The organism is Streptomyces sp. NPDC048521, from assembly GCF_043199855.1.
In the GTDB taxonomy this organism is placed as follows: Bacteria; Actinomycetota; Actinomycetes; order Streptomycetales; family Streptomycetaceae; genus Streptomyces.
The window spans coordinates 349,253-406,923 of sequence record NZ_JBICWR010000005.1; the positions used below are offsets into that span (position 1 = coordinate 349,253).

Annotated in this window: 48 protein-coding genes, 1 tRNA gene and 1 pseudogene (1 of these 50 cut by a window edge); 22 read left to right on the forward strand and 28 right to left on the reverse strand. The window is 68.6% G+C overall.

All coding sequences use genetic code 11. The features are described from left to right. Positions 1–227: 227 nt before the first annotated feature. The 9 genes from ACGFRF_RS15230 to dnaA all read right to left on the reverse strand — a co-directional run bounded on the left by ACGFRF_RS15230 (position 228) and on the right by dnaA (position 13,280). Positions 228–304 (reverse strand) — tRNA-Ile (locus ACGFRF_RS15230). Between the two features lie 112 nt (positions 305–416). Continuing rightward, on the reverse strand, positions 417–1,142 hold the full coding sequence (locus tag ACGFRF_RS15235) for a DUF3566 domain-containing protein (protein WP_393739919.1): 726 nt from the start codon (positions 1,140–1,142) through the stop codon (positions 417–419). Between the two features lie 18 nt (positions 1,143–1,160). Continuing rightward, the gene (gyrA, locus tag ACGFRF_RS15240; RefSeq protein ID WP_393739921.1) at positions 1,161–3,755 is read right to left on the reverse strand and encodes a DNA gyrase subunit A; all 2,595 of its coding nucleotides are present in this window, start codon (positions 3,753–3,755) and stop codon (positions 1,161–1,163) included. A 42-nt stretch (positions 3,756–3,797) separates the two neighbouring features. After that, on the reverse strand, positions 3,798–5,879 hold the full coding sequence (gene gyrB / locus ACGFRF_RS15245) for a DNA topoisomerase (ATP-hydrolyzing) subunit B (protein ID WP_393739923.1): 2,082 nt from the start codon (positions 5,877–5,879) through the stop codon (positions 3,798–3,800). A 373-nt stretch (positions 5,880–6,252) separates the two neighbouring features. Beyond that, a complete protein-coding gene (locus ACGFRF_RS15250) occupies positions 6,253–6,822 on the reverse strand; it encodes a DUF721 domain-containing protein (RefSeq protein WP_393739924.1) in 570 nt (189 codons plus the stop codon). Beyond that, positions 6,819–7,940: a DNA replication/repair protein RecF gene (gene recF, locus ACGFRF_RS15255; protein ID WP_393739926.1), complete on the reverse strand. Its 1,122-nt coding sequence runs from the start codon at positions 7,938–7,940 to the stop codon at positions 6,819–6,821. The genes ACGFRF_RS15250 and recF overlap by 4 nt, the downstream gene beginning before the upstream one ends. 71 nt (positions 7,941–8,011) lie before the next feature. After that, positions 8,012–8,887 carry a phosphogluconate dehydrogenase (NAD(+)-dependent, decarboxylating) gene (gnd, locus tag ACGFRF_RS15260; RefSeq protein ID WP_393739928.1) on the reverse strand — a complete coding sequence of 292 codons (876 nt, stop codon included), beginning with the start codon at positions 8,885–8,887 and terminating at the stop codon, positions 8,012–8,014. A gap of 292 nt (positions 8,888–9,179) precedes the next feature. Then, entirely contained in the window at positions 9,180–10,310 is a 1,131-nt protein-coding gene (gene dnaN / locus ACGFRF_RS15265) for a DNA polymerase III subunit beta (protein ID WP_059250041.1), read from the reverse strand. A 1,020-nt stretch (positions 10,311–11,330) separates the two neighbouring features. Further along, complete coding sequence (gene dnaA, locus ACGFRF_RS15270; RefSeq protein WP_393739931.1) at positions 11,331–13,280, reverse strand: chromosomal replication initiator protein DnaA; 1,950 nt, start codon at positions 13,278–13,280, stop codon at positions 11,331–11,333. A gap of 373 nt (positions 13,281–13,653) precedes the next feature. Here dnaA and rpmH point away from each other — a divergent pair, with 373 nt between their 5' ends. The 9 genes from rpmH (at position 13,654) to ACGFRF_RS15315 (ending at position 20,639) form a co-directional block, all read left to right on the forward strand. Beyond that, positions 13,654–13,791 (forward strand): 50S ribosomal protein L34, encoded by a 138-nt coding sequence (gene rpmH / locus ACGFRF_RS15275; RefSeq protein ID WP_003956500.1) that lies wholly within the window; start codon positions 13,654–13,656, stop codon positions 13,789–13,791. A gap of 21 nt (positions 13,792–13,812) precedes the next feature. Continuing rightward, positions 13,813–14,184 carry a ribonuclease P protein component gene (gene rnpA, locus ACGFRF_RS15280; protein ID WP_078611778.1) on the forward strand — a complete coding sequence of 124 codons (372 nt, stop codon included), beginning with the start codon at positions 13,813–13,815 and terminating at the stop codon, positions 14,182–14,184. Continuing rightward, positions 14,181–14,546 (forward strand): membrane protein insertion efficiency factor YidD, encoded by a 366-nt coding sequence (gene yidD, locus ACGFRF_RS15285; protein ID WP_356938340.1) that lies wholly within the window; start codon positions 14,181–14,183, stop codon positions 14,544–14,546. Before rnpA ends, yidD begins: the two co-directional genes overlap by 4 nt. 3 nt (positions 14,547–14,549) lie before the next feature. Next, a complete protein-coding gene (yidC, locus tag ACGFRF_RS15290) occupies positions 14,550–15,824 on the forward strand; it encodes a membrane protein insertase YidC (RefSeq protein ID WP_393739934.1) in 1,275 nt (424 codons plus the stop codon). A gap of 15 nt (positions 15,825–15,839) precedes the next feature. Continuing rightward, positions 15,840–16,352, forward strand: a complete 513-nt coding sequence (locus tag ACGFRF_RS15295; RefSeq protein WP_393739936.1) for a protein jag — start codon at positions 15,840–15,842, stop codon at positions 16,350–16,352. A 118-nt stretch (positions 16,353–16,470) separates the two neighbouring features. Beyond that, positions 16,471–17,187 (forward strand): 16S rRNA (guanine(527)-N(7))-methyltransferase RsmG, encoded by a 717-nt coding sequence (gene rsmG, locus ACGFRF_RS15300; protein ID WP_393739938.1) that lies wholly within the window; start codon positions 16,471–16,473, stop codon positions 17,185–17,187. Positions 17,188–17,531: 344 nt separating this feature from the next. Next, positions 17,532–18,605 carry a ParA family protein gene (locus ACGFRF_RS15305; RefSeq protein WP_393740153.1) on the forward strand — a complete coding sequence of 358 codons (1,074 nt, stop codon included), beginning with the start codon at positions 17,532–17,534 and terminating at the stop codon, positions 18,603–18,605. After that, on the forward strand, positions 18,602–19,702 hold the full coding sequence (locus ACGFRF_RS15310) for a ParB/RepB/Spo0J family partition protein (protein WP_393739940.1): 1,101 nt from the start codon (positions 18,602–18,604) through the stop codon (positions 19,700–19,702). Before ACGFRF_RS15305 ends, ACGFRF_RS15310 begins: the two co-directional genes overlap by 4 nt. A 319-nt stretch (positions 19,703–20,021) precedes the next feature. Continuing rightward, positions 20,022–20,639 (forward strand): GNAT family N-acetyltransferase, encoded by a 618-nt coding sequence (locus ACGFRF_RS15315; protein ID WP_393739942.1) that lies wholly within the window; start codon positions 20,022–20,024, stop codon positions 20,637–20,639. A 126-nt stretch (positions 20,640–20,765) separates the two neighbouring features. Here the strand turns inward: ACGFRF_RS15315 and trxA are convergent, their stop codons facing one another. The 7 genes from trxA to ACGFRF_RS15350 all read right to left on the reverse strand — a co-directional run bounded on the left by trxA (position 20,766) and on the right by ACGFRF_RS15350 (position 30,576). Beyond that, positions 20,766–21,098 carry a thioredoxin gene (trxA, locus tag ACGFRF_RS15320; RefSeq protein WP_393739944.1) on the reverse strand — a complete coding sequence of 111 codons (333 nt, stop codon included), beginning with the start codon at positions 21,096–21,098 and terminating at the stop codon, positions 20,766–20,768. Between the two features lie 47 nt (positions 21,099–21,145). Next, entirely contained in the window at positions 21,146–22,117 is a 972-nt protein-coding gene (gene trxB, locus ACGFRF_RS15325; protein WP_393739946.1) for a thioredoxin-disulfide reductase, read from the reverse strand. Positions 22,118–22,267: 150 nt separating this feature from the next. Then, positions 22,268–23,200: an anti-sigma factor family protein gene (locus ACGFRF_RS15330; RefSeq protein ID WP_393739948.1), complete on the reverse strand. Its 933-nt coding sequence runs from the start codon at positions 23,198–23,200 to the stop codon at positions 22,268–22,270. Next, complete coding sequence (sigM, locus tag ACGFRF_RS15335) at positions 23,197–23,922, reverse strand: RNA polymerase sigma factor SigM (protein ID WP_393739950.1); 726 nt, start codon at positions 23,920–23,922, stop codon at positions 23,197–23,199. Before sigM ends, ACGFRF_RS15330 begins: the two co-directional genes overlap by 4 nt. A 26-nt stretch (positions 23,923–23,948) precedes the next feature. Then, positions 23,949–25,670, reverse strand: coding sequence for a protein kinase family protein (locus ACGFRF_RS15340; RefSeq protein ID WP_393739951.1), 1,722 nt, complete (start codon positions 25,668–25,670; stop codon positions 23,949–23,951). Between the two features lie 118 nt (positions 25,671–25,788). After that, positions 25,789–28,158: a murein biosynthesis integral membrane protein MurJ gene (gene murJ / locus ACGFRF_RS15345; protein ID WP_393739953.1), complete on the reverse strand. Its 2,370-nt coding sequence runs from the start codon at positions 28,156–28,158 to the stop codon at positions 25,789–25,791. Between the two features lie 45 nt (positions 28,159–28,203). Further along, entirely contained in the window at positions 28,204–30,576 is a 2,373-nt protein-coding gene (locus tag ACGFRF_RS15350; RefSeq protein WP_393739955.1) for a DUF6049 family protein, read from the reverse strand. Positions 30,577–30,827: 251 nt separating this feature from the next. Here ACGFRF_RS15350 and ACGFRF_RS15355 point away from each other — a divergent pair, with 251 nt between their 5' ends. Beyond that, positions 30,828–32,270: a CCA tRNA nucleotidyltransferase gene (locus tag ACGFRF_RS15355; RefSeq protein WP_393739957.1), complete on the forward strand. Its 1,443-nt coding sequence runs from the start codon at positions 30,828–30,830 to the stop codon at positions 32,268–32,270. A 104-nt stretch (positions 32,271–32,374) separates the two neighbouring features. On the opposite strand, the gene ACGFRF_RS15360 is transcribed toward ACGFRF_RS15355, so the two are convergent. The 3 genes from ACGFRF_RS15360 to ACGFRF_RS15370 form a co-directional block, all read right to left on the reverse strand. Next, entirely contained in the window at positions 32,375–33,637 is a 1,263-nt protein-coding gene (locus ACGFRF_RS15360) for an MFS transporter (RefSeq protein WP_393739959.1), read from the reverse strand. Between the two features lie 103 nt (positions 33,638–33,740). Then, positions 33,741–34,823: an inositol-3-phosphate synthase gene (locus tag ACGFRF_RS15365; RefSeq protein WP_393739961.1), complete on the reverse strand. Its 1,083-nt coding sequence runs from the start codon at positions 34,821–34,823 to the stop codon at positions 33,741–33,743. Positions 34,824–34,866: 43 nt separating this feature from the next. Then, positions 34,867–35,550 (reverse strand): helix-turn-helix transcriptional regulator, encoded by a 684-nt coding sequence (locus tag ACGFRF_RS15370; protein ID WP_393739963.1) that lies wholly within the window; start codon positions 35,548–35,550, stop codon positions 34,867–34,869. Between the two features lie 395 nt (positions 35,551–35,945). On the opposite strand from ACGFRF_RS15370, the gene ACGFRF_RS15375 reads away from it, so the two are divergent. After that, positions 35,946–38,591, forward strand: coding sequence for a transglycosylase domain-containing protein (locus ACGFRF_RS15375; RefSeq protein WP_393739965.1), 2,646 nt, complete (start codon positions 35,946–35,948; stop codon positions 38,589–38,591). A 130-nt stretch (positions 38,592–38,721) separates the two neighbouring features. Continuing rightward, positions 38,722–40,275: a glycosyltransferase family 87 protein gene (locus ACGFRF_RS15380; protein ID WP_393739967.1), complete on the forward strand. Its 1,554-nt coding sequence runs from the start codon at positions 38,722–38,724 to the stop codon at positions 40,273–40,275. Between the two features lie 94 nt (positions 40,276–40,369). Here the strand turns inward: ACGFRF_RS15380 and ACGFRF_RS15385 are convergent, their stop codons facing one another. From ACGFRF_RS15385 to ACGFRF_RS15395, 3 genes are all read right to left on the reverse strand, one after another. Continuing rightward, complete coding sequence (locus ACGFRF_RS15385; RefSeq protein ID WP_393739969.1) at positions 40,370–41,401, reverse strand: alanine racemase; 1,032 nt, start codon at positions 41,399–41,401, stop codon at positions 40,370–40,372. 83 nt (positions 41,402–41,484) lie between these two features. Continuing rightward, entirely contained in the window at positions 41,485–42,606 is a 1,122-nt protein-coding gene (femX, locus tag ACGFRF_RS15390) for a peptidoglycan bridge formation glycyltransferase FemX (protein ID WP_069779853.1), read from the reverse strand. Between the two features lie 104 nt (positions 42,607–42,710). Then, positions 42,711–43,028, reverse strand: coding sequence for a hypothetical protein (locus ACGFRF_RS15395; protein ID WP_393739971.1), 318 nt, complete (start codon positions 43,026–43,028; stop codon positions 42,711–42,713). 283 nt (positions 43,029–43,311) lie between these two features. Between ACGFRF_RS15395 and rpsF the strand changes: the two genes are divergently transcribed. The 4 genes from rpsF (at position 43,312) to rplI (ending at position 45,020) form a co-directional block, all read left to right on the forward strand. Continuing rightward, positions 43,312–43,602 (forward strand): 30S ribosomal protein S6, encoded by a 291-nt coding sequence (rpsF, locus tag ACGFRF_RS15400; RefSeq protein ID WP_351221260.1) that lies wholly within the window; start codon positions 43,312–43,314, stop codon positions 43,600–43,602. Between the two features lie 80 nt (positions 43,603–43,682). Then, complete coding sequence (locus ACGFRF_RS15405; RefSeq protein WP_393739973.1) at positions 43,683–44,261, forward strand: single-stranded DNA-binding protein; 579 nt, start codon at positions 43,683–43,685, stop codon at positions 44,259–44,261. Positions 44,262–44,318: 57 nt separating this feature from the next. Continuing rightward, the gene (gene rpsR, locus ACGFRF_RS15410; protein WP_003949403.1) at positions 44,319–44,555 is read left to right on the forward strand and encodes a 30S ribosomal protein S18; all 237 of its coding nucleotides are present in this window, start codon (positions 44,319–44,321) and stop codon (positions 44,553–44,555) included. A gap of 18 nt (positions 44,556–44,573) precedes the next feature. Beyond that, on the forward strand, positions 44,574–45,020 hold the full coding sequence (rplI, locus tag ACGFRF_RS15415; protein ID WP_393739975.1) for a 50S ribosomal protein L9: 447 nt from the start codon (positions 44,574–44,576) through the stop codon (positions 45,018–45,020). A gap of 127 nt (positions 45,021–45,147) precedes the next feature. On the opposite strand, the gene ACGFRF_RS15420 is transcribed toward rplI, so the two are convergent. Beyond that, positions 45,148–46,485 carry an MATE family efflux transporter gene (locus tag ACGFRF_RS15420; protein WP_393739976.1) on the reverse strand — a complete coding sequence of 446 codons (1,338 nt, stop codon included), beginning with the start codon at positions 46,483–46,485 and terminating at the stop codon, positions 45,148–45,150. A gap of 481 nt (positions 46,486–46,966) precedes the next feature. On the opposite strand from ACGFRF_RS15420, the gene dnaB reads away from it, so the two are divergent. Further along, positions 46,967–48,445 carry a replicative DNA helicase gene (gene dnaB, locus ACGFRF_RS15425; protein WP_393739978.1) on the forward strand — a complete coding sequence of 493 codons (1,479 nt, stop codon included), beginning with the start codon at positions 46,967–46,969 and terminating at the stop codon, positions 48,443–48,445. 85 nt (positions 48,446–48,530) lie between these two features. On the opposite strand, the gene ACGFRF_RS15430 is transcribed toward dnaB, so the two are convergent. Together ACGFRF_RS15430 and ACGFRF_RS15435 are read right to left on the reverse strand one after the other, a co-directional pair. Continuing rightward, positions 48,531–49,094: a dihydrofolate reductase family protein gene (locus tag ACGFRF_RS15430; RefSeq protein ID WP_393739980.1), complete on the reverse strand. Its 564-nt coding sequence runs from the start codon at positions 49,092–49,094 to the stop codon at positions 48,531–48,533. A 236-nt stretch (positions 49,095–49,330) separates the two neighbouring features. After that, positions 49,331–50,055: pseudogene (locus ACGFRF_RS15435) on the reverse strand (dienelactone hydrolase family protein). Between the two features lie 209 nt (positions 50,056–50,264). Between ACGFRF_RS15435 and ACGFRF_RS15440 the strand changes: the two are divergent. Next, positions 50,265–51,650: a serine hydrolase domain-containing protein gene (locus ACGFRF_RS15440; RefSeq protein WP_393739982.1), complete on the forward strand. Its 1,386-nt coding sequence runs from the start codon at positions 50,265–50,267 to the stop codon at positions 51,648–51,650. A gap of 68 nt (positions 51,651–51,718) precedes the next feature. Here the strand turns inward: ACGFRF_RS15440 and ACGFRF_RS15445 are convergent, their stop codons facing one another. Together ACGFRF_RS15445 and ACGFRF_RS15450 are read right to left on the reverse strand one after the other, a co-directional pair. Further along, the gene (locus tag ACGFRF_RS15445; protein ID WP_393739983.1) at positions 51,719–52,171 is read right to left on the reverse strand and encodes a GNAT family N-acetyltransferase; all 453 of its coding nucleotides are present in this window, start codon (positions 52,169–52,171) and stop codon (positions 51,719–51,721) included. 9 nt (positions 52,172–52,180) lie between these two features. Then, positions 52,181–52,639, reverse strand: coding sequence for a MarR family winged helix-turn-helix transcriptional regulator (locus tag ACGFRF_RS15450; protein ID WP_393739985.1), 459 nt, complete (start codon positions 52,637–52,639; stop codon positions 52,181–52,183). Positions 52,640–52,782: 143 nt separating this feature from the next. Between ACGFRF_RS15450 and ACGFRF_RS15455 the strand changes: the two genes are divergently transcribed. After that, positions 52,783–53,991 carry an MFS transporter gene (locus ACGFRF_RS15455; RefSeq protein ID WP_393739987.1) on the forward strand — a complete coding sequence of 403 codons (1,209 nt, stop codon included), beginning with the start codon at positions 52,783–52,785 and terminating at the stop codon, positions 53,989–53,991. A 92-nt stretch (positions 53,992–54,083) separates the two neighbouring features. Continuing rightward, entirely contained in the window at positions 54,084–54,503 is a 420-nt protein-coding gene (locus tag ACGFRF_RS15460) for a heme-binding protein (protein WP_393739989.1), read from the forward strand. A 72-nt stretch (positions 54,504–54,575) separates the two neighbouring features. On the opposite strand, the gene ACGFRF_RS15465 is transcribed toward ACGFRF_RS15460, so the two are convergent. Then, a complete protein-coding gene (locus ACGFRF_RS15465; RefSeq protein ID WP_393739991.1) occupies positions 54,576–55,442 on the reverse strand; it encodes a GNAT family N-acetyltransferase in 867 nt (288 codons plus the stop codon). A gap of 150 nt (positions 55,443–55,592) precedes the next feature. On the opposite strand from ACGFRF_RS15465, the gene ACGFRF_RS15470 reads away from it, so the two are divergent. Both ACGFRF_RS15470 and ACGFRF_RS15475 read left to right on the forward strand, forming a co-directional pair. After that, the gene (locus ACGFRF_RS15470; RefSeq protein WP_393739993.1) at positions 55,593–56,225 is read left to right on the forward strand and encodes an HAD family hydrolase; all 633 of its coding nucleotides are present in this window, start codon (positions 55,593–55,595) and stop codon (positions 56,223–56,225) included. 319 nt (positions 56,226–56,544) lie between these two features. Continuing rightward, on the forward strand, positions 56,545–57,671 hold the 5' portion of the coding sequence (locus ACGFRF_RS15475; protein WP_393739995.1) for a globin domain-containing protein. 169 nt of this gene lie beyond the right edge of the window; only the first 1,127 of its 1,296 coding nucleotides appear in the window; its start codon is at positions 56,545–56,547; the stop codon falls past the right edge of the window.

The window sequence follows — 57,671 nt, forward strand, 5'->3', positions numbered from 1 at the left end:
TGCCCCATAGCTGAACCCCTTCCCCAACCCACCAGGCATCGTTCTGACCGCTGGCCGCTATGCGGTGATCGCCGACCCTATCCACATGTGGGTAGAGAAACCTGTAACAGCTTGGTCCTGCGGGCGCTGGTCCTGCTCACGCAGCCGGCGAATCAGGGCACTCATCGGCTGATGTCAGCCGTGGATGTCAAAAACCCCCAGCCGGTATCGACTGGGGGTCTTCGTGCTGGTGGGGCTAACAGGATTTGAACCTGTGGCCTCATCCTTATCAGGGATGCGCTCTAACCAACTGAGCTATAGCCCCGCCGCGCTGTGCGGTGTGTGTCCCGCGCGCTGACTCCTGAAGATTAGCGCACGACCGCGTCAGTCCCAAAATCGGTTGTCGGGGGACCGTCAGGTCAGGGCACCGCGGGCGGTCACTCGTCCTCGGCCAGGGTGAGCTCGACACCGCCCACGAAGCCCGCGGAGAGGTTGTAGATGAACGCGCCGAGGGTCGCGAGCGCCGTGGCCAGGACCACGTCGATGACCGCGATGATCGTCGTGAACATCAGGACGTGGGGGAGCGACAGGAACGCCTGGAGGTCGAAGCCGTTCGCCTCGTTGGAACCGGTCGCCTCGGAGATCGTGCCGCCGACCGTGGAGAAGACGCCCATCGCGTCCATGACCATCCACAGCACCGCCGAGGCGACGATCGTGCAGATGCCGAGCGCGATGGAGAGCAGGAAGCTGACCTTCATCACCGACCACGGATCGGCCTTGGCCACCCGCAGCCGGGCCTTGCGGGTACGGGGCGCGGTGCGCGCGCCCGTGCGCGGCCGGCGTACGCCGTCGGCGGGGGGCTGGGCCGGATAGGCCTGCGGCGGGTGGTAGGGCCCGGCGTGCTGCTCCTGCGGCCGCTCTCCGGGCAGCGGGGACGCCGACCGTGCCTCACCGGCAGCGGCCGGTCCTCGGGTGTCCGTCACAGTTCCCCCCTGGGATTCCCGCGTGCCGGCAGAGTCCGTCACGGAAGCCTTCACCGGCTTGAGATTGGTCGTGTGCGGGTCGTTCGCCGACCCCGCACGCGCGGCGGAGCCACGGCCGCCGCCGTCCGTTTCCGTACCCCTGGAGGTACCGGCCGATCCGGCGCCCGTGGCTCCGCTCACGATGACTCACTCCTCGTGCTACTCGGCCGAGGGCGCCTCACCCTCGTCCGTGCCGGTGGTCGCGGCGCCCTCGGCGGTCTCGTCGACGGCATCCTCGCCGTCGACCTCCTCCGCCTCGCGCCCCGCCTCGGCGTTACGTGCGATACCGACCACGGCATCGCGCTTGCCCAGGTTGATCAGTTGGACGCCCATGGTGTCACGGCCCGTCTCCCTGATCTCGTTGACTCGCGTACGAATCACACCACCGGACAGGGTGATGGCGAGGATCTCGTCGTTCTCCTCGACAATCAGCGCGCCGACGAGCGAGCCGCGGTCCTCCACGATCTTGGCGGCCTTGATGCCGAGGCCGCCGCGACCCTGGACGCGGTACTCGTCGACGGCGGTCCGCTTCGCGTACCCACCGTCCGTCGCAGTGAACACGAACGTACCGGGTCGAACAACATTCATCGAGAGAAGCTCGTCGCCCGCACGGAAACTCATCCCCTTGACGCCGGAGGTGGCGCGGCCCATCGGGCGCAGGGTGTCGTCCGAGGCGGTGAACCTGATCGACTGTGCCTTCTTGCTGATCAGAAGGAGATCGTCGTCGGCCGAGACGAGTTCGGCACCGATCAGTTCGTCGTCGGAACCGTCCTCCCGCTCACGCAGATTGATCGCGATGACGCCGCCGGAGCGAGGCGAATCGTAATCCTTCAGTGGCGTCTTCTTCACCAGGCCGGACTTGGTCGCCAGGACCAGGTACGGCGCGGCCTCGTAGTCCCGGATCGCGAGGATCTCGGCGATCGCCTCGTCCGGCTGGAAGGCGAGCAGGTTCGCCACGTGCTGGCCCCGCGCCTCCCGGCCGGCCTCGGGCAGCTCGTACGCCTTCGCCCGGTACACCCGGCCCTTGTTGGTGAAGAACAGCAGCCAGTGGTGCGTGGTGGAGACGAAGAAGTGGTCGACGATGTCGTCTTCCTTCAGCTTCGTACCGCGTACGCCCTTGCCACCGCGCTTCTGCGCCCGGTAGTCGTCCGTCTTCGTCCGCTTGACATAGCCGCCGCGCGTGACGGTGACGACGATGTCCTCCTCGGCGATCAGGTCCTCGATGGACATGTCGCCCTCGTACGGGATCAGCTTGGTCTGGCGGTCGTCGCCGTACTTCTCGACGATCGCGGCCAGTTCCTCGCTGACGATCCCGCGCTGACGGACCGGCGAGGCGAGGATCTCGTTGTACTCGTTGATCTTCGCCTGCAGCTCGTCGTGCTCCTGGACGATCTTCTGCCGCTCCAGGGCGGCCAGACGCCGCAGCTGCATCTCGAGGATCGCGTTGGCCTGGATCTCGTCGATCTCCAGGAGGTCCATCAGGCCCCCGCGCGCGACCTCGACGGTGTCACTGCGCCGGATCAGCGCGATGACCTCGTCGATGGCGTCCAGGGCCTTCAGCAGACCGCGCAGGATGTGGGCGCGCTCCTCGGCCTTGCGCAGCCGGAAACGCGTCCGGCGGACGATGACCTCGATCTGGTGCGTCACCCAGTGGCGGATGAAGGCGTCGAGGGAGAGGGTGCGCGGGACACCGTCCACCAGCGCCAGCATGTTGGCGCCGAAGTTCGTCTGCAGGTCGGTGTGCTTGTACAGGTTGTTCAGGACGACCTTGGCGACCGCGTCCCGCTTGAGGACGATCACCAGGCGCTGTCCCGTACGGGACGACGTCTCGTCGCGGACGTCCGCGATGCCGCCGATCTTGCCGTCCTTCACCAGGTCGGCGATCTTCTGCGCCAGGTTGTCCGGGTTCACCTGGTACGGCAGCTCCGTCACCACCAGGCACTGGCGGTTCTGGATCTCCTCGACCTCGACCACCGCGCGCATCGTGATGGAGCCACGACCGGTGCGGTAGGCCTCCTCGATGCCCTTGCGGCCGACGACGAGCGCGCCGGTCGGGAAGTCGGGGCCCTTGATGCGCTCCATGAGCGCGTCCAGCAGCTCCTCGTGCGAGGCCTCGGGGTTCTCCAGGTACCACTGGGCGCCGGCCGCGACCTCGCGCAGGTTGTGCGGCGGGATGTTGGTCGCCATGCCGACCGCGATCCCGGCGGAGCCGTTGATCAGCAGGTTCGGGAAGCGGGCCGGCAGGACGGTCGGCTCCTGGGAGCGGCCGTCGTAGTTGTCCGTGAAGTCGACGGTCTCCTCGTCGATGTCACGGACCATCTCCATCGACAGCGGCGCCATCTTGCACTCGGTGTAGCGCATCGCCGCCGCCGGGTCGTTGCCCGGGGAGCCGAAGTTGCCGTTGGAGTCCACCAGCGGCATCCGCATGGACCACGGCTGCGCCAGGCGGACCAGCGCGTCGTAGATCGAGGAGTCACCGTGCGGGTGGTAGTTGCCCATGACGTCGCCGACGACACGGGCGCACTTGTAGAAGCCGCGATCGGGGCGGTAGCCCCCGTCGTACATGGCGTACAGCACGCGGCGGTGGACGGGCTTGAGGCCGTCCCGGACGTCGGGCAGCGCACGGGACACGATGACGGACATCGCGTAGTCCAGGTACGAGCGCTGCATCTCCGTCTCGAGCCCGACGGGCTCGACACGCATCACGAGTTCGCCGCCCTCTTCAGGGGTGACGGGAGTGTTCTCGTCGGCCATTGCTGGTGAAGATCCTTCCTGGTGCGGTCAGCTGAGACCGACTCAGATGTCGAGGAAGCGGACGTCCTTGGCGTTGCGCTGGATGAACGCGCGGCGTGCTTCGACGTCCTCGCCCATGAGGACCGAGAACAGGTCGTCGGCCTGGGCGGCGTCGTCGAGGGTGACCTGGCCGAGGACCCGGTGCTCCTGGTCCATCGTGGTCACGCGCAGCTCCTCGGCGTTCATCTCACCGAGACCCTTGAAGCGCTGGATCGAGTCCTCGCGGATGCGCTTGCCGCGCTGGCGGCCCATCTCGATCAGCGCGTCGCGCTCGCGGTCCGAGTACGCGTACTCGATGTCGTCCCGGCCCCACTTGATCTTGTACAGCGGAGGACGGGAGAGGTACACGTGCCCGGCCTCGACCAGCGGCCGCATGAAGCGGAACAGGAAGGTCAGCAGCAGCGTGCTGATGTGCTGGCCGTCGACGTCGGCGTCCGCCATCAGGATGATCTTGTGATAGCGGAGCTTCTCGATGTCGAAGTCCTCGTGCACGCCGGTGCCGAAGGCGGAGATCAGTGCCTGGATCTCCTGGTTCTGCAGGATCTTGTCGATCCTGGCCTTCTCGACGTTGAGGATCTTGCCCCGGATCGGGAGGATCGCCTGGTACTGAGGGTTGCGGCCGGACTTGGCCGAGCCGCCGGCGGAGTCACCCTCGACGATGAAGATCTCGCACTTGGTGGGGTCGTTCGACTGGCAGTCGGACAGCTTGCCCGGCAGGGACGCCGACTCCAGCAGACCCTTGCGGCGGGTCAGGTCGCGGGCCTTGCGGGCCGCCACGCGCGCGGTGGCCGCCTGGATGCCCTTGCGGACGATGTCCGCCGCCTCGACCGGGTTGCGGTCCAGCCAGTCGTTGAGGTGCTCGTAGACCGCCTTCTGCACGAAGGTCTTGGCCTCCGTGTTGCCCAGCTTGGTCTTCGTCTGGCCCTCGAACTGCGGCTCGCTCAGCTTGACCGAGATGATCGCGGTCAGACCCTCACGGATGTCGTCACCGGTGAGGTTGTCGTCCTTCTCGCGCAGCAGCTTCTTGTCGCGCGCGTACTTGTTGATCAGCGAGGTCAGCGCCGCCCGGAAACCCTCTTCGTGGGTACCGCCCTCGTGGGTGTGGATGATGTTCGCGAAGGAGTACACGCCCTCGCTGTAGCCGCTGTTCCACTGCATGGCGACCTCGAGGGACAGGCTCTTGTCCTTGTCCTCGGCCTCGAGGTCGATGACCGTGGGGTGCACCGCGTCTCCCTTGCGGGAGTTGAGGTACTTCACGAAGTCGACGATGCCGCCCTCGTAGTGGTACGTGACGGTCTTGACCTCGTCCTTCTCGTCCGCACCCGCCTCGTCGGCCCCGGCCGTGGCCTTCGCGGACTCGCGCTCGTCAGTGAGTTTGATCGTCAAACCCTTGTTGAGGAACGCCATCTCCTGGAAACGCCGGGACAGCGTCTCGAAGGAGTACTCGGTGGTCTCGAAGATCTCCGGGTCGGCCCAGAAGGTGACCGACGTGCCGGTCTCCTCGATCGCCTCGTGCTTGGCCAGCGGGGCCGTCGGGACGCCCATCTTGTAGTCCTGCGTCCACCGGTGTCCGTCGGTCCTGACCTCGACGGAGACCTTGTTGGACAGGGCGTTGACGACGGAGACACCGACACCGTGCAGACCACCGGAGACGGCGTACCCGCCGCCGCCGAACTTACCGCCCGCGTGCAGCACGGTCAGCACGACCTCGACGGCCGGCTTGCCCTCGGAGGGCACGATGCCCACCGGGATGCCACGGCCGTTGTCGACGACGCGCACACCGCCGTCGGCGAGGATCGTCACGTCGATGGTGTCCGCGTAGCCGGCCAGCGCCTCGTCGACCGAGTTGTCGACGACCTCGTACACCAGGTGGTGCAGACCGCGCTCGCCGGTGGAACCGATGTACATGCCGGGCCGCTTGCGGACCGCGTCCAGCCCTTCGAGCACGGTGATGGCGCTGGCGTCGTAGGAGGCGGAGACTGCGCCTGATTCGGCGGCCTCGCCGTTGACGCCGGCGTCGGTGGACGGGATGTTCTCGTTGGGGTTGCCGGAATCGGCCACGAAGCGCCCTTTCTGGCACAGCACGAGCCGGGCTCGTCGGCAGGTTGCCGGAGCGGCTGCGGCATGTTGCGTTGGTCAGCCTTGATCAGCGTTGCTCAGCTTTTCCCGGGCGGTCCCCACATTGGGGCGGGATTGTCTTCCAGTCTACCGGTAGCGCTGACATCGATGGGGGTTTGCCGGTACCTGAGCCCCCATGTGCCGCCCTCAACCGGTCTCCGCCGGGTCCCGATATGTGCCTGGGGGCTCCGAGGGGCTCACAGCGGCACTCAGCGCTTCGAGCCGTCAACCCATGGCTACTGGGGGGTCAGATGGCGATCCGGCGGCGATGCCGTGGTGATCCACAGCTGTGGACAGAGGTACGGCGGCACGCCGAGGGAAACCCCGGACGTGAGGTACGTCACCCGTACGTATCGCCCGGGCCGGTGCTCCCCGGCGCCCGCAGCGGGCCGTAGCGGCGGGAGGGGCCACCAGGATTGAGCACCTTGATCATCCGTACGCTGCCGTGCCCGAGGTCCTCGTTGAGCCGGGCCACCAGCGTGGGCGCGAGCACCCGCAGCTGGGTCGCCCAGGCCGTCGAGTCGCACTGCACGGTCAGCACGCGCTCGTCCTCGTCGTAGCGCTGCGGCACACAGTGCTTGGCCAGGTCCTCGCCGACGATCTCCGGCCAGCGGCCCATCACCCCGCCCACCGCCGCGGGGGTCTCCCAGCCGCGTTCGTTGATCAGCCGGTTGATCGCGGCGCCCAGCGCCATCGGATCGCGGCCGTCGGCGCGGGCGCCGGAACGCAGACCGCCGCCGCGCCGCGCCTGCTTCTTCTGCCGCGCGGCGTCCCCACGCGCGCGTGCCTGCTCCTTCGCCGCGCGCAACGCCACGCGCGCGAGGTCGACACCGGAGGGTTCCCGCCGGCCGGCGGACTCCTTCTTGCCGGAGCGCTCTTTCTTGTCCGGGGCGGGTCCGTCGGTACTCATATGCGTTCCACCGTCCCGTCGGCCACCGCGTACCGGGCACCGGCCAGCACATGCGGCACGTCGTCGTCCACGGCGGCGGTGACCAGCACCTGCTCGCCGGGCGCGACCAGCTCGGCCAGCCGCTCGCGGCGCCGGGCGTCCAGCTCGGCGAAGACGTCGTCCAGGATCAGCACCGGCTCGTTGCCCTCGGCGCGGAGCAGGTCGTACGAGGCCAGGCGCAGGGCGAGGGCGTAGGACCAGGACTCGCCGTGCGAGGCGTATCCCTTGGCGGGCAACTGACCGAGTTTGAGAACCAGATCGTCCCGGTGCGGGCCCACGAGCGTGACGCCCCGCTCGATCTCCTGCTTGCGCGCCTCGGCAAGCGCCGCCATCAGCTGGGCGTAGAGGTCCTCGCGCGTGTGGGCCTCACCGGGCGCGGACGGCCTGTACTCCAGCGCGAGGGGCCCGCCGCCGGGGGCGAGCTGGTCGTACGCCTTGTCGGCCAGCGGTTGCAGCGCGGCGATCAGGTCCAGACGCTGGGCGAGCAGCTCGGCACCCGCGCGCGCGAGGTGCTGGTCCCACACGTCGAGCGTGGACAGGTCCATGGACCGGCCGCCGTGCCGGCGGGCCAGCGCGGCCGTCTTCAGCAGCGTGTTGCGCTGCTTGAGGACCCGCTCGTAGTCGGAGCGCACGCCCGCCATGCGCGGCGAGCGCGCGGTGATCAGCTCGTCCAGGAACCGCCGCCGCTCACCGGGGTCTCCCTTGACCAGCGCGAGGTCCTCGGGCGCGAACAGCACGGTCCGTACGATGCCCAGCACATCCCTCGGCCTGACCTGCGAGGACCGGTTGATGCGGGCGCGGTTGGCCTTGCCCGGGGTCAGCTCCAGTTCGACCAGCTGCTGCCGCTCGCCCTGCCGGACCTGCGCCCGGATGACCGCCCGCTCGGCGCCCGTGCGGACGAGCGGGGCGTCGGAGGCGACCCGGTGGCTGCCCAGGGTCGCCAGGTAGCCGACGGCCTCGACCAGATTGGTCTTGCCCTGGCCGTTGGGGCCGACGAAGGCGGTGACGCCCGGGTCGAGCGGGACCTCGGCCCGGGCGTACGAGCGGAAGTCGGCCAGCGAAAGATGCGTGACGTGCATGGTCGTTCCGCCGACCTCCCCCAGAGTGGTGATGGCTGTGGATCGCGGGGGCGACCCTGTGGATCTGTGGATTACTTCTTCTCTACGGCGTGGCCGCCGAACTGGTTGCGCAGCGCGGCGATCATCTTCATCTGCGGCGAGTCCTCCTGGCGGGAGGCGAACCGCGCGAACAGCGACGCGGTGATCGCCGGCAGCGGCACCGCGTTGTCGATGGCGGCTTCCACAGTCCAACGTCCCTCACCGGAGTCCTGTGCATAACCGCGCAGGTCCTCGAGGTGCTCGTCCTCGTCGAGGGCGTTGACCGCGAGGTCGAGCAGCCAGGAGCGGATGACAGTGCCCTCCTGCCAGGAGCGGAAGACCTCGCGGACGTTCTCCACGGAGTCGACCTTCTCCAGCAGCTCCCAGCCCTCGGCGTAGGCCTGCATCATGGCGTACTCGATGCCGTTGTGGACCATCTTCGCGAAGTGGCCCGCGCCGACCTTGCCCGCGTGCACCGAGCCGAAGTCGCCCTCCGGCTTCAGCGCGTCGAAGACCGGCTGCACCTTGGCGACGTTCTCGGCGTCGCCGCCGTACATCAGCGCGTACCCGTTCTCCAGGCCCCAGACGCCGCCGGAGACACCGCAGTCGACGAAGCCTATGCCCTTGGCGGCCAGCTCCTCGGCGTGCTTCTCGTCGTCCGTCCAGCGGGAGTTGCCGCCGTCCACGACGACATCGCCGGGCTCCAGCAGCTCGGCGAGCCGGTCGACGGTCGACTGGGTGGCCTCGCCGGCCGGGACCATCACCCAGACCACGCGCGGACCGCTGAGCTTGCTCACAAGCTCTTCCAGGCTGTGGACATCCGCGAGGTCCGCGTTGCGGTCGTACCCGATGACGGTGTGGCCCGCGCGGCGGATCCGCTCGCGCATGTTGCCGCCCATCTTGCCGAGGCCGACGAGACCGAGCTCCATCAGTGATGTTCCTTAAGGTCGCTGTGGCGTGAGAGGCACCTTCGTGCCGAGCCGAGCCTAAACCCGGACGCTCGTGCACAGCTGTGGGCATACGCGCTCATGCGTATGGCCTCCGACCTGCGGCTTTTGCACCGACATGGCTGCGGCAGCCGGGAATCGCCGCACCTGTGGGGCGGAACCCGGTCCCGAAGAAGGGCGGCACCCCGGCGTGGGTCGGCGAGGTCCCACCCTCCCGGCTACAGCACCGGGCACCCACAAGAGCACCCGGAACTGTGCACAGCTGTGGACAACCTCAGCCGCTGAGCCGCACGGGCATGATCAGGTACTTGTACGCGTCGTCCGCCTCGGCATCCACCGCCGGCTTCCCACTGAGGAGCGCCGGCTTGGTGGACGTGGTGAACGACAGCTGAGCCACCGGGGAGTCGATCGCGCTCAGGCCGTCCAGCAGGAACGTCGGGTTGAAGGCGATCGAGATGTCGTCACCCTCGAGCTGGGCGTCGACCCTTTCCACAGCCTGTGCGTCGTCGCTGGAACCGGCCTCCAGGATCAGCACACCCTGCTCGAAGCTCAGCCGCACCGGGGTGTTCCGCTCGGCCACCAGCGCGACACGCTTGACGGCCTCCACGAAGGGCGCGGTCTCGATCACGGCGACGGAGTTGAACTCGGTCGGGAACAGCGTGCGGTACTTCGGCAGGTCACCCTCGAGCAGCCGCGTGGTCGTACGACGGCCCGCGCCCTCGAAGCCGATCAGGCCCTCGCCCGCGCCCGAGCCGGACAGCGCCAGCGTGACGCTGTCCCCGGCGCCGAGCGACTTGGCGGTGTCCAGCAGCGTCTTCGCCGGGACCAGGGCGACCGCGGAGGCGTCCGGGTTCTCCGGCTTCCACAGGAACTCGCGGACCGCGAACCGGTAGCGGTCGGTGGAGGCCAGGGTGACCGTGTCGCCCTCGATCTCGATCCGCACACCGGTGAGGACGGGGAGCGTGTCGTCACGGCCGGCCGCGATGGCCACCTGGGAGACGGCGGCGGCGAAGACCTCGCCGGGGACGGTGCCGGTCGCGTTCGGCATCTGCGGCAGCGCCGGGTACTCCTCCACAGGCAGGGTGTGGAGTGTGAAGCGGGAGGAGCCGCAGACCACGGTCGCCCGTACACCGTCTGTGGAAATCTCCACCGGCCGGTTGGGCAGGGCACGGGAGATGTCGGCGAGCAGACGGCCGGAGACGAGGACGGTGCCCTCCTCCTCGACCTCGGCCTCGACGTTCACGCGTGCGGAGACCTCGTAGTCGAAGCTCGACAGGCTCAGCTGGCCGTCCTCGGCCTTCAGCAGCAGGCCGGCGAGGACAGGCGCCGGCGGACGGGCCGGGAGGCTGCGTGCCGCCCAGGCCACTGCCTCCGCGAGTACGTCGCGTTCCACCCGGATCTTCACCGTAAGCCGCCTCCTGCTGTTGCTACTGAGTCCTCCGACTCGGTGTCACCGCCCACTGCGAAGGGAAGGACACCGGGGACCAGTCTGACGCACGGCACTGACAGTAGGTGCCCGTCGGGGTCAAGTCGCTCCGAGGGGCAGCCGGGCTCGAGACAGCGAGTTGTGCACAGGCCCCGCTTCGAAGCGATTGCCCAGCTCTCTCTAGTCGGGAGTAGTAGTAGGGCCTGTGGATACCGTGGATAACCACGTTTTCCCAGCTCAGAGCAGGAATTTTGTCCACCGGCCCTGTGGGCGGAGGCGGTGGACAACCGGGGGTGTCTGTGGAGAACAGAAAGTTCTGCACACACCGCCCACAGCCCGAGGGCAGTTCTCCCCAGCTGCGTCCCCAGGTTTACCCACGTTTCCCACACCCCAACCCGGCACCTTCGTGTGACGGCTTTCACTCGACGCGGTGAGCGGGGGCGCTGGGTTGCCGAACAGTGGACAGCCATGTGGAGAAGCCGGGGATCGCTGGGGACAACCGCCCCCAGCCTGTGGGTCACCGGTGGACAACTCCGTGCACAGCCTGTGGATCCCCGCTTCGTCCACAGTCTGTGGAGATCGTTCGTCCACGATTCCACAGGCAGCTGAGCTGGGCGGATGTCGTATGAACAGGTTGCCTGTGGACAGGGTTCGGGACAACTCCACAGTCCCCAGGATGTGGACGGCAGAAAGTCACCGAATCTGTGGAGAGTGGCCGTAACCAGGCACGTAATCGAACACTCGGTGGCGAACGGGAAACACCCCACAGCCCGCCCGGCCGCTTCCACAGAACGGTGGGCGCCGCCCGGAGACCCTTTCCGTGAGCGTGGGCGCCGCTCCGGAACCGTGGGCGTGGGTCGCCGGGACGCCTTCTGTGGGCGTGGGCGTGGGCGTGGGCGTGGGCGTGGGCTGTGGGCGCGGGCGAGGGCGCCGGGACGCCGGAGGGCGCCCGCGGGATCCGATCCCGAGGGCGCCCTCAGCGCTGTCGTGCGGCCGGCGTCAGCCGTTCTTGATGCGGTTGGTCAGCTCGGTCACCTGGTTGTAGATCGAGCGCCGCTCGGCCATCAGCGCGCGGATCTTGCGGTCGGCGTGCATGACGGTCGTGTGGTCGCGGCCGCCGAACTGCGCGCCGATCTTCGGCAGGGACAGGTCGGTCAGCTCACGGCACAGGTACATGGCGATCTGCCGGGCGGTGACCAGCGCGCGCCCGCGCGAGGTGCCGCACAGGTCCTCCACCGTCAGCCCGAAGTAGTCCGCCGTGGCCGCCATGATCGCCGTCGCGGTGATCTCCGGAGCACTGTCCTCCCCGCCGGGGATCAGGTCCTTGAGGACGATCTCGGTCAGGCCCAGGTCCACCGGCTGCCGGTTGAGCGAGGCGAACGCCGTCACCCGGATGAGCGCGCCCTCCAGCTCGCGGATGTTCCGCGAGATCCGGGAGGCGATGAATTCCAGCACCTCCGGCGGCGCATTCAGCTGCTCCTGCACCGCCTTCTTGCGCAGGATCGCGATGCGCGTCTCCAGCTCGGGCGGCTGGACGTCGGTGATCAGGCCCCACTCGAAACGGTTCCGCAACCGGTCCTCCAGCGTGACCAGCTGCTTGGGCGGCCGGTCGCTGGAGAGCACGATCTGCTTGTTGGCGTTGTGGAGCGTGTTGAAGGTGTGGAAGAACTCCTCCTGCGTCGACTCCTTGTCCGCGAGGAACTGGATGTCGTCGACGAGCAGGATGTCCATCTCGCGGTAGCGCTTGCGGAAGCTGTCGCCCTTGCCGTCGCGGATGGAGTTGATGAACTCGTTGGTGAACTCCTCCGAGCTGACGTAGCGCACGCGCGTGCCCGGGTAGAGGCTGCGCGCGTAGTGCCCGATGGCGTGCAGCAGGTGCGTCTTGCCGAGCCCCGACTCTCCGTAGATGAACAGAGGGTTGTACGCCTTCGCGGGCGCCTCGGCGACGGCGACCGCGGCCGCGTGCGCGAACCGGTTCGAGGCGCCGATGACGAACGTGTCGAAGAGGTACTTCGGGTTCAGGCGGGCCGTCGGCTCGCCGGGGCCGCTCGCCGGGGCGGGCTGCGCGGCCAGCGGGCCGGGGGCACCGGTCGCGGGCATGTCCGGGCGGCCGGGCCCACCGCGGTGCGCCGGGCCGCCGCCCGCCGGCTGCTCGGGCAGCTCACGGCGGACGGGGTCGCGCTGGTCGTACTCGGTCCGGCCCGGCTCGTACTCCGAGCGGCCCGGGTCGTACTCCGGGCGGGAGGGTTCGTAGTCCGCGCGCGGACTGTCGTACTCGCCGCGCTGCTCGTACGGCGGGCGGTCCGTGCCCTGCGGGCGGTAGTCCTGAGGCCGCGAGCCGTAGGAGTCGGGCCCGGAGCCGTAGGGGTCCTGGGACGACGGGGACGCGTACGGGTCCCGTTCCGGGAAGCCCAGCCGCGGCTGCTGCCAGCCGTACTCGTCCTGCGCGGGGCGCGGCCAGGCGCCGGGCTCGGGGCGCTGGTACTCGGAGGGGTACGCGGGGCGGGCCGTGGGGAGCTGGTCGGCGCGCGGCTGGGGCTCGCTGCCCGGCAGCTGGTCGCCGGCGCGGTGACGGCCGTAGCCCTCGTACGGACCGGACGGCAGCTCCGGCTCCTCGTAGCGCGGCCTGGGCGCCTGCTGCGCGGGGGGTGCCGCCGGGGCCGGCGGTTCGCCGGCCGAATCGTCGACGGTGATCGCGATACGGATGGGCCGGCCGCACTCGCGGCTCAGGGTCTCGCTGACGATCGGAGCCAGGCGGCCCTCGAGCACGTTCTTCGCGAACTCGTTCGGTACGGCGAGCAGCGCGGTGTCCGCGACCAGCGCCAGCGGCTGGCAGCGGCGGATCCAGTGCTCGTCCTTCGCCTCGACACCCTGTCCGCGGCCCTCACCGAGGAGCTGCTCGAGTACTCGTGGCCACACTGCGGCAAGATCGGCAGGTACGTCAGCCACAGGGCACGCTCTCTCGCAGGTCCCACGAACGTGTGGTTCGAGGACGGGTCGGGGTGAAAATCGGGTTGGCCGGGGATAAGGGAACGAATCGGAGTCCAGCCACGGTAGTCAGCGCGGCGGGTGCGGTTCAAGTTGTTGTCCCCAGCCTGTGGATAGTGTCTCTCCGTGACCCCCGGTTTGACCGGATGGCGTAGCCCCGCGTACCGTAACCAGGTCGAGTTGTCGATGGCTGCTGCCGCCTGCCTCCGATGGGCACAGGTCACTTCAGGTGATCGGGAAGCGGTGCACTCGGGCGTGACGAGAGCTACTCGTGGGCGCACGGTGACAGCCAGGACGGCACCCCGCCACTACCGATTCTTTCTGGAGCCCCCGAGTGAGCAAGCGCACCTTCCAGCCGAACAACCGTCGTCGCGCCAAGACCCACGGCTTCCGGCTGCGTATGCGCACCCGTGCCGGCCGCGCGATTCTCGCGTCCCGCCGTAGCAAGGGTCGCGCCCGTCTGTCCGCCTGATTCCGATCAGGTCATGACGTCGTGCTGCCCACCGAGAACCGGCTGAGGCGGCGCGAGGACTTCGCGACCGCGGTGCGACGGGGTCGTCGGGCTGGCCGTCCGACCCTCGTCGTCCACCTTCGTAGCGGTGCCACGGACCCGCACGCGCCAGGGGAGAGCGCTCCCCCGACGCGTGCGGGTTTCGTCGTGAGCAAGGCCGTGGGTGGTGCGGTCGTGCGCAACACAGTGAAGCGCAGACTGCGCCATCTGATGCGTGACCGAGTCGCCCTGTTTCCCCCCGGTAGCCTGGTAGTCGTACGAGCGCTGCCCGGAGCGGGCGACGCAGACCACGCACAGCTGGCCCGAGACCTGGACGCCGCCCTTCAGCGGCTACTGGGAGGGGGCGCGCGATGAAGTACCCACTACTGGCTCTGATCAAGCTGTACCAGTGGACGATCAGTCCACTGCTCGGGCCGGTGTGCAAGTACTACCCGTCGTGCTCCCACTACGGCTACACGGCCATCGACCGGCACGGTGCGATCAAGGGAACGGCACTCACCGCCTGGCGCATCCTCCGGTGCAATCCGTGGTCGCTCGGCGGTGTGGACCATGTTCCGCCGCGCAAGCGCCCGCGGTGGCACGAAATGCTGCGCAACGCTTGGCGTGCACGCAGGGGCGGACCCTCCGCCGCCGACCCGGCCACCGAAGAGAAGCTCTCTTCCGAGCTTCCTCCGAGCCCGGCCGCAGAGACTTCGTCCCATGCCCAAGGAGCATGATTAGTGGACACGATTGCCAGCCTCTTCAGCTTTATCACCACACCCGTCTCCTGGGTCATCGTCCAGTTCCACGCGGTGTACGGCGCCATTTTCGGCCCTGACACCGGGTGGGCCTGGGGCCTGGCCATCGTGTCCCTGGTGATCCTGATCCGCATCTGCCTGATCCCGCTCTTCGTGAAGCAGATCAAGGCGACCCGGGCCATGCAGACGCTCCAGCCCGAGATGAAGAAGATCCAGGAGCGCTACAAGAACGACAAGCAGCGTCAGTCCGAAGAGATGATGAAGCTGTACAAGGAGTCGGGTACCAACCCGCTCTCCTCGTGCCTTCCCATCCTGGCGCAGTCCCCGTTCTTCTTCGCCCTGTACCACGTGCTCAACGGCATCGCCTCGGGCAAGAAGATCGGCGTCATCAACGACTCGTTGCTGGAGAGCGCCCGTCAGGCGCACATCTTCGGGGCCCCGCTCGCCGCGAAGTTCCGTGACGGCTCCAGCACGATCGAAGCGCTGGGCGCCTCGGTCACCGACGTGCGCGTCGTGACCGTGGTCATGATCGTCCTGATGTCGGCGTCGCAGTTCTACACGCAGCGCCAGCTGATGACGAAGAACGTCGACACGACGGTGAAGACGCCGTTCATGCAGCAGCAGAAGATGCTGATGTACGTCTTCCCCCTGATGTTCGCCTTCTTCGGCATCAACTTCCCGGTCGGTGTCCTCGTCTACTGGCTGACCACCAACGTGTGGACCATGGGTCAGCAGATGTACGTCATCCACAACAACCCGACCCCGGGTTCCAAGGCCCAGGCCGCCTACCTGGAGCGTCTGACCAAGCACGTCACCCACCACGGCAAGATCCGCCGACGCGGCGAGAAGGCCATCGTCAAGGCGATCGTCGCCAAGGGCCGCGACCGCAACGAGTCCGAGCGCAAGTTCATCAACGCCCTGAACAAGGCCGGTCTCGCTGCCCAGGCCGACGGCACCGTGGTGAAGAGCACGACCCAGGCCGCGGCGCAGACCGAGGACGGTGTGACCACCACGACGGCCACCGCCACCGCGGTCCGGCGTCAGCAGCCCAAGCGTCAGTCCAAGGCCCAGCGACAGTCCGGTGGGCCCAAGCAGGCGGGCGACTCCCCTTCGCTGGAGAAGTCCGACGAGCCGCAGGACGCCAAGCCCGCCGCTGCCCAGCAGCCCCAGAAGCCCGGCTCCGGCACCCGCAGCAAGGCCCAGTCCGGCCAGCGCAAGGGTGGCCCGCAGCGGCCCAAGTCCCCGTCCAAGAAGTAAGAAGGAGCCCATCCCGTGACGGAAGGCACCACCTCCGCCGCTGCCGAGGGTGCAGACACCCTCACCCGCCTCGAGCAGGAGGGTGAGATCGCGGCGGACTACCTGGAGGGTCTGCTGGACATCGCCGACCTCGACGGCGACATCGACATGGACGTCGAGGCCGACCGCGCCTCCGTGTCGATCATCAGCGACACCGGCAGCCGCGACCTGCAGAAGCTGGTCGGCCGGGACGGCGAGGTGCTGGAGGCGCTGCAGGAGCTGACGCGTCTGGCCGTGCACCGGGAGACCGGCGACCGTAGCCGGCTCATGCTGGACATCGCGGGTTACCGGGCCAAGAAGCGGGCCGAGCTGTCCGAGCTGGGCGCCAAGGCCGCCGCCGAGGCGAAGAGCAGCGGCGAGCCCGTGAAGCTCAACCCGATGACCCCGTTCGAGCGCAAGGTCGTGCACGACGCGGTCAAGGCCGCGGGACTGCGCAGCGAGTCCGAGGGCGAGGAGCCGCAGCGCTTCGTCGTCGTGCTTCCCGCCTGATCGGCACTCCACGTTCCACCGGCCCCGTCTGTTGAGCAGACGGGGCCGAACTTTGTCAGCCTGGTAGTTCTGGTGGCCGGTGCGCGAAGCGCCGGCGCTGTACGGAAGGACGGTCCCCGTGACGGAGGCAGCGGAGCTTCCCCCCGCGCCCGAAGAGGCGCGGGAAGTGTTTGGTGAGCGCTTCGCCGATGCGGTCCGCTACGCGGAGCTGCTCGCCGAGGCGGGCGTGCAGCGTGGCCTGATCGGCCCGCGGGAGGTGCCCCGCCTGTGGGAGCGGCATCTGCTCAACTGCGCGGTGCTCTCCGAGGCAGTTCCCGAGGGAGTGACGGTCTGCGATGTGGGTTCCGGTGCCGGGCTGCCGGGCATCCCGCTGGCCCTGGTCCGGGAGGACCTGAACATCACCTTGCTGGAGCCCCTCCTGCGGCGCACCAACTTCCTCACCGAGGTCGTCGAGCTGTTGGGCCTGGACCATGTCACCGTGGTGCGCGGCCGCGCCGAGGAGGTCCTGGGCAAGCTGCCGCCCGTCCATGTGGTGACCGCCCGGGCCGTGGCCCCGCTGGACCGTCTGGCCGCATGGGGTATCCCGCTGCTGCGCCCGTACGGCGAGATGCTCGCGCTCAAGGGCGACACCGCCGAGGAGGAGCTGAAAGCCGCGGCCAGCGCGCTCAGCAAGCTCGGTGCGGTGGAAACGTCGATCCTGCACGTGGGTGAGGGCGTGGTGGACCCGCTGTCCACCGTCGTCCGGGTCGAGGTCGGGGAGAGCCCGGGCGGTGTGCGCTTCGCGGCGAAACGGGCGAAGGCGGCTCGGACGGGCCGGGTGCGCAGGCGTCGTTGAGCCGACCAGGTGACGGGCCGAACGTACTAATCAGAGGTACTGATCCGTCCTGACGACGAGACGTACTCCACACAAGCTGCCGAACCTACGCGGGACGGAGTGTCGCGAAGGTTCGGTCGCAGCCGCTGTGCATCGTGTTTCACGTGAAACGTCGCTCACTGCTGCAAGGAATCATCAGTCGCGGCCGCGCTGCGGCCGAACCTCGGGACCGGAAGCCTCTCGGAGCACTCCGAGAGGAGACCGCTTCCCAGGGCACTCCGGCCCCCTCCCGGGGCACGGAGTTGTCCACAGAGGTGGATTTCTCCACAGAAGACCAGGCCTCACTGGTTCACGACCCCGGAGACATGGGAGGCTCTGTTCATTGCGAGCCTGAAGTCGAGGAGAGTGAATCCTTGCGGTCCGACGCCAACATCGCGGGACCGATGACCGATCCGGTCCCCGGTCCCCGTACCGAGTCGATGGGAGCGGATGTTTCACGTGAAACACCGCCCCCGATGGACGACACTCCCATCGGTCGTGCTGCCCAACTGGCGATGGAGGCTCTCGGCCGCGCTGGCGAGGGCCTGCCGCGACCGGAGCAGACCCGGGTCATCGTGGTCGCCAACCAGAAGGGTGGCGTGGGCAAGACGACGACGACCGTCAACCTTGCCGCTTCGCTGGCTCTGCACGGTGGCCGCGTCCTGGTGATCGACCTCGACCCGCAGGGCAACGCATCCACGGCCCTGGGGATCGACCACCACGCCGACGTTCCTTCCATCTACGACGTGTTGGTGGAGAGCAAGCCTCTCGCCGAGGTTGTCCAGCCAGTACCCGATGTCGAAGGCCTCTTCTGTGCGCCCGCCACCATCGATCTCGCCGGTGCGGAGATCGAGTTGGTGTCACTCGTGGCCCGGGAGAGCCGACTGCAGCGGGCGATCCAGGCCTACGAGCAGCCGTTGGACTACATCCTCATCGACTGCCCGCCCTCGCTCGGCCTGCTGACGGTCAACGCACTGGTCGCGGGGCAGGAGGTCCTCATCCCGATCCAGTGCGAGTACTACGCCCTCGAGGGCCTGGGACAGCTGCTGCGCAACGTGGACCTGGTACGGGGACACCTCAACCCCACGCTGCATGTGTCGACCATCCTGCTCACCATGTACGACGGCCGGACCCGTCTTGCCTCGCAGGTCGCGGAAGAGGTGCGCACCCACTTCGGCGACGAGGTGCTGCGGACGAGCATTCCCCGCTCGGTCCGTATCTCCGAGGCGCCGAGCTACGGGCAGACGGTGCTGACTTACGATCCTGGATCGAGCGGCGCCCTCTCCTACCTTGAGGCCGCCCGAGAAATCGCGCTGAGGGGTATCGGTATCAGCTATGACGCGAGCCAGGCCCATATCGGCGCCCAGAACGACCCGAGCATGGTGGAGGGGATCCAGTGAGTGAGCGACGGAGGGGGCTGGGCCGTGGACTTGGCGCACTGATCCCCGCTGCCCCGACCGAGAAGACGTCGGCCCCGGCTGCGATGGGGGGCGGAGCGTCGCCCTCCCCCGCGGCCGTGCCGATGCTGACGACCGACCGCGGTGTGGCTGCGGCAAAGGTGGCCACCTTGCCGCCTGTCGCACAGGAAACCGAGGAGCCGCCGGCGAGCCCGGTCGTGGAGACACCCGCCTCTCCGATGGGTGCCCACTTCGCCGAGATCCCGCTTGACGCCATCACGCCGAACCCGCGTCAGCCGCGCGAGGTCTTCGACGAGGACGCTCTCCAGGAACTGGTGACCTCCATCAAGGAGGTCGGTCTCCTGCAGCCCGTGGTGGTACGGCAGCTGGGACCCGCCCGCTATGAGCTGATCATGGGCGAGCGGCGCTGGAGGGCCTGCCGCGAGGCCGGCCTGGAGGCCATCCCGGCCATCGTCCGGGCCACGGAGGACGAGAAGCTCCTTTTGGACGCGCTGCTGGAGAACCTGCACCGCGCGCAGCTGAACCCGATCGAAGAGGCTGCCGCCTACGATCAGCTGCTGAAGGACTTCAACTGCACACATGACCAGTTGGCCGACCGGATCGGGCGTTCCCGCCCGCAGGTCTCCAACACTCTGCGTCTGCTCAAGCTCTCGCCGACCGTCCAGAAGCGGGTGGCCGCCGGTGTGCTGTCGGCCGGCCATGCCCGGGCACTGCTGTCCGTCGAGGACTCGGAGGAGCAGGACCGGCTGGCGCACCGCATCGTGGCCGAGGGGCTGTCGGTGCGGTCCGTGGAAGAGATCGTCACGCTGATGGGCTCACGGCCTCAGAGGGCCTCGCGCTCCAAGGGCCCACGGGCCGGGTCCGTGCCCTCCCCGGCGCTGAGCGAGCTGGCTACCCGGCTCTCGGACCGCTTCGAGACGCGGGTGAAGGTCGAGCTGGGCCAGAAGAAGGGCAAGATCACCGTCGAGTTCGCGTCCCCCGACGACCTTGAGCGGATCCTCGGCACACTCGCCCCCGGCGAGCGGCTGGCCCTCCAGAAGGCCGCGAAGGAGGACGAGTCCGAGGAGACGGACGACTGATCCTCAGGCGGCTGTGCCGTTCAGTTGTGCAGAGAAGCGGGCCGTGTCCGGTGTGCACCGGAACACGGTCCGCTCTTTGCTTTGAGGCGGTATCGAGTGAATCGCATCGTGGATACGATGCGAACAGGTATGGCGCACCACCGGACAGCATCTGCATCTCTGAGTGGGGAGTCGGGGGCGATGCGATCGATGAGCCGCACCGGACTGGTGGGCGCGGGCCTGAGCCTTGGCGCGGTCGGCGGTTTCGTCGGCAGCCTGCTCAGGGAACGCAGCGCTCTGACAGCCGCGCGCGATGCGGCCGGCGAAGGAAGCGAGGAACATGGGGCGTCGGCTCGTGCCGCTCACGCTGGACAACCTTCAGGATCTCCCCCAGCGGTGCCGTTCGTGTGTCTTCTGGGAGCTGGACCCCGTCAGCGGTGAAGCGGCGGTGAAGGCCGGCACGTCCGCGCTGGAGAAGGAGTCCTGGATCTCCGCCGTCCTGCTGGACTGGGGGTCGTGCGGCCGTGTGGCGTACGTCGATGATGTTCCGGTGGGTTACGTGCTCTACGCACCGCCGGCCTATGTCCCGCGCTCGACGGCCTTTCCCACGAGCCCGGTCTCACCAGACGCCGTACAGCTGATGACGGCCTTCATCATGCCCGGCTACCAGGGGCAGGGGCTGGGCCGGGTGCTCGTACAGACGGTCGCCAAGGATCTGCTGCGCCGGGGTTTCAAGGCGATCGAGGCCTTCGGAGACGCCCGCTGGAAGGAACCGGCCTGCCTGCTGCCCGCCGACCATCTTCTGGCCGTGGGCTTCAAAACGGTCCGACAGCATCCGACGTATCCCCGGCTGCGGTTGGAGCTGCGGTCGACGCTCTCCTGGAAGGAAGACGTGGAGATGGCGCTCGACCGTCTCCTGGGAGCAGTTCACAAGGAGCCGGCGCTGAGGCCGCTGTAAGGGCCGACGGGGCCGGAGGCTGCCGAGAGTGATAAGCGAATGGGCCAACCCAGAGGGGTTGGCCCATTCGTGTTTCACGTGAAACATCCGCCGCCGACAGGCGACGGCACCGCTTGGCTCTCCGCCTTACTCGGCGATGAACTCTTCCAGGTCGCGGACGATCGCGGCCTTGGGCTTGGCGCCAACGATGGTCTTGGCGACCTCACCGGCCTGGTAGACGTTCAGGGTCGGGATGGACATGACGCCGTACTTGGCAGCCGTGCCCGGGTTCTCGTCGATGTTGAGCTTGACGATCTCGATCTTGTCGCCGTACTCGGCCGCGATCGCCTCCAGGGACGGGGCGATCTGGCGGCACGGGCCGCACCAGGCGGCCCAGAAGTCCACCAGGACGGGCTTGTCGCTCTTGAGGACGTCCTGCTCGAAGGTATCGTCGGTCACATTCTTCAGGGTGCCGGCCACGGCGGGCTCCTTGTCTCGGTCGTGTGGTGGGGCGGGGGAGGGAAAGATCAGACGGCGGCGGTCTTCTCGGGCTCCGCCTTCTCCTCGTCCGCAAGAGCGGCGAGGAAGCGCTCGGCGTCCAGCGCGGCGGAGCAGCCGGTACCGGCCGCGGTGATCGCCTGGCGGTAGGTGTGGTCGACCACGTCACCGGCGGCGAAGACACCCGTCACGTTGGTGCGGGTGGACGGGGAGTCGACCTTCAGGTAGCCCTCCTCGTCCAGGTCCAGCTGCCCCTTGAACAGCTCCGTGCGCGGGTCGTGGCCGATCGCGATGAACAGGCCGGTCACGGGCAGATCGGACAGCTCACCGGTCTTGACGTTGCGGAGCTTCAGGCCGGAGAGCTTCTGCTCGCCCTGGACCTCGGCGACCTCGCTGTCCCAGACAAACTTGATCTTCGGGTCGCCGAAGGCGCGCTCCTGCATCGCCTTGGAGGCACGCAGCGTGTCCCGGCGGTGGACGATCGTCACGGACTTGGCGAACCGCGAAAGGAAAGTGGCCTCCTCCATCGCGGTGTCGCCGCCGCCGATCACGGCGATGTCCTGGTCCTTGAAGAAGAAGCCGTCGCAGGTCGCACACCACGAGACACCGCGGCCGGAGAGCGCGTCCTCGTTCGGCAGGCCCAGCTTGCGGTGCTGGGAGCCGGTGGTGACGATGACGGCCTTCGCCCGGTGGACCGTGCCCGCGGTGTCGGTGACGGTCTTGATCTCACCGCTCAGGTCGACGGAAACGACATCGTCCGGAACCAGCTCCGCGCCGAACCGCTCGGCCTGGGCGCGCATGTTGTCCATGAGCTCGGGGCCCATGATGCCGTCGCGGAAGCCCGGGAAGTTCTCCACCTCGGTGGTGTTCATCAGCGCACCACCCGCGGTGACGGCACCCTCGAACACCAGGGGCTTCAGCGACGCGCGCGCGGTGTACAGCGCGGCCGTGTAGCCTGCGGGCCCGGAGCCGATGATGATCACGTTACGGACATCGCTCACGGCTTGATTCCTCGTCTCTGGTCTGCGTCAGTCGACCGGTGGGAGCGCCTTTCGGGACTCTCACCCCACCCAACGGATCCTACGGGGCTTGCATTCCCGAAGTGTCCGGGCACACGCATGGCCGCGTGCGGCTGACAGAACCTCGCAGACTCAGGGCCGGGAGTAGGACCGCTTCAGAAGAACCGTGCCGGTGGAGGCGGGCTGCTGATGGACGCAGGCAGCGTCGATGACATAGGCCGTGACACGCGTGCTGTCTTTGGTATCCGGCACGACGACCAGGTACGCGGCCTTACCGTCGTAGGTTCCCGTCTTGGCGCCCAGGACGGAGTCGCTCCGTCGGAGCGCATGCCGGACGCAGTCAGGGACCGCGGCGTCGGTCTGGATCAGGGTCTTCGGGCTTTCGGTCGTGCCCGGAGTGTTCTGCCCGCTCCCGACGTCCCCTCGAGGCGACTGGCTGTCGGTGCCCCGTCGCGTGTCCTTCTTGGTGGCGAGGAGGTCCTTCACCTGGCTTTGGACACTGTTGCCCGAGAAGGGCCCAGCGGAAGGGGTCTGCTGCCCGTGAGCAGTGGTGTCGCCGGAGTGGTCACCGAACGACTGCAGGACCAGGGACCCCGCCCCCAGAACGGCTGCGGTGAGGACGGCACCCAGGACCACATGCCGTCGGCGCCGACCGCGGTCGCGCCCCTTGCGTCCTGGACCGGTCGCTGCTGACGGACGCCCGGCGGGCCGATCAGAGGGGGTCGTTGTTTCACGTGAAACACGCCCCTCGTCGTCTTCGCGGGTGGCCTCGGCCGAGCCGATAATGTGCGCGTCCATGCGCGGCGCGGAGGCGCTGAGTAGCGCCTCGGCAGCGAGAGCGGCATCGATACGCCCGGCCACGTCGGCCGGCATGCGCTCCACCTCCGGTACGGATCCCAGCAGTTCCTGGATCTCTTCCAGCGAGGCATGGACGTCCGCGCACAGCTCGCACGCCTCCAGATGGCGCCGTATGTGCGCGCTGCGGTCCGGAGGGAGCAGGCCTTCGGTGAGGTCGGAGATCTCCGCGACGTCCGGGTGCCCGGCCGTGTCTGTCGTGGAAGTCACGCTCGCCCACCTCCGCCCTTCACTACGGCTGCATCGCTCGGTCCCGGGTCCTCGGGACTTTCACCCGGAGACTCCGTTGCCGGTGGGACGGATGTCCCCGTCGCCCGGTTCCGTCCCATGCCGGATTCTTTTTCGGCTCCGGCACCCTCGGGCCGTAGGTGGGTGAGCAGGGGCAGCAGCCTGGCTCTGCCCCGGGCGCAGCGACTCTTCACCGTTCCCGTCGGCACGTCGAGGATCCGAGCGGCCTCTGCCACGGGGTAGCCCTGCATGTCCACGAGCACCAGAGCGGCCCGCTGTTCGTGCGGGAGGGTGCCGAGCGCTTCGAGGAGCTGGCGGTGGACATCGTTCCGTTCGGCCGGCGCCGACGCCGACTCGTGCGGCTCCAGCAGCTGCTCCAGCCGCTCGGTGTCGTCGACCGGCGCGGTCTTCCGCGAGGCCGCCTTGCGGGCCCGGTCCAGGCAGGCGTTCACCGTGATGCGGTGCAGCCATGTCGTGACGGCCGACTGCCCTCGAAAGGTGTGAGCGGCCCGGTAGGCCGACACCAGCGCGTCCTGGACCGCGTCAGCGGCCTCCTCGCGGTCCCCCAGCGTCCGCAGGGCGACCGCCCAGAGCCGATCCCGATGCCGCCGCACGATCTCACCGAAGGCCTCGGGGTCACCTCCCACATGGCGGGCGAGCAGATCACGGTCGCCCACTCCGTCGTATCCGGCGCCCTCCGCCATCTGCCCCCTCCGGTCCGGGTGAGACGTCAGCCCGCGAACTTCACTTCGCTGATGGCCTGCTTGTAGCCGGCACCGGCGTACAGGGTGGAGTCGTAACCCGACTTCGGCACGGCTGTCAGCCAGACGAGGACGTACTGCGTCTTGACCGACTTGGTGGGCTTCACGGTAGCGGTGGTGCTCGCCGTCGTGACGCTGCCGATCCGATTCATCGAGTCCAGCGACACGGGCGACAGCGAGTCGGCCGCATACAGCTCGACCGTCGTGTGGTCGCCGGGATAGCGAAGTCCGATGGTGGCCGTACTGATCTGCTTCGCCGAGCCCAGGTCGTAGAGGATGCCGACACCCGGCTTCAGGGGCGCGATCGAGGGACCTTCATTGAAGCTCTTCGTCCGCCAGTATGTGTTCGTGTCCCCGTCGTACGTCTTGGCCACGTCGTTGGGGTGCTGGGCGTCCCCCTCGGCCACGAACTCCCGGCTGTCCTGGATCTTTATCTGTGCCGTCTTCGGCTTCGCGGTGTTCTTGTCGCCGTCGTCCGTCGGCTGGCTCTTGTTGGTGTCGTCGGAGTTGTTGCCCTGGTCCATCAGCGCGTCCGCCAGCTGCCAGCTGCCGAGGCCGAGGGCGGCGATGAGGAGGGCCGACACCGCCCACTTCAGGGCCTTGCCGGTGCGGCTCTGCAGCGGAGGCGGCGGAGGCGCGATGGGCTGGGAGGCGCCGGGGTGCGGCGCCGGACGGCCGTAGGTGCCCTGCTGGTAGGTCGTGCGCTGGTACTCCGGGGGGGCCGTGAACGCCGGCTCCGGCGGGCGGATGCGCGGCATCTCGCCGATCGCCTTCACCAGCTCCTCCGGCGTGGTGCACGCGGCCTCGTGGCGGGACGCGGTGGCCCCGTCGTTGACCAGTGCGCGCATGGCCAGTTCGGACAGGCCGCGGTGGACGCCCGCCCGTACCTGGTCCGGTGCGATGAGCCCGATGTCCTTGGGGAGGCCGGACAGGCCGTACGCGTCGCTCTCGTACGGCCAGCGCTGGGTCAGTGCCGCGTAGAGCAAGGCGCCGATCGCCTCGGTGTCGGCGCGCTGCGGGGTGTCGGAGCTGATGCCACGCAGCGCGGCGTTCACGGCGAGGCCGCGGATGCGCCACTGGCCCGTGGACGTGCGCAGGACGGCGTTCGGGTTCAGCCGCAGATGGGCGAGGCCCTCGCGATGCGCGGCGGCCATGGCGGAGGCGACCTGAGTGACCATCTGGTAGGCGTCGTGCGGCTCCAGCGGGCCGGCCGCGAGGAGCGCGGTCAGCTCGGTGGCGTCGGGCAGCCACTCGTGCACGACGTAGACGAGGTCGTTCTCCTCGACGGCGTCGAGAACCTGGACGAAGCGGGGATCGCCGAGCAGTGCGGAGGAACGAGCGGCAGCCAGGACGGAACGGGCCCGCGCGTGGTCCGCTGGCAGGATGTGGACGCCGACAGCACGACGGAGTTTCTCGTCGACCGCACGCCAACTGCTGAATCCGTCCAGACGGGTGACGCACTCCTCCAGCCGGTAGCGTCTGGCGAGCTTGTGACCGCTGTGCAGTTCGGGCGGGGCGGCCTTCCGCCCGGGACCCTCGATTCCGTCGCTCCCCTGCGCTTCTTCGCTGTCCGTGTCCCGCTCCGGGTTCTTGGCCACCCCGTCGGCCGTGGACTGGTCCGCCTTGGCGGTCAGCGGCTGATCACCGCTGTTGTCTGCCACGTCGACGGCAGCCGTGCTCCGTTCCGCCACCGTCGTCCCTGCCTCCCCATCCGTTGCACGCTGTCCGACGCCGAAACCAATTGTGCCCACAGTCGGCCGCTATGCACGACACACAGCAGCGGACGATGGTTGTGCGCCTACCCCCGCCTCAGCGCCCCAGACGCCCGCGGACCATTCCCACGAGCGAGTTGAGCTCATCGATCCGCATACGGCGGGCGGCGACGAAGAAGACGCCGAGCAGGACGGCCCCACCCGCGAGCAACGCGGCGAAGGAGCCGACCACTCCCTGGCCGAGGGCGTGCCCGATGCCGTAGCAGGCCACGCCGCTGAGCAGGGCCGCCGGCACCGAGGCGATGCCCAGCCGCGCGTACGTGCGCAGCACCCGCGTCCCGTCCAGGTCGCCGCCGAGCCGCTTGCGCAACCGCCGCCAGGCGACGCCGACACCGATGGCGTAGGCGAGGCCGTACGCGGCGGCCATGCCGGCAACCGCCCAGCGGGGCGGCAGCAGGAAGTAGCAGAGCACGGAGGCACCCGCGTTGACCGCGGCCACGATGACGGTGTTGTAGAACGGCGTGCGGGTGTCCTCGTAGGCGTAGAAGGCGCGCAGGACGACGTACTGCACCGAGTACGGGATCAGGCCGAGGCCGAAGGCCATCAGCATGAAGCCCATGTTGGTCGCCGCGCCGGTGCCGGCGGAGCCGAAGATCAGCGTGCACATCGGGATGCCGAGCGCGAGGAAGCCGAAGGCGATGGGCACGATGGCGACCGCGGTGGTGCGCAGGCCCTGCGAGATGTCGTCGCGGACGGCACCGGTGTCGTCCTCGGCGGCCGAACGCGAGATGCGCGGCAGCAGGGCGGCCATGAGGGACACCGTGATGATGGCCTGCGGCAGGCCCCAGATCAGCTGGGCGTTCGCGTAGGCCGCGAAGCCGGTGCCCTTGACGCCGGAGTCCTTGCCGGCGGCGGTGGACAGCTGGGTGACCACCATGGCGCCCGCCTGGTTGGCGAGGACGAACAGGACCGTCCACTTGGCGAGCATCGCGGCCTTGCCCAGGCCGTGGCCCTTCCAGTCGAACCGCAGCCGGATCCGGAAGCCGGTCTCGCGCAAGTAGGGGATCATCGCCAGCGCCTGGACGACCAGGCCGAGCAGCACACCGACACCCAGCAGCCGTTGCCCCTCCGGCGGGATGTTGGTGACGTCCATGTGGGAGTTGGCGGCGGTGCCGTAGACCCAGATGAACATGCCGAGCGTCACGATGATGACGATGTTGTTCAGGACCGGGGTCCACATCATCGCGCCGAACTTCCCGCGTGCGTTGAGGATCTGACCCATCACCACGTGGATGCCCATGAAGAAGATCGAGGGCAGGAAGTAACGGGTGAAGGTGACCGCGACCTCGTTCGCCGCCTGGTTGGTGGCCACGGGGTTGGACAGCAGCCGCACCAGGAGAGGCGCCGCGAACATCGCGAGGCCGGTGAGCGCGGCCAGCGCCACCATGACCAGGGTCAGCAGACGGTTGGCGAAGGCCTCGCCGCCGTCCTCGTCCTCCTTCATGGACCGCACCAGTTGCGGTACGAAGACGGAGTTGAGACCGCCGCCGACGGTGAGGATGTAGATCATCGTCGGCAGCTGGTAGGCCACCTGGAAGGAGTCGGCGAGGAAGCCGAGGCCCAACGCCGCGGCGATCAGCGCCGAGCGGATGAAGCCGGTGAGGCGGGAGACCATCGTGCCCGCCGCCATGACGGCACTGGACTTGAGCAGCCCGGCAGCCTTTCCGCCCTTCTTCGCGGGAGCGGCGGGAGCCGCGGCTGCCATGGGCTCCGCGGAGCGAGGTGCACCGGCCGGGTCCGGGGTCGCGGCCGGTGCGGGGACCGGGGGCTGCAGCGGGTTGCCGGCGGCGTGGGGAGCGGCCGCGTACGAGGCCTCGCCGTAGGCGTGCCCCTGCTGCGGGGCCTGACCGTACGACGGCGGGTACGGTGCCGCGCCTGCCTGCCCGTAGCCCGGCGCGGTGGTCGTTCCCGGGAAGCCCTGGGGGTCCATGGGCGCGTGCCCGCCGCTCTGCTGCTGGTCCTTGAAGAGATGCGCGAAGGCGTCCGGCTCGTGGTACTCCTCGCCTGAGTGCGTCACCAGGTCGTCGACGCCCACGAACTGCGTCGTGCGCGGGTCGTCACCGTACGGCAGGTACTGGGTCGCGGCCTCCGGCTCCGGCGCCGGGGTCTGTGCCCACACGCGCGGGTCCGGGGCGTAGGGCGACTGGGCGGGCGGGGCGTAGAGCGGCTGCTGCTGGTCATAGGTACCCGGGGGTGGCGGTGGGTGCGCGGCGCGGTCGTAGAGCGCCTCGGCGACCGGGTCCTGGGCCGTCAGGTCCTGCGCCCGGTAGGGGTCCTGCTCGTAGGCATCCTGGAGATACATGTCCGCCGCGTGCTGCGGCGGCACCTGGCCGGGCTCGGGCGGCGTCTCGGGGTAGCCCGAGCCGGCCGCGCCCTGGCCGCGTTCACCGTCGTACGGCGCGTTCATGCTTACCCCACCTCATCGTCCCCGGCCCACCGGCCACGACATCGCTCAACGGTCCACTCTCTCACCCGTCCCCGACGGGTCGGCGCTTTCCGGTGCGGTGTCCGGTGCAGGGTCACTCGGCTGCTCCGGGTCGTCTGCCCCGGAGTGGGAGTCGGACTCTTCCTGGAGACGGTCTCCGGGCGCCTCCGGGTTCCCGGACTCGTCGGTGCCCTCCGCCTCCGTGCCGGGGCCGTCCTCCTCGGCCCGGCGGGCGGCCGTGCGCTTGCGCTGGGTGTACATCCGGAAGCCGGCCAGCACGAGGAGGAGCACCCCGCCGCCGATGACCAGCATCACCGTGGGCGTGACCTCGGTGACCTTCACGTCGAAGCTGACGGGCGAGCCGTACTCCTGGCCGTCCTCGGTGTACAGCTGGGCGATGACCGTGACCCGGCCGTTGGCGTTGGCCGAGGTGGTGAACTTCACGGACTGGCTGTGCCCGCCGGAGACCTCCACGGGCTGCTCCGCGTAGGGCTTCCCGTGGATCTTCAGACGGGTCGGCATGGTCGAGGTGAGACGCAGGACCAGATGGCCGACGGGCTGGACCAGGTTGTTCTGGACCGTCACCGGGATGGTGGCGCTGCGGCCGGAGAGCTTGGTCTCCGACTTGTCGATCAGCTTCACCTGGTCGGCCAGGTCATCGAGCCATGCCTCCACGCCGCTCCGGTAGCTGCCCGCCTCCCCGTTCCGGCCGCGCCACGAGGTGGACATCTCACGGTTTATGGCCCGCCCGAACGGGGTGACCACGCGCGACTGCTTGGAGAGGATCACCTGGAAGTTGTCGAGCTTGTCCTGGGTGCGCGCGATCTGCTCGAAGGCCGACCTCGGCAGCTCCTGCCGGCGCAGCGAGGAGGGGTATGCGTACGTCGACGGGACGCGCGTGGTGGCGCGAGGGTCAGGACTGGCCTTGGCGGCCGCGGTGAGGTTCTGGGACTGGGTCCAGGCACCGGCCTGGAGCACCTTCAGCGCCGCCGCCATCGCCTGTGCCTGGCTTGCCGTGGGCATGCGCTGGGGGGCGACGACGATGCTGCGCTGCTCGTCGGTCTGAGCGTTCACCTCGAGGCTCTGGGCCAGGAACTGCTGCACGGCGAGCGTGGCCGAACCCGCCTTCGTCAGATCCCCCTCGAAGGCGGTGGACAGCCGGGCATCGGAGACCACCGCGGTGGTGCCTCCGCCGACCGGGCGGGCGGCGGAGGGCGTGTACGACAGGCCGGCGGTCTCCTGGAGGCTGTCACTGCGGGCGATCACCCGGTCGGCTCCGGCGGAGGTCGCGACCTTCATGATCGACGGGTCCACCGCCCCCTCCACCGGCCAGGCGAAGTCGGTGCTCGGTGTGACGTGGAGCACGGTCTTGACGGTGATGGCGGCGACGTCGGTGGCGTCCTTGAGATGGCTGAGCGAACCGGTGACGCGGGTGCCGTTGTGCGCCAGGGAGGCCAGGTCCGGGTCGCCGAAGGGCAGTGCGACCACCTCCTTGCCCGTCACTGCCTTCTGCAGGTTCGCAAGCCACTGCTTGGCGATCGCCTGGTTCTCCCGGGATCCGGGCGTGGTGGTGTCGCCGTCACCCGTGAGCCGGTAGTTGCCCACCGCCATCGCGTCCACCGAGGCCAGCAGGTCCGGGTCGATCACCCAGGTGATGTCGAGGTCCTTGCCCAGATCGACCATCTGCGCCAGCCGGCCGCCCGGCGCCAGCTCCTTGGCCAGGTCGTCGTCGAGGAACACCGGCGCCTGCTGCTCGCCGGCACCCGTCTTGGCCGTCATGTGGATCCGGGAGAGCAGCGGCCACAGGAACGTCGTTTTCGTCCTGGTGTCGGCCTCGGAGGGCTGCCACGGAAGGAACGTGCGCTGGATGCCGAGCACCCGCTCCCAGGGCCGGGCGGAGGTCTGGCCGGACAGGGAAACCCCGAACTCGTAGACGCCGTCCTCGCCGAGGTCGAGCTTGTCCACGGGGACCGCAATGCTGAAGTGCTCGGCGACGCCCGGGGACAGCTTGGCGAACTTCTGCACGTACTTGCCGCCGACCTCGGAGCCGGTTCCGGTCTGCAGGTCGTCGGGGTGGCTGGCGATGGCGTCGATGGCCGAGCGCGTGTTCAGCAGCGGCCCCACCCGTAGGCCCACGTGGGCGCCGGTGACGGCCTGCTTGCCGTTGTTGGTCACCGTGCCGGAGACGGTCAGCGTGTCACCGTCGCTCGGGGCGTTGGGGCTGAGCGAGTCCAGGGAGACGGACACCGCGTCCGAGGAGGCGGCCTGAGCGGGGCCGGCGGCGGGCAGCTGGAGCAGCCCGGCCAGCAGAGGCGCGCCGGCGAGCAGCGCGCCGGTGCGCCGCAGCCACCGGCGGGCAGGTGAGGCACTGGTCCCCTGGAAGTCAGCCGCCTCGGCCACGCGCTCGCCCGTCCCTCGTCGTCAGTGGTCGTCGGAATGTGCGTCCACGCATGGTAACGATGCGCGCCGAGGGTAAGTGCCGCGGTCTCCTTCACAAGATCGAAGGGGAACGGTGAGCCGTCCTCTATATCCAGTATCGAACGGAGAGAGGTGTACGCCGTAAGAGCAGTGCTTGCGCGGGTATGCAGGGAGCTGTCCGCGGCCCTTGACCGGGCGCCCGGGGTGGCGCGGGGCACGTACCCTTTTCTGTTGTGCCGAACCCCAACGAAGACACTCCCTCTGCCCTGAGCCAGGCGCAGCAGCGCGCGGTCACCGAGCTGCTGCGGGTGGCCCCGGTCGCCGACGATCTCGCCCGCCGATTCCAGGACGCCGGGTTCTCCCTCGCCCTGGTCGGCGGATCGGTCCGCGACGCGTTGCTCGGCCGGCTCGGCAACGACTTGGACTTCACCACCGACGCCCGCCCCGAGGACGTACTGAAGATCGTCCGACCATGGGCGGACGCCGTCTGGGAGGTGGGGATCGCCTTCGGCACCGTCGGTGCCCACAAGGGTGGCTACCAGATCGAGATCACCACCTACCGGTCGGAGGCCTACGACCGCACCTCCCGCAAGCCCGAGGTCTCGTACGGTGACTCCATCGAGGAGGACCTGGTCCGCCGCGACTTCACGGTCAACGCGATGGCCGTGGCGCTGCCGGAGAAGGAGTTCATCGACCCTCACGGTGGCCTGGAGGACCTTGCGGCGCGTGTGCTGCGCACGCCGGGCACGCCCGAGGAGTCGTTCTCGGACGACCCCCTGCGGATGATGCGGGCCGCACGGTTCGCCGCCCAGCTGGACTTCGAGGTCGCACCCGAGGTCGTCACCGCCATGACGGACATGGCCGGGCGCATCGAGATCGTGTCCGCTGAGCGGGTCCGGGACGAACTGAACAAACTGATCGTCTCCGCGCACCCGCGCAAGGGGCTGACTCTGCTCGTCACGACCGGGCTCGCCGATCACGTAGTGCCCGAGCTGCCGGCGCTGCGTCTGGAGAGTGACGAGCACCACCGGCACAAGGACGTCTACGAGCACACGCTGATCGTCCTGGAGCAGGCCATCGAGCTGGAGGAGGACGGTCCGGACCTCACGCTCCGGCTGGCCGCCCTGCTGCACGACATCGGCAAGCCGCGCACGCGCCGCTTCGAGAAGGACGGCCGGGTCTCGTTCCACCACCATGAGGTGGTCGGCGCCAAGATGACCAAGAAGCGCATGACCGCCTTGAAGTACTCCAACGAGCTGGTGAAGGACGTCTCACGGCTCGTCGAGCTTCACCTGCGCTTCCACGGCTACGGCACCGGGGAGTGGACGGACTCGGCGGTTCGGCGTTACGTCCGTGACGCGGGCCCGCTCCTGGACCGTCTGCACAAGCTGACCCGTTCCGACTGCACCACGCGCAACAAGCGGAAGGCGGCCGCACTGTCCCGGGCCTACGACGGTCTGGAGGAGCGCATCGCCCAGCTTCAGGAGCAGGAGGAGCTGGACTCGATCCGCCCGGACCTCGACGGCAACCAGATCATGGAGGTCCTGGGCGTCGGTCCCGGCCCGGTCGTCGGCAAGGCGTACAAGCACATGCTGGAGCTGCGCCTGGAGAACGGGCCCATGGGGCACGATGCTGCGGTCGCGGCTCTCAAGGAATGGTGGGCGGGGCAGAACTGAAGCGAGCCGGGTGCGGGCGATGTTTCACGTGAAACACCTGCCCGCACCGACAGCACCGAGGGGCGATGTTTCACGTGAAACATCGCCCCTCGGTTGTCGCCGGCTCACCGTCGCTCGAAGCGAGCCAGGCATGCGGCGACACCGCCGTAGATCAGGGCGACCAGTACGACCAGTACCACCGAGCGGCCGTCCGGTGGTAGCACCAGGGCCGCCACTCCTGCTGCGCCGACGAATGCCACGTTGAAGAGGACGTCGTACACGGAGAAGATCCGGCCGCGGAAGCCGTCCTCGACAGCGGCCTGCACGATCGTGTCCGTGGCGATCTTGGCGCCCTGCGTGACCAGTCCCAGAAGGAAGGCGGCGACGAGAAGCGGCCCGGTCGCGAAGGGGAGGCCCAGGGCCGGTTCCAGCACCGCGGCCGTGCCGGAGCACACCACGATCCAGCGGCCCGGTCCGAGCCGCCCCGCGGCCCACGGGGTCATCACGGCCGCCGCGAAGAATCCGGCACCCGACAGTGCCAGCGCCGTTCCCAGCAGCCGGAGTCCCTCCTCGGTGCTGCTGGAGAGGGCGTAGCGGCACAGCATGAGCAGCAGGACGAGGAGCGCGCCGTAGCAGAAGCGCATCAACGTCATCGCGGTCAGCGCCCAGACCGCTTCCCTGCGGCTCGGCGCGGCCAGGTGACGGACAGCCGCGAGCAGAGCGCGTGCGGTGTCGGTGAGCGCGGTACCCAGATGCGGCCGTGCCGGCTGTCGATCGGGGCCGAGAAGCCCAAGAGCCATGCTCAGAGATGCCAGGCCCGCACACAGGTACAGGAAGGCGCCCAGCAGTACCACCGCGGCGTCGGAGCCCGATGCCACGAGCCGTACGACGAAGGCGAGACCGCCGCCGGCGGTCGCGGCGAGGGTTCCTGCTGTCGGGGACAGGGAATTGGCCAGCACCAGGCGTTCGGTGTCGGTCACTCGGGGCAGGGCGGCGGACAGACCGGCGAGGACGAAGCGGTTGACGGCCGTGACGCACAGTGCGGAGACGTAGAAGAGCCAGTCCGGGACATGGCTGATCATGAGGACGGCGGTGGCCGCGGCCAGTAGAGCGCGCAACAGATTGCCGTAGAGAAAGACCTGACGGCGACGCCAGCGATCCAGCAGGACGCCCGCGAACGGCCCGACCAGCGAGTAGGGGAGCAGCAGGACCGCCATCGCCGAGGCGATCGCGGCGGCCGAGGTCTGCTTCTCCGGGGAGAAGACGACGTACGCGGCGAGCGCGACCTGGTAGACGCCGTCGGCGCCCTGGGACAGGAGGCGGACGTACAGCAGCAGCCGGAAGTTCCGCAGGCGCAGCAGGACGCGCAGGTCACGGACGACGGGCATGGATCACACCCTCACACATGCGGAGGGTCCCCGGGTCGGGAAACCCGGGGACCCTCACAGCCCTGGCAGGAGCGTTCTCGTGCGAGCGACGGCTCTCCGCGTCTTAGCGCTCGACCTCGCCGCGAATGAACTTCTCGACGTTCTCGCGGGCCTCGTCGTCGAAGTACTGGACCGGCGGGGACTTCATGAAGTAGGAGGACGCCGACAGGATCGGGCCGCCGATGCCACGGTCCTTGGCGATCTTCGCGGCGCGCAGGGCGTCGATGATGACACCCGCGGAGTTCGGGGAGTCCCAGACCTCGAGCTTGTACTCCAGGTTCAGCGGGACGTCACCGAAGGCGCGGCCCTCGAGGCGGACGTAGGCCCACTTGCGGTCGTCCAGCCAGGCCACGTAGTCGGACGGACCGATGTGGACGTTCTTCTCGCCGAGGTCCCGGTCGGGGATCTGGGAGGTGACGGCCTGCGTCTTGGAGATCTTCTTGGACTCCAGGCGCTCGCGCTCGAGCATGTTCTTGAAGTCCATGTTGCCGCCGACGTTCAGCTGCATCGTGCGGTCGAGGATGACACCGCGGTCCTCGAACAGCTTCGCCATGACGCGGTGCGTGATGGTGGCGCCGACCTGGGACTTGATGTCGTCACCGACGATCGGCACACCGGCCTCGACGAACTTGTCCGCCCACTCCTTGGTGCCGGCGATGAAGACCGGGAGGGCGTTGACGAAGGCGACCTTGGCGTCGATGGCGGCCTGGGCGTAGAACTTCGCGGCGTCCTCGGAGCCCACGGGGAGGTAGCAGACCAGGACGTCGACCTGCTTGTCCTTCAGGATCTGGACGATGTCGACCGGCTCGGCGTCGGACTCCTCGATGGTGGCGCGGTAGTACTTGCCGAGGCCGTCGAGGGTGTGGCCGCGCTGGACGGTGACACCGGTGCTGGGCACGTCGCAGATCTTGATGGTGTTGTTCTCGGAGGCGCCGATCGCGTCCGCGAGGTCGAGGCCGACCTTCTTGGCGTCGACGTCGAACGCGGCGACGAACTCGATATCGCGCACGTGGTAGTCACCGAACTGCACGTGCATCAGGCCGGGGACCTTGGACGCCGGGTCGGCGTCCTTGTAGTACTCGACTCCCTGAACCAGCGACGCCGCGCAGTTGCCCACGCCGACGATGGCTACGCGCACCGAACCCATTCCGGTTGCTCCCTGTGTGTACGAGTGAGGCCCTGAGTGGGACTCACGTGGCGGTGTCGTCGGGCGTATCCGTACCGGAGGTCTCTCCGGTACGGGGCAGGCCGCCCGTCGATCCAGATGTGGTGTCTTGATGAGCGGACCCCCCGGACACGGAACCTCTCAGGTCCCGCCCGGCCCGCTCGCTCTCGATGAGCTCGTTCAGCCAGCGCACTTCGCGCTCCACGGACTCCATCCCGTGGCGCTGGAGCTCGAGTGTGTAGTCGTCGAGACGCTCCCGGGTGCGCGCCAGGGAGGCGCGCATCTTCTCCAGGCGCTCCTCCAGGCGGCTGCGCCGGCCCTCCAGGACCCGCATGCGCACGTCGCGCGACGTCTGCCCGAAGAAGGCGAACCGTGCGGCGAAGTGCTCGTCCTCGTACGCGTCGGGACCGGTCTGCGAGAGCAGCTCCTCGAAGTGCTCCTTACCGTCCGCCGTCAACCGGTAGACGATCTTGGCGCGGCGCCCCGCGAGGGGAGCGGCAAGGGCGTCCTCATGGGTGCTGCCCGGCTCCTCGATCAACCAGCCGTTGGCGACCAGCGTCTTGAGGCAGGGGTACAGGGTTCCGTAGCTGAAGGCACGGAACACACCCAGTGATGTATTGAGTCGTTTGCGTAGTTCGTAGCCGTGCATCGGGGACTCACGGAGCAGGCCGAGCACGGCGAACTCGAGGATGCCGGAGCGCCGGCTCATCGTCGCCTCCCCTCGTCCCGCAGGTCGCTCCCGCAGGGCTCGCAGTGCTTCTCAGCGTCTTTATCTCGCGCTGATGTATCGACTCGATACATCAGCACGATAGAACGGCCTTCCGCGAGCGACAAGGGGGACGGCGGTGAACGGGATCACATCACCGATTCGTAGGAGGCAACTTGCCTGTTTTGGGGTGAACTTCGGGGCTCGGCGGGTTTTGGTGGTGCGTAGTCTGTGCGGCATGCACACCACCGGGAACCAAGTGGCGCCTGGGGAGCGTCATCGCCCCCGGTGCAGTACGGGTGAATGCAGAACCGACCACATCCGTACTTCGGGGGGACCGGAAACCAGCCGCCGTTCCAGGCGCGCACGGGTGCGCCTGCCCGAGGAGTAATCGTTCGATGAGCGAGCACCGTCGCAAACCGCCGCAGCCGCAGGGAGGCGGACGTGCCGCGGCCCGACGCGGCCAGTCCGGCTCGTCCTCCGGCCGCCGTGCGGCACCGCGAGGCGCCACCGGGTCTCCTGCCGATTCCTATGAGTCCAGTTCCTATGGATCGGACTCCTACGGCTCGGGAGGTGAAGAGCGCCCCTACGGTGGCCGGGCCGAGGCCCGCCGGGCGGCACAGAGAGGCGGCCGACGCAGAACGGCCGACAACGCGGGCCGGGGCGGCCCGAGCGGTCCCGGACGCGGCCGCACTGCGGCCGCACCTGCCAAGAAGCGGTTCATCGACTACCCCCGGGCCGGCAAGTACGGCTGGCACCGCTGGGTGCCTTCCTGGAAGCTCGTCTCCGGGCTGTGCATCGGCTTCCTCGGCAGCATGGTCGCGATGGTCGGCATCGGCTTCGCGATGGTGCAGGTCCCCAACGAGAACATCGCGGCCAAGTCCCAGAACAACGTCTACTACTGGGCCGATCACACCCAGATGGTGGCCACGGGCACTGGCGTCAACCGGCAGAACGTCAACATCGATCAGATTCCCGAGGCGATGCGCTGGGCGGTGATCTCCGCCGAGAACAAGTCCTTCTACCAGGACTCGGGTGTCGATCCCATGGGTATCGCGCGTGCGATGCTCAACATGGCGCGGGGTGGTCAGACGCAGGGTGGCTCGACGATCACCCAGCAGTACGTGAAGAACACGTACCTGAGTCAGGACCAGACCGTGACCCGCAAGTTCAAGGAGATGTTCATCTCCATAAAGGTGGGCACGAAGCTCGACAAGAACACGATTCTGCAGGGCTACCTGAACACCTCGTACTTCGGCCGGGGCGCGTACGGCATCCAGGCGGCGGCGCAGACCTACTACGGCAAGAACGCGGTCGACCTCAAGCCGAGCGAGTGCGCCGTCCTCGCTGCCCTGCTCAAGGGCCCGACGTACTACGACCCCGCCGGCAACACGGACCTCGACAAGTCGGCGACCCCGGAGGCCAACACCGAGCGTTCCAAGGAGCGCTGGCGCTGGATCCTCGGCGAGATGCACAAGGACAAGCACCTCTCCGACGCGGAGTACCAGAAAGCCGTCGTGAAGTACCCCATGCCGGACGGCCGCAAGGCGACCAAGGGCATGACCGGCCAGATCAGCTACCTGGCCGACACGGCGAAGAAGTATGTCCTCGCCCACTCCGACATCACGGAGGCGCAGTTCGACCGGGGCGGCTACCAGATCTACACGACGTTCCAGAAGGACAAGGTCAACGCCCTGGCCAAGGCCGTGAAGAACGTCCAGAAGGCACGCCTCGACCCGAAGAATCGCCCGAAGTACGACAAATACGTCCAGTTCGGAGCGGCCTCGGTGGTGCCCAACGACGGCGCGATCGTCGCCCTCTACGGCGGTGACGGATATGAGAACGGGCACTTCACCAACAACGCCGACACCTCCGGTGTCCCCGTCGGTTCGACGTGGAAGCCGTTCGTGCTGGCCGCCGCCATGGAGTACGGGACGTACAAGTCGGACGGCGAGGGCGTGTCGCCGCTGAGCAAGTACAACGGCAACGACCACCTCAAGGTCTACAAGCCGGATGGGTCGTTCTACCTCAACAAGGACAACTCGCCCTTCTATCAGAAGAACGAGAGTCCGCACCCCTGGGGCTACATCACCCTGCGCAAGGCGATGGAGCAGTCCATCAACACGCCGTTCGTGCAGCTCGGTGTCGACGTCGGGATGACGCACGTCCGGGACGTGGCAAGGTCGGCCGGCATCCTGCAGCAGAGCATGTCGCAGGACCTCAACCCGTCCTTCGCCATCGGTACGTCCACCCCCAGCGCGATTCGGATGGCGGACGCCTACGCCACGTTCGCCGCGTCCGGCAAGCAGGCGGAGCCGTACTCGGTGACGGCCGTCAAGGTCAATGGCGGCGAAGCGCCCAGCTTCACCAAGCCCAAGCGGGCCGCCAAGGACGCGATCGACCCGAACGTCGCCAACAACGTCACGGATGTCCTGCAGAACGTCATCCAGAACGGTACGGCTAAGAACGCCAAGGCCCTCGGCCGTACGGCGGCGGGCAAGACGGGTACCACCGACAAGAACAAGTCGGCCTGGTTCGTCGGATACACCCAGCAGCTGTCGACGTCCGTGGCGATGTTCCGCGAGAACCCCAAGGACCACGAGCTGCTCTCCATGAACGGCACGGCGAACACGGACTCCATTCACGGTGGTGACATCCCGACCCTGGTGTGGACCGATTACATGAAGGCCGCCCTCAAGGGGAAGTCCGACCCCGGTTTCCCGAAGGCCACCGAGATCGGCAAGGTCCAGGACGAGGCGGGTGCTCCCTCCCCGACTCCGTCCGTCACCGTCACGCCGAGCCCGACTCCCAGCGACACACCCACCCCGACGCCCAGTGCGTCGGCCACCACCCCGACGCCGACGCCGACGCCGAGCGAGACGTGCCAGTTCGGCTGGGGCAACAACTGCAACGGCAATGGCGGCACGGATACGGGCGGTACCGGCGGAGGCACCTCTCCGACGCCGACCGCCACGGAATCGACCGGAACCGGCAACACCCGAGGCAATGGAAACGGGGGCATTTTCGCAGGCCAGACCGGCTAGGCGCCGGATCTGACCGGTTGGCGGCCATATGGTCCGCCGCGGGTGTTTCACGTGAAACACGGGGCCGCCGCACCGACGAGGTGCGGCGGCCCTCGGCGTATTCCTGGACAGGTACGGCAGGATGTGGCCCATGCCCAGCGCAGAGATGACGCCCGCGAGTGTGCACGAGCCCGAGCCCGTGCGGCCCGCCTTGGCAGAACCGGTGCAGCCGACCAAGGAGGACGAGGTCGCCGCGGCCGGCAGTGAGCTGATCGGTGGTCCCCTCGGGCGGCGCGCCCTGCTCGGGACCTCCTGGTGGACCCCCGTACGGGTCGTCGTACTCGTGGCGATCGGCATGTTCGCCCTAGGCCTGGTCCAGAAGGCACCCTGCTACGACGGTGCCTGGTTCTTCGGCGCGAGCAGCCAGTACACGCACGCCTGCTATTCGGACATTCCGCACCTCTACCAGGGGCGTGGTTTCGCCGACCACCTCGTGCCCTATTTCGACAGGCTCCCCGGCGACATGGACTACCTCGAGTACCCGGTGCTGACCGGAGTGTTCATGGAGGTGGCCTCCTGGCTGACCCCGCACAGTGGCAGCATCCAGCACCAGGAGCAGTGGTACTGGTTCGTCAACGCCGGAATGCTCATGGTGTGCGCGGCCGTCATCGCCGTCTGCGTGGCCCGCACCCACCGCCGGCGCCCCTGGGACGGCCTGCTGGTCGCGCTCGCACCCGCCTTCGCGCTGACCGCGACCATCAACTGGGACCTCTTCGCGGTCGCCCTGACCGCCGCCGCGATGCTCATGTGGTCGCGGGGCCGGGCGCTCGCCTTCGGCATCCTCCTGGGGCTGGCCACGGCCGCCAAGCTCTATCCCGTTTTCCTCCTCGGCCCGCTGCTCCTGCTGTGCTGGCGGGCCGGTAAGTGGCGGGAGTTCTTCCAGGCCGCGGCCGGCTCGGTGGTCGCCTGGCTCGTGGTGAACCTGCCGGTGATGCTCACGCACGACGCGACGGGCTTCCACATCCGCGAGGGCTGGGCGAAGTTCTACACCTTCAGCAAGGAGCGCGGCGTCGACTTCGGCTCCTTCTGGCTGATCTGGGCGCAGAACTCCAGCCACCCACCCACCACCGAGTTCGTGAACACCACGGCCTCGGTGCTGGTGGTGCTGAGCTTCCTCGGCATCGGTGCGCTGACGTTCACCGCCCCGCGCCGGCCGCGCTTCGCTCAGCTGGCCTTCCTGATGGTGGCGGCCTTCATCCTCACCAACAAGGTCTACTCCCCGCAGTACGTCCTGTGGCTGGTGCCGCTGGCGGTCCTCGCCCGGCCCAAGTGGCGGGACTTCCTGATCTGGCAGGCGTGCGAGGTGGCGTACTTCCTGGGCATCTGGATGTACCTCGCCTACACGACCAGCGGAGACGCCCACAAGGGCCTGCCGACGCACGGCTACCACTGGGCGATCGTGCTGCACCTGGTGGGCACCCTGTACCTGTGCGCCGTCGTCGTACGGGACATCCTCATGCCGGACCGCGACGTGGTGCGCCGCTCGGGCGACGACGACCCCTCGGGCGGGGTCCTCGACGGCGCGGAGGACGTCTTCGTGCTCGGCGCGGCGGCCCACCCACCGCGGCACGCCGCCCCCTTCGACGGGCCTCAGGTGGACTGGGGCAGGCCTGAACCCATGTCCTCCGAGGGCCGTTCGCTCTGAGCGAACACCACGGGGCGGGCCATGAAGAAGGCCGTACACGCGCGATGCGTGTACGGCCTTCCCCTGTCCTGTACCGCGCGCTCCCTGTGCCGGCCTAGCGGTCCACGAGCCGGTCGAACTGGGTGGTCGTGTGCCGCAGATGGGCCACGAGCTCGTCACCGACCTTCGGCTCGGGGGCGTCCGACGGGACGAAGAGGATCGACACCTGCATGTGCGGCGGCTCGGCGAACCAGCGCTGCTTGCCGCCCCAGACGAACGGGGAAAGGTTCCGGTTGACCGTGGCGAGGCCGGCCCGTGCGACGCCCTTGGCGCGCGGCATGACGCCGTGCAGGGCCTTCGGGGCCTCCAGGCCCACCCCGTGCGAGGTACCGCCCGCCACGACCACCAGGAAGCCGTCCGAGGCCGCCTTCTGCTGCCGGTAGCCGAACCGGTCGCCCTTGGCCACACGCGTGACGTCCAGGACGGCACCGCGGTACTCGGTCGCCTCGTGGTCCCCCAGCCACAACCGCGTGCCGATGCGGGCGCGGAACCGGGTCTGCGGGAACTGTTGCTGGAGCCGCGCGAGTTCATCGGCCTTGAGGTGGCTGACGAACATCGTGTGCAGCGGCAGCCGGGCCGCGCGCAGCCGGTCCATCCAGCCGATGACCTCCTCGACGGCGTCCGAGCCGTCGGTGCGGTCCAGCGGCAGATGGATGGCGAAGCCCTCCAGGCGGACGTTCTCTATGGCCTGGTGCAGCTGCGGCAGGTCCTGCTCGCTGATGCCGTGCCGCTTCATCGAGGACATCACCTCGATGACGACGCGGGCGCCGACGAGGCCGTACACGCCGTCGATCGACGACACCGAGCGGACGACCCGGTCGGGCAGCGGCACCGGCTCCTCGCCGCGCCGGTACGGCGTCAGCACCAGCAGGTCACCGCCGAAGAAGTCCTTGATGCGCGCGGCCTCGTACGTCGTGCCGACGGCGAGCAGGTCCGCACCGAGCCGCGTGGCCTCCTCCGCCAGCCGTTCGTGCCCGAAGCCGTAGCCGTTGCCCTTGCAGACCGGGACGAGACCCGGGAACTGCTCCTGCACGTGCTTGTGGTGCGCCCGCCAGCGCGCGGTGTCGACGTAGAGCGTGAGCGCCATGGCCGGACCTGGAACCTTTCTCGTGGCTGCGGTGTATCAGAGGTGTGAAAGCAGTGAAGGCTATGGAATCAAACGCCCGCGGCTCAGCGGCGCGACATGTAGATGTCGAGAGCCTTGTGGAGCAGCTTGTTCAGCGGAAAGTCCCACTCGCCGAGGTACTCGGCGGCCTGTCCGCCCGTGCCCACCTTGAACTGGATCAGGCCGAACAGGTGATCCGTCTCGTCCAGCGAGTCGGAGATGCCGCGCAGGTCGTAGACGGTGGCGCCGAGCGCGTAGGCGTCGCGCAGCATCCGCCACTGCATCGCGTTCGAGGGCCGGACCTCACGGCCGATGTTGTCGGAGGCGCCGTAGGAGTACCAGACGTGCCCGCCGACGATCAGCATCGTCGCGGCGGACAGGTTCACGCCGTTGTGGCGGGCGAAGTACAGCCGCATCCGGTTGGGGTCCTCGGTGTTGAGGGCCGTCCACATGCGCTGGAAGTACGACAGCGGGCGGGGCCGGAAGTGGTCGCGCACGGCCGTGATCTCGTACAGCCGCTGCCACTCGGCCAGGTCCTGGTAGCCACCCTGGACGACCTCGACGCCGGCCTTCTCGGCCTTCTTGATGTTGCGGCGCCACAGCTGGTTGAAGTTCTTGTGGACTTCTTCCAGGGAACGATTGGCGAGCGGCACCTGGTAGACATAACGGGGCTGTACGTCACCGAAGCCGGCGCCGCCGTCCTCACCCTGCTGCCAGCCCATCCGGCGCAGCTTGTCGGCCACCTCGAAGGCACGCGGCTCGATGAAGTCGGCCTCCAGGTCGCGCAGGCGCTTGACGTCCTGGTCCTGAATGCCCTTCTTGATGGTCTCGGCGTTCCAGCGCCGGATGATCACCGGCGGACCCATCTTCACGGAGAACGCGCCCTGCTGCTTCAGATGCGCCAGCATCGGCTGGATCCAGTCGTCCAGGTTCGGCGCGAACCAGTTGATGACCGGACCCTCGGGAAGATAGGCGAGGTAGCGCTTGATCTTGGGCAGCTGACGGTAGAGGACCAGGCCCGCGCCGACCATCTCGCCGGTACGGTCGTCGAACCAGCCGAGGTTCTCCGAGCGCCACTCCGCCTTCACATCTGCCCAGGCCGGGACCTGCATGTGACTCGCCGCCGGCAGGCTCTGGATGTAGGCCAGATGCTGCTCGCGACTGATGGTCCTCAGGGTCAGGCTCATTCGGGGCGCTCCTCGGGCTGGTGTGTCCCCATGGGTACAGGGGCTCCGGCTCTCGCGCCGAAGCCTACTGCGCCTTGCGAGCGCCCCGACTGGGCCTACGGGCCTTAGCCGCTGATGATCCCGCCGAACAGTCCGCCGTGCGCCATCCCGATCAGGAAGCCGACTCCCGCCGCACCGAGACCCAGGATCAGACCGAAGCGCTCCCGCGTGGTCACCGAGATCCACTGCCCGTACACGCCGATGCCGAGCGCCACCAGGCCGGCCCAGGATGTCAGCAGATGGAGGCTGTGGAAGAACGACGTGATGAAGGACAGCAGGCCCAGGACCAGTGTCAGCACCGTGAGGGCGTCCTGGAGCGGATGGGGTTTGCCGTCCGTGGCGAAGAGGGATCCGGCTGTATTGGGCTGCAATGCTTGTGCCATAGGGCACCTCCTGCGGAAGGCGGCGCATGGTAGCGCCGTACACACCCGACGTGTACAGATTGGCGGCCCTCAGGGCCGGATTTCAACCGGAAGCGGGTGTGCGGGTAGTCTGTACCCTCTGCACCGGTGTCTGCTCAGGCCTGCCCAGTCGCACTGGGGCCAGACTGCGGGATCCCCAGGGGAACCCCGATTGTCAGTGGCGGCCGATACCGTTGCGTACGCATCACAACCCTCCTGCCACGGAACGACCGTGGCCGCTGAGTCCAAAGGAGGTGGGTTCCACATGCGTCACTACGAGGTGATGGTCATCCTCGACCCCGATCTCGAGGAGCGTGCTGTCTCCCCGCTGATCGAGAACTTCCTGTCCGTCGTCCGTGACGGCGGCGGCAAGGTTGAGAAGGTCGACACCTGGGGCCGTCGTCGTCTCGCCTACGAGATCAAGAAGAAGCCCGAGGGCATCTACTCGGTCATCGACCTGCAGGCCGAGCCTGTGGTCGTCAAGGAGCTCGACCGCCAGATGAACCTGAACGAGTCGGTCCTCCGGACCAAGGTCCTCCGCCCCGAGACCCACTGAGCTTTCCCGCTCAGCTGATCTCGGGATTCGAGTAGCAGCAACCAGCAGCCAGAGCAGCAAACCCGCCGAGAGGTTCCCCCATGGCAGGCGAGACCGTCATCACGGTCATCGGCAATCTTGTCGACGACCCCGAGCTGCGCTTCACCCCGTCCGGTGCGGCGGTCGCGAAGTTCCGCGTCGCGTCCACTCCCCGCACCTTCGACCGCCAGACGAACGAGTGGAAGGACGGCGAGAGCCTCTTCCTGACCTGCTCGGTCTGGCGTCAGGCGGCGGAGAACGTCGCCGAGTCGCTCCAGCGAGGCATGCGCGTCATCGTGCAGGGCCGGCTGAAGCAGCGGTCCTATGAGGACCGTGAGGGCGTCAAGCGCACGGTCTACGAGCTGGACGTCGAGGAAGTCGGCCCCAGCCTGCGCAACGCCACGGCCAAGGTCACCAAGACCGCCGGTGGCGCTCGCAGTGGCCAGGGCGGTTACGGCGGCGGTGGCGGCCAGGGTGGCGGCGGCTGGGGCGGAGGCCCCGGTGGCGGCCAGCAGGGCGGCGGCGCTCCGGCCGACGACCCGTGGGCGACCGGCGCTCCCGCCGGTGGCAACCAGGGTGGCGGCGGCTGGGGCGGAGGCTCCGGCGGCGGTGGCGGCTACTCGGACGAGCCCCCCTTCTAGGCCTTCGGGCCGGGGGTGGGTCGTACCCCAACTTCTTGATCACACAGGAGATACACCATGGCGAAGCCGCCTGTGCGCAAGCCGAAGAAGAAGGTCTGCGCTTTCTGCAAGGACAAGGTCACGTACGTGGACTACAAGGACACGAACATGCTGCGGAAGTTCATTTCCGACCGCGGCAAGATCCGTGCCCGCCGCGTGACCGGCAACTGCACGCAGCACCAGCGTGACGTCGCCACGGCCGTCAAGAACAGCCGTGAGATGGCGCTGCTGCCCTACACGTCCACCGCGCGCTAAGGGAAGGGTGACCGACTCATGAAGATCATCCTCACCCACGAGGTCTCCGGCCTCGGTGCCGCGGGCGACGTCGTGGACGTCAAGGACGGTTACGCTCGCAACTACCTGATCCCGCGGAAGTTCGCTATCCGCTGGACCAAGGGTGGCGAGAAGGACGTCGAGCAGATCCGTCGTGCTCGCAAGATCCACGAGATCCAGACCATCGAGCAGGCCAACCAGGTCAAGGCCCAGCTCGAGGGCGTGAAGGTCCGCCTGGCCGTCCGCTCCGGCGACGCCGGTCGTCTCTTCGGTTCCGTCACCCCGGCCGACATCGCCTCCGCGATCAAGGCTTCCGGTGGCCCCGAGGTCGACAAGCGCCGCATCGAGCTGTCCGCTCCGATCAAGACCCTGGGCGCCCACGAGACGTCCGTGCGTCTGCACCCCGAGGTTGCCGCCAAGGTCAACATCGAGGTCATCGCGGCCTGATCGCTGCATGATCGCTGCGCTCGCTTGAGCAGGTGAAAGGGGCCGCATCCGTGAGGGTGCGGCCCCTTTCCCTATGGTTCGGAAGCGCCATCGCTGCGGGCACGGCGGCATGTTTCACGTGAAACGGTCAACGGGTCGCGCCCGTGACGATCCAGCGGCCGGAGCGAGTGCGCAGCCACAGGGTCAGCATGCGGACGGTCATCATCAGCGTCATCGCGACCCAGAGGGCGGTGAGACCACCGCCGAACATAGGGACGAGCAGAGCCACGGGTGCGAACACCGCCAGAGTGACGACCATCGCCCAGGCCAGGTACGGCCCGTCCCCCGCGCCCATCAGGACGCCGTCCAGGACAAAGACGATCCCGCAGATGGGCTGCGACAGCGCCACCATCAGCAAGGCGGGCAATGCCGCGTCTTTGACCACCGAGTCGCTGGTGAACAGCGGGAGGAAGAGCGGTCGGCCGGCCACCACGAGCAGGCCGAGTACGACACCGGTCGCGATGCCCCACTGGACCATGCGGCGGCAGGCCTCGCGCGCGCCCTGGGTGTCGGCTGCGCCGAGGTAGCGGCCGATGATCGCCTGTCCCGCGATCGCGATCGCGTCGAGAGCGAAAGCCAACAGACTCCACAGGGACAGAATGATCTGGTGGGCGGCGATGTCGGCGTCACCGAGACGTGCCGCGACTGCCGTGGCGATCATGAGGATCGCCCTCAGTGACAGTGTGCGGACCAGGAGGGGAACGCCTGCCTGAGCCGAGGCTCGGATTCCGGCAGTGTCTGGGCGGAGGGAAGCGCCGTGTCGACGAGCCCCGCGTACGACCACGGTCAGATAGACGGCCGCCATACCGCATTGTGCGATGACCGTGCCCCATGCCGAACCGGCGATGCCAAGGCCGGCGCCGTATACGAGTGCGCCATTGAGCGCGCCGTTGGCGATGAAGCCGGAGATGGCGACGTAGAGCGGGGTCCGGGTGTCCTGCAGGCCACGCAGCACTCCGGTCGCGGCGAGGACGATGAGCATGGCCGGGATACCCAGCGAGGAGATGCGCAGATACGTCGTGGCGTAGGGGGCCGCGGTCGTCGAGGCCCCGAAGAGCTCCACGATGCCAGGGGCCAGCGGAAGGACGACGGCGATGACGGCGGTGCCGAGCAGCAGGGCCAGCCAGACGCCGTCCATGCCCTGACGGATGGCCGCCTGGAGATCGCCGGCGCCGACGCGGCGGGCCACGGCCGCTGTGGTGGCGTAGGCGAGGAAGACGAAGACGCTCACGGCGGTGGTGAGGAGGGCCGAGGCGACGCCGAGGCCGGCGAGTTGTGCGGTGCCGAGATGGCCGACGATCGCACTGTCCGCCATCACGAAGAGCGGCTCGGCGATGAGGGCGCCGAAGGCGGGGACGGCCAGCGCGACGATCTCTCGGTCGTGCCGTCGGCGGGGGGCCTTCGGTACCGCGGGGGCCTGTGTCATGAGCACTAATCTAACCATCCACAGGTAAGAGATACAACTGACTTCTGACCCTTACTGGACGTCTCGGATCGTGTCCTTTCGCGCACCGTTCGAAGCGATCTTGATCCGACTGGGGAAGTTTTTCTTCTGCACAGCCGGTGGATGGTAAAGCTGCAGGTCACGGGCTTCTCCTCTGGGTGAGCGAGGGCTTGTTCACAGGGCTGTCCACCGGGTCGTGCACAGGTTTCGGCGAGTTCTCCACAGCATCGGGGCGGTCGTCCACATGCCCTGTGGATAACCAGATTGGCTGACGGTGCCGACAGGCCTACCGTGGTGCGGCGCCCACTCCTTTCCCCGGCCCGGGTCGTGTCTTTCCCACGGGCTTGGAACCGTCACAAACGCGACGCGTGAGTACCGGAGTTGGGCCTCTCATTTGTCAGTGTCGTGCCGTACAAAAGAGGCCACGGCGAGGTCCGCTGTGCGGACGGGAGGAGGTGGCTCGGTGAGCATTTCCGAGCCCTTGGACGAGCCGTGGGCCGACAGCGGACCCAGCGATCGTCTGCCCGCCTCCCGACGGCGAAGCGACGGTGGCCGGGGTCGTGACGAACAACACGACCGGGGCCGGGAGAGCGGCGGCTGGGACGGCGGAGGGTCGTCCTTCGAGCGGGTACCGCCGCAGGATCTGGACGCCGAGCAGTCGGTGCTGGGCGGCATGCTGCTGTCCAAGGACGCCATCGCCGACGTCGTCGAGATCCTCAAGGGCCACGACTTCTACAAGCCCGCGCACGAGACGATCTACCAGGCGATCCTGGACGTCTACGCCAAGGGCGAGCCGGCCGACCCGATCACCATCGCCGCGGAACTCACCAAGCGCGGCGAGATCAACAAGGTCGGCGGCGCTTCGTACTTGCACACGCTCGTCCAGACCGTGCCGACCGCGGCCAACGCCGAGTACTACGCCGAGATCGTTCATGAGCGGGCCGTACTGCGCCGCCTGGTCGAGGCCGGTACACGCATCACCCAGATGGGATATGCGGCCGACGACGACGTCGACGAGATCGTCAACCGCGCCCAGGCCGAGATCTACGCCGTCACCGAGCAGCGCACCAGCGAGGACTATCTGCCGCTCGGCGACATCATGGAAGGCGCCCTGGACGAGATCGAGGCGATCGGCTCGCGCAGCGGCGAGATGACGGGCGTGCCCACGGGCTTCACCGACTTCGACTCGCTGACGAACGGTCTGCACCCCGGCCAGATGATCGTCATCGCGGCCCGACCCGCCATGGGTAAGTCGACCCTCGCCCTGGACTTCGCACGGGCCGCCTCGATCAAGCACAACCTCCCCAGCGTCATCTTCTCGCTCGAGATGGGCCGTAACGAGATCGCGATGCGTCTGCTGTCCGCCGAGGCCCGGGTCGCCCTGCACCACATGCGGTCAGGCACGATGACCGACGAGGACTGGACCCGGCTCGCCCGCCGCATGCCGGACGTCTCGGCCGCACCGCTCTACATCGACGACTCCCCGAACCTGTCGATGATGGAGATCCGCGCCAAGTGCCGGCGGCTGAAGCAGCGCAACGACCTGAAGCTGGTCGTCATCGACTACCTCCAGCTGATGCAGTCCGGCGGCTCCAAGCGCGCCGAGAGCCGTCAGCAGGAGGTCTCGGACATGTCCCGTAACCTCAAGCTCCTCGCGAAGGAGCTGGAGATCCCGGTCATCGCGCTCTCGCAGCTCAACCGTGGTCCCGAGCAGCGCACCGACAAGAAGCCGATGGTCTCCGACCTGCGAGAGTCCGGCTCCATCGAGCAGGACGCCGACATGGTCATCCTGCTGCACCGTGAGGACGCCTACGAGAAGGAGTCCCCGCGCGCGGGCGAGGCCGACCTGATCGTGGCCAAGCACCGAAACGGACCGACGGCCACGATCACGGTCGCGTTCCAGGGCCACTACTCCCGCTTCGTGGACATGGCCCAGACCTGATCCCCCGTTGTTGTAGGGTCTCAGATTTCGTGGCCCAGTCTCAGCCGTGATGGCACCATAGGGCCCGTGACTCCCGGACGGGCGCTCAGCGCCTCGTCTCGTACCTGGTCAGGATCACGCCGCAGGGAAACGCCCGCGTCTCCACCAGGTTCAGGTTCACCCAGCTGTCCAGCGCGGTGAAGAACGGCGTGCCGCCGCCCACCAGGACCGGCGCGGCGGCCAGCACGTACTCGTCAATCAGCCCGGCTCGCATGGCCGCCCCGGCGAGCGTCGCGCCGCCGATGTCCATCGGGCCGCCGTCCTCGGCCTTGAGTCGGGTGATCTCGGCGACCGCGTCGCCGGTGACCAGGCGGGTGTTCCAGTCGACCTTGTCGACCGTCGAGGAGAACACCACCTTCGACATGTCCCGCCAGCGGCGCGCGAACTCGATTTCCGCCGGGGTGGCGTTGGGCTGCTGGTCGCCGGTCGGCCAGTAGGAGCTCATCGTCTGCCACAGCTTGCGCCCGTACAGCGACAGGTCGGTCGCCTCCAACTGGTCGGACCAAAACTGGAACAGCTCGTCGCTCGGCACGCTCCAGCCGATGTCGTCGCCGGGCGCGGCGATGTAGCCGTCCAGGGTCAGGTTCATGCCGTAGATCAATTTCCGCATGGCGCCAGCCTTACGTGAGTCGGTCTCACGCATACAGACCGGCGCGGCGCGGGAAACTCATCGGTGCGCAATCCGAGCTCGCATGTAGTCCTCGTGCTCGGTGGCTCAGCCGCAGACTCCGCACCGGGCGCCGGCGGATCTCCTGCGCGTTCAAGGGTTCCTGGGCCGTCCGGCCGGGCCCGCCGGTCGCCGTGGTTGCACGCATGTCATGACGACGGCCGTCCTGACGCTCTGGCTCACTCCGTTACGGGCAGGCACTCGGCTAGCAGGCCGACGATGTCGCGCCGGCATCGCTGTGCGTGCTGCGGGTGATAGCCGACGCCGGGGAGCACGGTCTGGTCGACCGGCGGGTGGTGGAAGGCGTGCAGGGCTCCGCCGTAGACCACGAGGCGCCAGTCGATGCCCGCGGCCTGCATCTCGGCGGCGAAGGCGTCTCGTTGTTCAGCGGGCATGATCGGGTCCTCCGATCCGACCCCTGCCCACACGGAGCAACGGATGCGCGCCGCCTCGCCCGGTCGGCCCGTGGTCAGGTCGTTGACCGTCCCGATCACGCGCAGGTTGACGCCGTCGCGCCCGAGTTCCAGCGCGATCGCACCCCCGGTGCCGTAGCCGATAGCGGCGATCCGGTCGGGGTCGGCCTGCGGTTCGGCGCGCAGCACGTCGAGTGCCGCGTGGCCGATTCCCCGCATCCGGTCGGGGTCGGCGAGCAGGGGGGTGACGCGCGCCGGCATCTCCTGTGGATCGGTGAACCAGCGCCCGCCGTGGAGGTCGAAGGCCAGCGCCACGTACCCCAGTTCGGCGAGGGCGTCGGCCCGGCGGCGCTGGAAGTCGTTCAGCCCGGCCCCTCGGGCCCCATCAGGACTGCGGGCCGGCGGTCGACACCGGCGGGGAGCGCGAGGTGCCCGATCATCGTCAGGCCGTCCGCCGGGTATGCGACCGTGCGCGTTGTGACCGTCGTCATGGGCCTGGACTGTAGTGATGGTCGAGTCCCGGGCGGGCCGGTCTTCACCGTCGGCAGAACAGCGCGGGTGTGGGCCCGTGTGGGCTTGTGGGTGGGCACTGTGGAAGGCTCTGGTTCTGGCGGAGCACATCGGCACCGACGCGGACCAGGCCGCCGGCCATCGCGGAAATGAATTCGACGCCCGCCGCAGCAGCCGGTGGACTGGGCTCATGACGACATCTCACGAAGCGCTGCTCCCCGGCACCCGGCGTGCCTTGCTGCACCGGATCGCCGTCGCGCAGGCCGAAGGGCGGGCGCCGTCGCTGGTCGCCGCCGTGGTACGGGACGGAGAGGCCGTGTGGCACGGGGCGCGCACCTCGGTCCAGGGGCACGCGCCGGACGAGGGCGTGCAGTATCGGATCGGGTCCATCACCAAGACCTTCACCGCCGTACTGGTGATGCGGCTGCGTGACGAGGGCCTGCTCGATCTCGAGGATCCGCTGGAGAAGCATCTGCCGGGTACCGGCGCGGGAGAGGCGACCATCGCCGAACTGCTCGCCCACACCGCGGGTTTGGCGGCCGAGTCCCCCGCGCCCTGGTGGGAACGGACCCCCGGCTCCCTGCGGCCCGAGCTGAGCGATGTGCTCGGTGAGCAGCCCCTGCTGCATCCCGTCGGTCGACGGCACCACTACTCCAACCCCGGCTACACGGTGCTCGGCGCGCTGGTGGAGGAGCTGCGTGGCGCCCCCTGGGAGGAGGTGCTGCGCGGCGAGATCCTCGAACCGCTCGGACTGCACCGTACGAGCGTGCAACCTGAGCCGCCGCACGCGGGGGGATGGGCCGTGCATCCGTGGGCCGATGCCCTGCTGCCCGAGCCGCTGGAGGATCTCGGCCGGATGGCACCGGCCGGACAACTGTGGTCGACCACGGGGGACCTGGCGCGGTTCGCCGCTTTTCTGGCCCGGGGGGACGACCGGGTACTCAGCGCGGAGTCGGTACGGGAGATGCGGACCCCGGCGGCACCCGCCGAGGCCGCGGACGTGGTGGACGGGAACAGCTATGGCCTGGGGATGCAGATTCAGCGCCGCGACGGCAGGCTGCTCGTCGGGCACTCCGGTTCGCTGCCGGGCTTTTTGGCGAACCTCACCATCAGTGTGGAGGACGATGTCGCCGCGGTGGTGCTCGCCAACTGCACCAGCGGGCCGCTGCTGGGTGCGCTGGGCGCCGACCTCGTACGGATCGTCGCGGAGGCGGAACCCCGGATCCCTGAGCCGTGGCGACCGTTGCGCGAGGTCGACCCGACGGTGCTGGAATTGGCGGGGCAGTGGTACTGGGGGACTCATGCCTTCGGTCTGCGGGTGAGCGCCGACGGGCTGATCGCGTTGGGGCCGCTGACCGGGGGCGGACGCCGTGCCCGCTTCCGCTCGAACGGCGACGGCACCTGGAGGGGCCTGGAGGGTTACTACGCCGGCGAGCTGCTACGGCCCGTACACCGCCCGGACGGGTCCGTAAGCCACCTCGACCTGGGGTCGTTCGTGTTCACGCGGCAGCCGTACGACACCCAGGCTCCCGTGCCTGGCGGAGTGGACCCGGAGGGGTGGCGAGGAATCCGCTAGTCCCCACATGCGAGGGCGGTGTGTTTCACGTGAAACGCACCGCCCCGTTCTCTTGCCCCGTGGTGCCGTCACAGCTTCAGCTTGAAGCCCTCGTGCGAGGCCGTGAAGCCCAGCCGCTCGTAGAAGCGGTGTGCATCGGTACGTGTCTTGTCGGACGTCAGCTGTACCATCCGGCAGTCGAGCTGCCGGGACGTGTCGATCGCCCACTCGATGAGCCGGCCGCCGAGCCCGCTGCCCCGCTCGTCGGCGTGGATGCGCACGGCCTCGATGAGCGCGCGGGTCGCCCCTCGATGGGAGAGTCCGGGAATGATCGTGAGCTGCAGGGTTCCGATCACGCGGCCTTCGCGCACGGCGACGACGAGATGCTGGTTCGCGTCGGCGTCAAGGCGGTCCAGGGCGACCCTGTACGGGGTCAGGTCGTGAGGCGACTCGCGCTGGGCGCCCAGCGGATCGTCGGCGAGCATCGCGACGATCGCCGGCAGGTCCTCGGCGGTTGCGTGCCGTATTTCAAGATCTCCCATGCCCGCACCCTATGCGGGCACGTTCAGTGACTCCACGACCCGGACCAGCGGGGCCAGCTCGGGGTTCCTGGAGGCCTCGTCCAGGGCATCGCGCAAGGCGGCGTCATTGGTCGGTCGTGCCTCTTCCAGCAGGCGCAAGCCGGCCTCGGTGACGTTGGTGTAGATACCGCGCCGGTCGGTGGGGCACAGGTAGCGCTCCAGCAGGCCGCGGTCCTCCAGACGGGTCACCAGGCGCGTGGTTGCGCTCTGGCTGAGGACGACCGCGTCGGCGACCTGCTTCATCTGCAGATGCCCGCCCTCGCCGTCGTGCTGTCGGCTGAGCACGTCGAGCAGGGAGTACTCCCGCACGCTCAGGTCGTGGTGGGCCTGCAGGGCGCGCTCGATGTGCGCCTCGATCTTTCCGTGCAGCGCAGAGAGGGCGCACCAACCCTGGGCGAGGGCGGTGAGCGCGGGGTCCGTCGCTGTCATGGGCGTCTTCCTCCGATCCGGAGCGGCTGAAACAAGAGTAGAGCACTGCCGCAATAGTCGGCGGTTGCACTTAGCCCGCGTCTGCAACTATTGTGAACGCACGAAACGCGCTCCTGCAATCGTCTGGGAAGGTGTACCCCCTCATGCCTCTCGCGCTTCTGGCCCTCGCGATCGGGGCCTTCGGAATCGGCACCACAGAGTTCGTGATCATGGGCTTGCTGCCCGAGGTCGCGGGCGATTTCGGGGTCTCCATCCCCACGGCGGGCCTGCTCGTGACCGGCTACGCGCTGGGTGTGGTCATCGGTGCCCCACTGATGACCGTGCTCGGCACGAAGATCTCACGCAAGCGGATGCTGATGCTGCTGATGGGACTCTTCATCGCCGGAAACCTGCTCTCCGCGGTGGCCCCGACCTTCGCGATCATGCTGATCGGACGAGTGATCGCCTCGCTCGCCCACGGAGCCTTCTTCGGCATCGGCTCGGTCGTCGCGGCCGAGCTGGTGGCACCCGACAAGAAGGCCGGTGCCATCGCCATGATGTTCACCGGTCTGACCGTCGCCAATGTCGTCGGCGTCCCGCTGGGCACGCTCATCGGGCAGAACGTCGGCTGGCGCGTCACCTTCGGCATCGTCGCCGCCCTCGGGGTCGTCGGTCTCGCCGGCATCGCCAAGCTGGTGCCCGAGATGCCGCGGCCGGAGGGTGTGCATCTGCGGCACGAGCTGGCCGCCTTCAAGAACGCCCAGGTTCTGCTCGCCATGGCGATGACCGTCCTCGGCTTCGGCGGTGTCTTCGCGGCCATCACCTACATCGCGCCGATGATGACCCACATCGCCGGTTTCGCCGACGGCTCGGTCACCTGGCTGCTGGTCCTGTTCGGCCTCGGCATGGTCGGCGGCAACCTCATCGGCGGGAAGTTCGCCGACCGTGCCCTGATGCCGATGCTGTACGTCTCCCTGGGTGCCCTGGCCGTCGTCCTGGCACTCTTCACACTGACCGCCCACAACAAGTTCGCGGCCGCCGTGACCATCGCCCTGATCGGCGCCCTGGGCTTCGCCACCGTTCCCCCGCTGCAGAAGCGCGTCCTCGATCAGGCGCACGGCGCTCCGACGCTCGCCTCGGCCGTGAACATCGGCGCCTTCAACCTGGGCAACGCCCTCTCCGCCTGGCTCGGCGGCATGGTGATCGCGGCCGGCTTCGGCTACACCGCCCCCAACTGGGTCGGTGCCGTCCTCGCCGCGGCCGCCCTGGTCCTCGCCGTCGTCTCGGCGGCCCTGGAACGCCGCGACGGCGCGCACGGTGCTGTGATCGCCTCCGGCACGCCCGCCGGCGAGCGGACGCCCGTCCACCACTGAGCCCGGCTCACCGATACCCGACAGATCCCCGCACCGGGCTGTGCCCCAGGTGCGGCAAGCATCCGCCTCAGCACCACCAAGGAGAACGCTCCATGAGCACCACCGTCGTCGCCCCGCTCACCATCGAGGACGCCGAGCTGCTGGTCACCACGGCCCGCCGTGCGGCCGAGGACGCCGGAGTCACCGTCAGCGTCACCGTCCTGGACGCCGGCGGCCACCTGCTCGCCTTCCGCCGGGACGACCGCGCCGTGCTGATCTCCGGTGAGACCAGCACCCGCAAGGCCTACACGGCCCTCCAGCTGAACGCACCCACCGCCGATCTGGTCGACGCCGTGCAGCCGGGCGGCCTCTTCCACACGCTGCCCACGGCCCTCGACCGGCCCCTGCTGTTCATCGCGGGCGGTGTCCCCGTCCACCGGGACGGCCGGCTGATCGGCGCGATCGGCGTCGGCGGCGGTGCGCCGGAGCAGGACCACGGCTTCGCCACCGTGGCCGTGCAGGCGCTCGCCTGATCACACGGCCCGGACGGACAACGCCGGCCCCACCGCTTCGAGTGGTGGGGCCGGCGTTCGTCGTGCGGGGGCTCAGCCCGCGGCCACCGTCAGTGGCGCGAACCGGCGCGTCCAGTCCCCCGGGAGATCGGTGATGCCGTAGGTCATCACGGCATTGAAAGCCACGGAGGCCAGTCCCCGTGTCTTCGCCCAGCGCAGCAGCTCCTCGTGGCGCACGTCGATGTCGGTGCGCAGCGGGCGGTTCGTGCCGACCGCCAGCGAGGCGATGAGGGCCTTGGCGGTCTCCGTGTCCCGGGCGATCAGCGGGCCGACGACGTGGGTGTCCATGTTGGGCCACGCCGCCGTGTAACCGATGATCCGGCCGCCCTCCTCGGCCACTCGCAGCTGGTCGGCGAAGGCGGGCAGACGGGTGATGAGGGGTGTGCGGTCGGCGCCGAACACCTCCTCGTCCAGACGCAGGATCGCGGGAAGGTCCTCTGCGGTCGCGGCCCGCGTCGGCACCCCGGACTCCGGACCACTGGGAGTGAACGTGCCGGTCAGCATCTCCGCCCGGCCCGTCACCTTGAAGCCCAGCTCCTCGTAGAGGGGACGGCCGTAAGGAGTGGCGTGCAGGGTCAGCGGGGTGGTTCCCATGGCCGCCACGACGTGCTGCATCAGACGGCGCCCGACGCCCTGGCGGGCATGGCGTTCGGCCACCAGAACCATGCCGATGGCGCCGAGTTCCAGCCGTTGCCACGAGCCGTACTCGGTGACGACGCACGCGGCGACGAGGCCACCCTGGGGGTCGTCGATGCCGAAGCCCTTTCCGGCGGTGAGGAGGAAGCCCCACTTGTGCTCTTCGCGTGGCCACCCCCGGTCCTCGGACAAGTCGGCGCATGCACGGAGATCGCGAAGCGTCAGACGGCGGATGGGCAGAGCGGCGAGGGAAGGAGTCGGCACGCAGGTCAGGCTGTCCGACCGGCACCCCTGGCGTCCACCCGTTTCGACAGAGACGTACGTGCTTTTGGCCATGTCGTAGCCCTGCGTACAACCAGGGAACGGCTGTGAGTGTTTCACGTGAAACATCGGCAGCCGATTAGCCTCAGGGTCATGGCGAGACTTCATCTGTTCGATCTCGACGGCACGTTGTTGCACGGCACCACGGCACCGGTGGAGATTTCCCGCCAGTTGGGACTGGAGGCGGAGACGGTGGCGCTGGACCGGGCGATTGCGGAGGGACGCATCGGGCCGCCGGAGTACGCGGCGCAGGTGTACGACCTGTGGGCGGCCCTTACCGAGGCGCATGTGGACGCCGCTTTCGAGGCGGCTCCCTGGCTGGCCCGGATCCGTGAGGTGTGGGCGGAGATCAGAAGCGCGGGCGAATACTGCGCGGTGGTGTCCCTCTCGCCTTCCTTCTTCGTGGAACGCCTGCTGGATTGGGGTGCTCACGCAGCCCATGGGTCCCGTTTCCCCGCCGTACCGTTCACCGCGCCCGTCGACCCGTCCGGGGTGCTCAGCGCCGCGGCCAAGGTGGCCATCGCGGACCGGCTCTGCGCGGAGTTCGGTGTAGCGCGGGCGGACTGCGTGGCGTACGGCGACTCGTCGTCGGACAAGGAGCTGTTTGCTGTCGTACCGGTTTCCGTGGCGGTGAATGCGGACGGCCACCTGGACGGGCTCGCGACTCATTCCTACAGGGGACAGGATCTGTGGAATGCCTATGAATTGGTCAGCGGCGCCCGGTAATTGACGGCCTTCACGGTTCGCTCCCTGCCTGATTCCTGACGGAGGCAGGGGGGACTTGTGTGCGTGGCAACGGCCGGTAGGGTCGACTCCGGTTCACGTCCGGAACGGGGTCCACGCATCCCGTGCGGGCCGAGAGCAGGGCAGCAGCCTAAAGGGACGGAGAGATCGAAGAACCCGTTTCCGAGGATGCCCGCGGCATCCGATCGGATGGGAAGCTGCGGAGCAAGCGCTACGGCTGGCCGCCCGCCGGGGGAAAGCAGGCACTTTCCGAGGAGAAGGTGCGCGACCGACCGAGAGACGTTCGAGGCGAGGGCACACCATGGACGCTCCGACCACCACGTCGGGGGAGAACGGCATGTCGGCTGGGGGCGGCTGGTTCACGCCGCGCACGACGTCTTCGATTCCGCCGCCGGACGGTGATCAGGAGCCGCACGAGGATCATCCCGATGTCGCGGTCGCGCAGCGTGTGCCCGTTCAGCGGTCGGCGTCCGCTGTCGAGGAAGGGTCCCCGGACGCGATCCTCGTCCGCCGCACGATGGCCGAGATCGGCCCTGTCGCCGACAAGGTCACCTCGTACTTCTACGCGCTCCTCTTCGTCCGCCACCCCGAGCTGCGATCGCTGTTCCCAGCCGCGATGGACGCTCAGCGGGATCGGCTGCTGAAGGCCCTGCTCATCGCGGCCGAGTACCTGGACAACACCGCCGTCCTCGTCGATCACCTGCAGGACCTGGGCCGCGGGCACCGCAAGTACGGGACCCGCGCTGAGCACTATCCGGCCGTAGGTGAATGTCTGATCGGTGCGTTGAGCAAGTACGCCGCCGTCTGGAACCCGGAGACCGAGGCGGCCTGGGTGCGGGCGTACACGACGATCTCCCAGGTCATGATCGACGCGGCGGCGGCGGACGAACTTCGGACCCCCGCCTGGTGGCAGGCCGAGATCGTCACGCACGACCTGAGGACCGCCGATGTCGCGGTCCTCACGGTCCGCCCCGACCAGCCCTATCCCTTCCTCGCAGGCCAGTACACGAGCGTCGAGACGCCCTGGTGGCCACGGGTGTGGCGGCACTACTCCTTCGCCTCCGCACCTCGCTCGGACGGTCTGCTGACGTTCCATGTGAAGGCCGTCCCGGCCGGCTGGGTCTCCACCGCGCTGGTGCACCGCGCTCGCCCCGGAGACGTCATACGGCTCGGTCCTCCGGCCGGCTCGATGACCGTCGACCACACCACCGCCGGCGGTCTGCTCTGCCTGGGCGGCGGCACCGGCATTGCGCCTATCAAGGCTCTGGTCGAGGACGTTGCAGATCACGGCGCACGCCGATCGGTCGAGGTGTTCTACGGCGCGCGCAGCGACCACGACCTGTACGACATCGACACCCTGCTCAGACTCCAGCAGAGCCACCCCTGGCTGTCGGTCCGGGCCGTCATAGACCAGCAAGCCCATTTCCA

Bases quoted from the DNA above. Each gene is read 5' to 3' on its own strand.
- rpsR (WP_003949403.1), top strand. From the start codon at position 44,319: ATGGCGAAGCCGCCTGTGCGCAAGCCGAAGAAGAAGGTCTGCGCTTTC.
- femX (WP_069779853.1), bottom strand. From the start codon at position 42,606: ATGAGCCTGACCCTGAGGACCATCAGTCGCGAGCAGCATCTGGCCTAC.
- ACGFRF_RS15450 (WP_393739985.1), bottom strand. From the start codon at position 52,639: ATGACAGCGACGGACCCCGCGCTCACCGCCCTCGCCCAGGGTTGGTGC.
- ACGFRF_RS15360 (WP_393739959.1), bottom strand. From the start codon at position 33,637: ATGCCCGTCGTCCGTGACCTGCGCGTCCTGCTGCGCCTGCGGAACTTC.
- recF (WP_393739926.1), bottom strand. From the start codon at position 7,940: ATGCACGTCACGCATCTTTCGCTGGCCGACTTCCGCTCGTACGCCCGG.
- gyrA (WP_393739921.1), bottom strand. From the start codon at position 3,755: ATGGCCGACGAGAACACTCCCGTCACCCCTGAAGAGGGCGGCGAACTC.
- ACGFRF_RS15405 (WP_393739973.1), top strand. From the start codon at position 43,683: ATGGCAGGCGAGACCGTCATCACGGTCATCGGCAATCTTGTCGACGAC.
- ACGFRF_RS15380 (WP_393739967.1), top strand. From the start codon at position 38,722: ATGCCCAGCGCAGAGATGACGCCCGCGAGTGTGCACGAGCCCGAGCCC.
- ACGFRF_RS15370 (WP_393739963.1), bottom strand. From the start codon at position 35,550: ATGAGCCGGCGCTCCGGCATCCTCGAGTTCGCCGTGCTCGGCCTGCTC.
- rplI (WP_393739975.1), top strand. From the start codon at position 44,574: ATGAAGATCATCCTCACCCACGAGGTCTCCGGCCTCGGTGCCGCGGGC.
- ACGFRF_RS15305 (WP_393740153.1), top strand. From the start codon at position 17,532: ATGGGAGGCTCTGTTCATTGCGAGCCTGAAGTCGAGGAGAGTGAATCC.
- ACGFRF_RS15440 (WP_393739982.1), top strand. From the start codon at position 50,265: ATGACGACATCTCACGAAGCGCTGCTCCCCGGCACCCGGCGTGCCTTG.
- ACGFRF_RS15250 (WP_393739924.1), bottom strand. From the start codon at position 6,822: ATGAGTACCGACGGACCCGCCCCGGACAAGAAAGAGCGCTCCGGCAAG.
- ACGFRF_RS15445 (WP_393739983.1), bottom strand. From the start codon at position 52,171: ATGGGAGATCTTGAAATACGGCACGCAACCGCCGAGGACCTGCCGGCG.
- rpsF (WP_351221260.1), top strand. From the start codon at position 43,312: ATGCGTCACTACGAGGTGATGGTCATCCTCGACCCCGATCTCGAGGAG.
- ACGFRF_RS15455 (WP_393739987.1), top strand. From the start codon at position 52,783: ATGCCTCTCGCGCTTCTGGCCCTCGCGATCGGGGCCTTCGGAATCGGC.
- gnd (WP_393739928.1), bottom strand. From the start codon at position 8,887: ATGGAGCTCGGTCTCGTCGGCCTCGGCAAGATGGGCGGCAACATGCGC.
- ACGFRF_RS15470 (WP_393739993.1), top strand. From the start codon at position 55,593: ATGGCGAGACTTCATCTGTTCGATCTCGACGGCACGTTGTTGCACGGC.
- ACGFRF_RS15420 (WP_393739976.1), bottom strand. From the start codon at position 46,485: ATGACACAGGCCCCCGCGGTACCGAAGGCCCCCCGCCGACGGCACGAC.
- ACGFRF_RS15365 (WP_393739961.1), bottom strand. From the start codon at position 34,823: ATGGGTTCGGTGCGCGTAGCCATCGTCGGCGTGGGCAACTGCGCGGCG.
- sigM (WP_393739950.1), bottom strand. From the start codon at position 23,922: ATGGCGGAGGGCGCCGGATACGACGGAGTGGGCGACCGTGATCTGCTC.
- ACGFRF_RS15375 (WP_393739965.1), top strand. From the start codon at position 35,946: ATGAGCGAGCACCGTCGCAAACCGCCGCAGCCGCAGGGAGGCGGACGT.
- ACGFRF_RS15430 (WP_393739980.1), bottom strand. From the start codon at position 49,094: ATGCGGAAATTGATCTACGGCATGAACCTGACCCTGGACGGCTACATC.
- murJ (WP_393739953.1), bottom strand. From the start codon at position 28,158: ATGAACGCGCCGTACGACGGTGAACGCGGCCAGGGCGCGGCCGGCTCG.
- ACGFRF_RS15460 (WP_393739989.1), top strand. From the start codon at position 54,084: ATGAGCACCACCGTCGTCGCCCCGCTCACCATCGAGGACGCCGAGCTG.
- ACGFRF_RS15385 (WP_393739969.1), bottom strand. From the start codon at position 41,401: ATGGCGCTCACGCTCTACGTCGACACCGCGCGCTGGCGGGCGCACCAC.
- yidD (WP_356938340.1), top strand. From the start codon at position 14,181: ATGAAGTACCCACTACTGGCTCTGATCAAGCTGTACCAGTGGACGATC.
- ACGFRF_RS15315 (WP_393739942.1), top strand. From the start codon at position 20,022: ATGGGGCGTCGGCTCGTGCCGCTCACGCTGGACAACCTTCAGGATCTC.
- ACGFRF_RS15395 (WP_393739971.1), bottom strand. From the start codon at position 43,028: ATGGCACAAGCATTGCAGCCCAATACAGCCGGATCCCTCTTCGCCACG.